Genomic DNA, 56,861 nt, shown 5'->3' with positions numbered 1-56,861 from the left:
GGACTGTTCAAGCTTTCGCGTGCGCTGGCGCTGCTCTCGGGACGCGACTACGTGGTTCCCGACGACGTCAAGCGCTCGGTCATCCCGGTGCTGGCGCACAGGATTATCCTGAAGCCGGAGGCGCGCATCCGCGGCGTCAAGCCGGAACAGGTGCTGGCGGAGCTCCTGACCGCGGTCGATGTCCCGGCCGTTAAGGTCGAAGACGAGTAGATGTGGACCCGTAAGGCGGTAACCTACACCGGCCTCGGCACTATCCTGGTGCTCTTCGCGCCTTTCATCAACAACCTGCAGCTGTTGCTGCTCGGCATCACGCTGCTCGGCTTTGTCGCGGTCCACAGCCTCGTCAACACGAGCCCGGTCAGCGTCAACATCACCCGCCGCTTCTCCGACTCGCAGATTTTCGAAGGGCAGGAGGTGGAGGTGGAGCTGGTAATCCAGAATCGCGGCCGCTCCATTGGATTTCTCGAAATCTACGACCAGCTGCCGCACGAGGTAGAGCTGGCGGGGGGGCTTAACCACACCATCGTGCGACTGCACCGTAACGAGGCGCTGCTGGCGCATTACCGCCTCGAGTGCCACCTGCGCGGGCAGTACCAGCTGGGCAAGCCGCGGCTGCGGCTCTACAATCCGTCGTTCCTGTTCTACTACGAGTCGGACGTCGACTCGGAGTCGACGCTGGTCGTTTTCCCGAAAATCGAAGCGCTGGAGGGGCTTGACCTTTCGAGCGACTTTCCCAAGATGTACCAGGGCGCGATGCCGATTCGGCGCATCGGGACCAGCGGCGAGTTCTACTCGATTCGCGAATACCATCCCGGCGACGATTTCAAGAACATCAACTGGCGCGTCTTTGGCCGCACGCGCAAGCTGATGGTCAACCAGTTCGAGCGCGAGGACATCAGCGACGTGATGCTGGTGCTCGACGCGCGCGAGATTGCCGGCACCGGCACGCCGGTCCACAACCCGCTCAACTACGGCTGCCGCGCGGCGGCGGCGCTGGTCGACTACTTCCTGCACACCCGTAATCGCGTCGGCCTCACGATTTACGGCGAGGCGGTCGAGTCCATCGGCGTCGACAGTGGCGAGCGGCACCTCTACCGGCTGCTGACGAAGCTCTCCGAGGTGCGGCCGGCCGGTGCCCTGGGGCTGCACACGGTCGTTGGCGAGCTGCGCAACTTCACCCCGCGCTCGCCGGTCATCGTCATCTCGACCCTCGAGCAGGACCCGACGGTGCACGCCGCGTTGCGCGAAATCACCGCGCACGGCTTCAAGCTGACGCTCATCGCGCCCGACACGCTCGAGTTCGACCGGGAGTCGCGCATCATCTCGCCGGCGGTCTACTTCACCGCCTCGGCCGAACTCGACAACAACATCTCCGAGGCGCGCTCGCTCGGCGCGCGCGCCCTGCGCTGGGACCCGGATTCGGTGCTGGGGCCGGCGCTACAGGAGGTAGTCAAGTGATTGCGCATCCGCGTCTGTTCGCTATGCAGGTGCTCGCGACCGCGGCGCTGGCGGCGTGCGCCTGGCTCGGATTCGTCGTCTCGGCTGGCGCCGATTCGCTGCTGACGCAGGCGCTCAACGTGGTGCTCGGCTCATTTGGCCTCGACCCGATTTTCGTCGCCACGGCCGAGACGGTCGCGGGTGGTATCATGCTGGGGCTGCTGCTGGGCGGCATGCTGGTGCTGGCCGACGAGCGCGGCTACGGCTACTGGGTGGGCGGGACGCTGGCGCTGCTGCCGTTCCTGCTGGCGTGGCTCTCGCTGACCGGCCGCTCGCCGCTCGCGCCCGAGCCGCTGCACGCGCTCGCTAACTTCGGCTGGCTGGCGCTGCCGTTGCTCGCCGGCACCTTCGGCATCTGGCGCAACTCGCTGCCGACCATCGCCATCGGCGCGCTGCTGGTGCTGGTGCAGCCGCTCAACCTCGCGGGGAACGACGTCAGCGCCATCTTCGCCATCCTCGGCTTCATCTTCTGCTTCATGCTCTACATAGAGCTCGCCTACGGCCACCTGCGCTACGCGCGGCTGGCGCGCATCATGAACTACTCGGGCGAGTTCGGCTCGGTGCTGAACTGGTTCGGCATGATGCTGCTGCTGACGCTCGGCTTCACGACCCTCCTCACCGTGGCGGCGTTCGGCTTCCACGACCTGCTCGGTAACGCCCTCCCCCCGCGGTTCCATAACTCCATCGAGTTTAACACGATTTACGGCCGCGCGCTCTCGGTGATGGTCTTCTTCGCGCTGTGGGCGATTGCGCAGACCATCTTCTCGCGGCAGTTCCTGGCGCGGCAGGTGGAGTAGGGGCGGGAATCTATCCCTCTCCGTCGCTGTTGCTGTTCTTTGGGTCAGTGCCCCATTCGATTCTCTCCGCCCAGTGGCTCAGCCCGTCATCGTCCCTCGGCCCGGAACCATCTACGTCGGCGACCCTGACGTCAAACCAGATGGCGGCGTCGTTTTTGTCGCTGCCATCCCCTCTGGAAAAGCCCATGCCGTTGCTGTCGCTGGCGCCGCAGCTGCACGACGTATCGGGATAGTCGCCATCATCACCATACCACAGCCCGGTGGCAAGGTTGAAAGTGACGTCAAGGCTACTTGTCGATGAAATCTACGACTCCATCGTTGTCCGAATCTCTGTCAGCCGGGTCGGTGTGGTAGGCGACCTCATCGCCGTCATCGAGACCGTCGCCGTCGGAGTCCATTATCATGGGGCTGGTGCCGTAGGTATTAACCTCTACCCCGTCATCCAGGCCGTCATCATCGCTGTCCGTGTCCAGCGGGTTGCTGTGGTATGCCGTAATCTCCACAAAAATACGCCACCCCCGCCCGCCCCCGCGGCCGGTTTAAGCCGGCCGCCGCTTGCCGTGCATGGAGTGGGTCGTCTTCGACGCGGTCGGGACGCTGATGTATCCCTGCCCCGGCGTGCCGCTCGCCTACCACGAAATCGGCCGGCGCTACGGCTCACGGCTCTCCGAGAAGGTGGTGCGCGAGCGGCTGTCTGTCGCCTTCGGGAGCGTGGTGCGGCCGCGCGGCGACCGCACCTCGGCGGACGACGAGCAGGCGTGGTGGCGACGCGTCGTCGCCGCGACGCTAACTGATGTCAGCGACCCCGCGGCGACGTTCGACTCGCTCTGGGCCAACTTTGCCGCGGCGCAAAGCTGGTGCCTCTACGGCGACGTTGCAGCGGGGGTCTCCGCCGTCGCCGACCGCGGGCTGCGCGCGGCGATCGCGTCCAACTTTGACGCGCGGCTCGGGGGCATCATTGGCGGCCACACGGAGCTCGACGCGGTGCGGCCGGTGCTGCACGCGGCCGGGCTGGGGTGGCGCAAGCCGGCGCGGCAGTTCTTCGACGCCGTCTGCCGCGAGCTTGGCTGCACGCCCGACGCGGTACTCTACGTCGGAGACGACCCGCACGGCGACGTTGTGCCAGCGCGCGCAGCCGGGATGCGCGCGCTGCTTGTCGCACGCGACGGGGGCGGCGACCTGCGCAGCCTGGCGGAGCTCGCGTCGCACCTGTAATTACACCTGCACCGCGCCCGCAGCCGCTTAAACCCGCGATGGTTCCGCGCGCCATGACGCCGCGCGACGACGCTGAAGCCATCTTCCACGCGGCGGTCGCGGCGGTGCAGCCAGAGGTGCTACTTTCAGGGCATTTGCAGCGCGACGGCGACCGGCTCTGGTTCCCCGCCATCGAGCTGGAATGGCAGCTGGACCGCAACGTCAGGCTCGCCGCGTTCGGCAAGGCGGCGCCGGGAATGGTGCGCGCGGCCGAGACCATCCTCGGCGAGCACATCGTCGTCGGCATTGCGAGCGTCCCTGTCGGGACGGCGCCGTGCGACGGCGTCACCGCGTTCCACCCGGGCGCCGCCGACAACCTGCCCGACGAGGCGGCAATGGAGGCGGCCGAACGCATCAATGACCTCGCTGTGGAGGCGTCCGCGGACGAGCTGTTGCTGGTGCTCATCTCGGGCGGCGGCTCGGCGCTGCTGCCGCTGCCGGCAGCAGGAATCACGCTCGAGCAGAAGCTGGCGACGACGCGCGCGCTCACCAGCGCGGGGGCGACCATCAGCGAGCTGAATGCGGTGCGGCGCCACCTCTCGGAGCTGAAGGGGGGCCGGCTGGCGCAGCTCGCTGCGCCGGCGACGGTCGTCGCGCTCGCCATCTCGGACGTCATCGGCGACCCGTTGCCCGACATCGCTTCGGGGCCGACAGTGGGTGATTCCTCGACTTACGGTGACTGCCTTGCCATCGTCGCGCGGCTTGGCGTCGAGCTGCCGTCGGCGGTCGCGGCGCACCTCGAGCGCGGCGCCGCGGGCGAACTCGAAGAGACGCCCGCCGTCGAGCCGCCGAAAACCCGCACGGCGGTCATCGGGTCGAACCGCATCGCGCTCGAGGCGGCGGCCGCCACGGCCGCCGCGCGCGGCTACGCGGCGGGCATCGTCACCGATGCGCTGGAGGGCGAGGCGCGCGGCGCTGGAAAGCACATTGCGCGCCACATTACGGGCGAGCGCGGATGCCGCTGCCTGCTCTGGGGCGGCGAGACGACCGTGGCCGTTACCGGGGACGGTCGCGGTGGTCGCTCGCAGGAACTAGCGCTCGCGGCTGCAATTGAGCTGGCTGGTAGTGCCGGCACCGGATTGCTCGCTGCCGGGACCGACGGGCAAGACGGGCCGACCGACGCCGCCGGCGCGTGGGTGGACGGCGGGACGCCGGTCGCTGGCGCACGGGCGGCGCTCGACGCCAACGACTCGCATGGTTTCCTGGCGCCGACCGGCGCGCTGTTCCGGCCGGGGCTGACCGGCACCAACGTCATGGACATCGTCATCGGGCTGGTCGACAGGTAATTAAGCGGCCGCCGCTGGCTTCGCATGAAGGTGTTCGTCACGCGGCGGCTGCCGGAGACGGTGATGGGCCGGCTCGAGAAGGCGAATGAAATCACCGAGCTGCGGGTCAACCCGGAGGACCGCGCGCTGACGCGCGACGAACTTGAGGAAGGCACGGCGTGGTGCGACATCCTGCTGAGCCAGCTGGTCGACCCGGTCGATTCGGCGCTGATGGAGTGCAATTCCGAGCTGAAGCTGATTGCCAACTACGCCGTTGGCTACAACAACATCGACGTCCCGGCGGCGACCAAACGCGGAATCCCGGTCACCAACACCCCCGGCGTGCTCGACGACTCGACCGCCGACCTGACCTGGGCGCTGCTGATGGCGGTCGCGCGGCGCATCGTCGAGGCCGACCGTTACATGCGCGACGGCAAATACGAGGGATGGGCGCCGACGCTGCTGATGGGCACCGACGTCCACCATAAGACGCTGGGCATCGTCGGGCTGGGTCGCATCGGCTTCGCGCTGGCGCAACGCGCGCGCGGCTTCGGCATGCGTATCCTTTACAGCGACCTGGAGCCGAAGCCGTACGCGGAGGAGGTCGGCGCAGAATATGTGGACATGTACACGCTGCTGCGCCAGAGCGACTTCGTTTCGCTGCACCCCTTCTACGACAAGAAGTCGCACCATCTCATCGACACGCGCGAGCTGCGCGAGATGAAGCGCAGCGCATTCCTGATTAACGTCAGCCGCGGCCCGGTGGTGAACGAAAAGGTGCTCGTCAAGGCGCTGAAAGCGGGCGAAATCGCCGGTGTGGCGCTCGATGTCTACGAGCGCGAGCCGGCGATGGAACCCGAACTGGCGCAGATGGACAACGTCGTCATCGTCCCGCACATCGCTTCCGCCAGTCTGGAGACCCGCACGGCGATGGGCAATATCGCGGTCGATAACGTGCTGGCGCGCTGCCGCGGGGATGCGCTGATGACCTGCCTCAACCCGGAAGCGGCAGGCTAGCGCGGCGCGGCAGCACGGAAGTCGCGCATGCTTGGCGCCGCCGCAGCGTTTATCATTACCCCTGCCCCCATCGACTCGCCTCGGGCTTCGGAGGAGAGCTCACAGTTATTTACCTCAATTCCCGCCCGGGGCAACCTGCTCCCGCCGGTGGACCGGACGTTGGTCCGGCAGCACTTTAATATGAGCGGGCGGTAGCCGGGAAGCATGGCGGAGCTGACGGCGGTGCTGCACCGTGAGGAAGGCGTCTTCGTAGCCGAGTGTCCCGAAGTCGGGACGGTGAGCCAGGGGGATACGGTAGATGAGGCGCTCGCCAACCTGAAGGAGGCGACCGAACTCTACCTCGAGGAATTCCCGATGCAGGAGTTCGAGCCTCCGGTGATTGCCACTTTCTCCGTTTCGGAGGGAGCGGGTGCCGCGGCTTAAGCCGGTCTCCGGCGAAAAGGTCGTGAAGATTCTCTGCCGCCATTTCGGCTTCAGCGTTACCGGCCAGCGCGGCAGCCATGTGCGGCTCTCGCGCGAGACTCCGCAAGGCAAGGTAGGCACCGTCGTGCCGCTGCACCGCGAGCTGAAACGGGGGACCCCTGCGGGGCGTGCTGCGGCTGGCGAAAGTAGACGCCGCTGAATTTGTACACCACATTTGAGCCGCCTCCCGCCAGCCTTTTAGCGGCCGCCACCTGCCGCCGGCCGTGAGCTTCTCCGGGATGGCAGTCGCGGTCATCGACAACGGCGGCCAGTGGACGCACCGCGAATGGCGCGTGCTGAACTACCTCGGCTGCGCGGCCGAAATCGTGCCGAACACGACGCCCCCCTCGGAACTGGAGCGCTTTCGCGCGCTGGTGCTCTCGGGCGGTGCGCCGCGCATCGAGTCGGAAGCGGACGCGCTCGGCCTTACGGCGGAGTACCTCGACGCCGCGCACTGGCCGATTCTCGGCATCTGCGTCGGCCACCAGTACATGGCGGCCCACTTCGGCGGTGCCGCCGGCCCTGCGCGCGTGCCGGAGTTCGGCGCGGCGCTGGTCTCGGTCGCCGAGCGGGGCTGGCTGATGGCGGGGCTGCCCGACGAGTTCACCGCCTGGGAGAGCCATAACGACGAAGTGACGCGGCTGCCCGACGGGTTCGACATCCTGGCATCGAGCGACGACTGCGTGGTGCAGGCGATGCAGCACCGGAAGCTGCCGTACGCGGGGGTGCAGTACCATCCCGAAGTCGAGCATTCGGAATACGGTGCCGAGCTCTTCACCAATTTCCTTGAACACGCGCAAGCGTGGCGGCCGTAGCAGCCGCGTCGCCGCGCTGTGAAACAAGCGGTGACGCCAGACTGCGCCACGGCGTCAGGGACTGACGCCAGGCTGCGCCCGCGAAGTCAGCGACCGGAGAGAGCTGACGCAGCAGCGCCGCCACACGACATCACTTCCGGCGCGCCGTCCGCGGGTCGTCTTACGGATACCCGCAAGGTGCTGCGGCGCGCCAGAGCGATGCCGCAGTCGCGGCCCCAACAGGCGACTGGCAGCGCAGGGTAGCGGTTTTTAGCGGGACGCTCTCGCCCCGCTGGTGTGGTAGCCATGGGCAGCAACGACAGGATAGGACAGATTTTCGGGCTGGAGAGCAACATTGGCGACCTTCCGGACGGTGAGCGGAAGGCGATTCGCGGCTGGTGCTACTACGACTGGGCCAAGTCTGCCTTCGAGACCAGCATCGTCGTCGCCATCCTGCCGGTCTACTTCGTCACGCTCTTCAAGCACGCGTACGGCAGCGAGCTGACGCTGGCTGGCTTCACGTTTACGGGCGACTCAATGTGGGCCTGGGCGACGTTCCTCTCGGCGATTATCATCGCGCTGGTCGGCCCCGGTATGGGAGTCATCGCCGACCGCGCCGAAATCAAGATGAAGCTTACGAAGTACCTGACCTGGGCTGGCGCTGGCGCGACGGTGTTGCTGGCGGGCGCCTACTTCCTGTCGGCACACTGGGGTTTCATCTGGCTTTTTGTTTTCTACGTTCTGGCGAATATGGGGCTGCTTTCAGCGACCATCTTCTACAATGCGATGCTGCCCTATCTGGGCGAGCGCGCCAGCGCCGATTACGAAGTGGCGCACCGGGGCGGGCCGGTGCAGATGGACGATATCTCCAACCGTGCCTTTGCCTATGGCTATTTCGGCGGCGGCATCCTGCTCGCGATCCACCTGGCGATGGTCAGCATCCTGGTCGACGCCGACGGGAACATGCTCGGCTGGGTTGTCCCGGTGGCACTCGCCAGTTCGGGGCTGTGGTGGTACGGCTTCGCGCTGATTACGATTAACTGGGTGCCCGAGCCACACATCCCCGACCCGGTGCGCAATCTCACCTTCGGCTCTGCCACGCGGCTGGCGCTGACCGAAGTGCGCAAGACCCTTGGTGAAGTCAGCCGCTTCCGGGTGCTCGCCATGTACATCGTGGCCTACTTCTTCTTCATCGACGGCATCAACTCCGTGACCTCCCTCGCCGGTGCTTTTGGCGCAGGGGTTCTGGGAATCCCGCTGGTGCTCAACATGGCGGTCATCCTGCTGGTGCAATTTGTCGCCGCCCCGTCGGCGATGCTCTTCACGCGGCTCGCCGGTTCGACCTCGACCAAGACCGCACTCACCGTGGCACTGGTGGGTTGGGTCGTCATCATCTTCGGCGCGGTCGGCTTCGCGCCGCTCGAGCTGGCGGAGCACGACGAGTATGACTTCCAGTTCGACTGGGACGAATCCGGCTATGAAGTCACCGCGTTGGGCGGCGTCTCGCTCGGGGAATCGGACGCCGACCAGGCGTTCAAGGCCGAATGGGCGGACATCCTGCCGCTCGACGTCGAAGGCGAAATATCAGCCGACGCGACCGGCTCCGCCAACGAAGAACGCGCGACCGCGTTCCTCGCCGCGATTGGCGGCGACGGCCACTTCTCGGCTTCTGTTAGTGGCGGGCTGCTCGATGGGCAGACCGCGCTCGGGGAAGACCATCCCACTTCGCTCGGTGACGGCGCTATCGACGCTTTCCCGAGCTTCCTGCGCGATAATTTCTGGGCGCCGCTCGGCTTCGGTATTTCGTTGCAGTGGCTTTTCCTGGGGCTGCTGGCGGGACTGCTCCTCGGCGGCTCGCAAGGCTTGGCGCGCTCCATCTTCGGCCAGATGGTGCCGCAGACGCGCTCGGCCGAATTCTTCGGCTTTTTCGGCTTTTTCGGCCGAATCGCCGCTTTCCTCGGGCCACTAATCTACGTGCTCGTCACGGGCCTGTTCGACAGCCGTACCGCGGTCCTGAGCCTCGGTGTGCTGGTGGTCATCGGAGCCGTGCTGCTCCAGCGGATTGACGTCGACGCTGGCATCCGCGTCGCGGCTGTCGAAGACGAGCGGAAGCGCGGAAACGCAGGGTGAATCGGCGCGAGCGGCTGCGCCAGCGCGGCCGGGCCCTGCGGGAGCGGGCGCGCAAACTGCGCGAAATGCCGCGCCCGGTCGAGCCGCTGACCGCCAAGGTGGGGTGGCTGCCGCTGATTTCATGGTCGCTCTACGACCTTGCCAACACCGTTTTCTCGCTCAACATAGTCTCGCTCTACTTCGGGTTGTGGATCGTGCTGGAGATGGGCGGTAGCGACTCGCACTACGGCTACGCTAATTCAATCTCGATGCTGCTGATTTTCCTGACCGCGCCGGTGCTGGGCGCGCTTTCCGACCAGGCCAAGCGGCGGATGCCGTTCCTGGTCGTGACGACGCTGGTCTGTGTTGCCTTCACCGCGCTGCTGGGCTACGACGGCGGGCTGGCGCGCGACGACCGGCTGCTGCTCTCGCTCGGGATTTTCGTCGTCGCGAACTACTTCTATCAGGCGGGACTGATATTCTACGATTCGCTGCTGCCGGTCGTCTCGACTGACGCGAACCGCGGCCGCGTGGGCGGGGTCGGCATCGGCCTCGGGTATGTCGGCAGCTTCCTCGGCGTCGGCGCCGGAATCCTGCTGCTGGGGATTATCGGCTACGTCGGTATGTTCCAGGTCTCGGCGCTGCTGTTCCTGATGTTCTCGATCCCCTGCTTCGTCTTCGTGCGCGAGACCGAAACCGACGACTTCTGGCCCTCGCTCTGGCTGCTGGCAGCGCTGCTGCTGCTGCTGAACGCGTGGCTGCTCGGCGGCGACTATTCGCTGGCGCTGCTAGTCGCCGCCATCATCGCGGGCGGCGCGTACCTGCGCGCGCGGACCGCGCCGCTGCTGAAACGCAACTTCCAGTTGAAATTCATCGGCGGCGCGTTCCGGCAGGTGCGCGACACGGTGCGCCGTGTCAAGCAGTTCCCGGGGCTGGGACGTTTCCTCATCGGGCGGATGTTCTATACCGACGCGGTGAACACGCTCATCGTCTTTATGGGAATTTACATCACCGGCGAGTTCGACTTCAGCACGCAGCAGGTGCAGTATTTCCTGCTCATCGGTATCGGCACCTCGATTCTAGGCGGCTTCGGCTGGGGCTGGGTGGTTGACTGGCTCGGCCCGAAAACCAGTCTCAACCTCGTCCTCTGGACCTGGTTCTTCAACTTCACGATGATAATCGGCGTCGCCCTCTTTGACCTGCCGACCGCCATCCTGTGGGTCGGCGCGGCGACCGCCGGCATCGCGCTGAGCGGCACATGGGCGGCTGACCGCCCCTACATGCTGCGGCTGACACCGCCGCGCCTCGTGGGGCAGTTCTACGGGCTCTACTCGATGGTCGGCCGCTTCGCAACCATCATCGGCCCGGTGATGTGGGCGCTGATTGTCGACACGCTCGGCTGGGGGCGGCCGGCAGCAGTCGCCGCGCTGTTCCTCTTCACCATCGTCGGCTACATCATCCTGCAAGGGGTCGACGACGCGCCGCGCGACTGGCCGCCCGAGCTGCTGGCCGACTATGAGCCCGAGCCGCCCCGTGGCGCAATAGGCCGTTCCCGTTGAGCCTTTAAAACCGCGCGGCGGTGCCCGACCGATGGCGCGGCAGATTGACCACTACCTGCAACGGCTGGTCGATGACGACCAGCTCACGTTCCACCGTGCGATGCATGACTTCGTCGACGACGCCATCGCGCCGCGCTGGTTGGAGTGGGAGCGCGGCCACGCGCTGATTCCCGACGACGCCATCGCGCAGATGGCCGAAATGGGGCTGTTTGGCATTACCGTTTCCGAAGAATACGGCGGGCAGGGCGGCTCGCAGCTGGACCTGCTGCTGATGGGCCTCGCGCTCGGCTACCAGTCGCAGTCGCTGGCCATCACGCCGGGCGCCGCGCTCTCACTCGGCGCCAAGCCACTGCAGCTCTGCGGCACGGAAGCACAGAAGGCGGCGCACCTCCCCGACCTAGCGGCGGGCAAGCGCATGTTCGTATTCGGCCTCTCGGAGCCGGCGCGCGGCACCGACGCCGCCAACCCGCAGGTCAGCGCGACGCGCGACAGCGACGGCTGGGTCATCCGCGGCGAGAAGTGCTGGTCTACCAACGCGATGTGGGCGTCGCACGTTATCGTCAATGCACTGACTGCCCCCGACGGGAAGCCGGGCCACCGCTCGAGCTGCTTCATCGTCCCGATGGACGCCGACGGCGTCCATTACCAGGAGATGGCGGGCAAGGACCTCTGGGAGCAGTCCTCGACCGGCTCAATCATGCTTGACAACGTGCGCGTTTCCGAAGGCGACCTGCTCGGCGACCTGAACGCAGGCTTCCGGGTGATGGCGCAGACGCTCAACGGCGGCCGGCTCTTCATCGCCGCGCTTTCGCTGGCGTCGCTGGCTTGCGCACTCGACCGCGTCCGCGAATACGCGCAGGAGCGCGAAATCATGGGCGGCCCGCTCGGCCGCTACCAGCGCGTGCAGGACGTCGTGCTTGACATGGACATCGCGCTCGAGCAGGGGCTGACCTGGCTCGTCGACCTCTGCCGGCGCTACGACGCGGGCACGCTTGACCGCGAGTCGGCCGCGAAGGTCAAGGTCGAGTGCTCGCGCCGCGCCAGCGACCTGCTGACGCTGGCGATGGAAGTGTGCGGCGGCGTCGCCTGCTTCGACGAATTCGGCCTCTCCCGGCACCATCGCGACCTCTTTGTCTGCCGCGTCGGCGAAGGCTCCAACTTCGCACTCAAGGGCTTCGCGACGCGCCCGCTGATGCCGTCGATTACGCTGGATTAGGAGCGGAAAATTCCAGCAAACTGTTATGACGGTCTCCCCAGTGGACTCACCGATGCGATTTCAGGTGCAGTTCATGCGGCTGGCGATAGCCTTCCTTCTGGTCTCGGCAAGTGGCCTCTCGGGCTGCCTCCAGTCCCCCACGCCACCGCCGCCTCCGCCCGAGGAGCCGCCGCTGCCGGACGGGGTCTTCGTCACTGGGTCCGATGGCCTGGCGGTCGATGAACTGCCCCTGCCGCTCAGCTTCGTCTTCAGCGACGTGGGCGAGAACGGGGCTGAGCCGAGCATCGGCATCACCTCGAGCGGCTGCATCTTTTTCATCGCGTTTGAGAAGGTCATGCGTTCTTGCGACCATGGCCAATCATGGGAGGACGTGACGGGTCCTTTATGCGCGTTCCAGACCAATGACCCGTGGGGGTGGGTTGATCCTGTGACTGATCGGATATTCAACGTGCAGATGCAGGGTCTGGAGACGTCTTGGATATGCTGGAGCGATGATGATGGAGAAACTTGGGAGGGCAATATGCACGACTCTGGTACGACTCCGATTAATGATCACATCAAACTGGCAACGGGCCCTTGGACGAGCAGTGGATACGGTATCGGCGGCCAAGTGTCCCAAGCTTACTATGACCAAGCCGTATACTATTGTTACAACAAACTCGCTGGAATCTTCTGCTACACCAGTTTTGATGGAGGTGCTACATTTGACGCAGGCGGACAAATCTACGGTTTGGCCACCACCAATGGTGGACTCCATGGAGCCATCACTTCTGCACCGGATGGAACGGTATATGTGACCCCCAGAGTCGAAACACCCACAGTCATCGTTTCCGATGACAATGGTTTGTCTTGGGTTGATCGAACCATGGGTGAGGATGTAGGTACGCCCTATCCACGCAAAAATTCGGAGGTTGCCACCGACACCGAATCCAATGCATACCACATCTGGACCGGGGCCGACGAAGGCGTCTACATGTCGAGGAGTACTGATTCAGGGGAGTCATGGGAACAGACTAGCATTCGGATCAGCCCGAGCGCAGTCATCTCGTCAGTATTCCCTCAGGTTGATGCAGGGGATCCCGGAAGAATTGCGATTACTTACCTAGGGAGTGAGGACGCGAGTGAATTGAACCAACCCGACATAGACGATAATCCATGGGATGGCAATGCCCACTACGCCAATTCCAACGTCAGTTACTACCTCTACGTCACCTACAGCCTGAATGCGCTGGATCCGAACCCCGTGTTCCACACGGTGCGCGTATCCGCAGACCCTGTCCAGGTCGGCAGCATCTGCCTGAACAGCGGAGATTGCCGCGACATCGGCGGCTCCAACCGGAATCTGCTCGATTTCAACGACCTCCATATCGATAGGGAAGGGCGCGTCTACATCGCTTTCGCCGACGGCTGCACGGGTGAATGCGCCACCAAGGATGATCCGCAGCCTGAGGATTCCCGCAGTCGTCTGGGTTCAGTCTACTACCTGGGCAGCGGGCCGAGCCTCTACGAAGCGGTGGGCGAACTGCCTCCGCTGGTTTGAAGCAGGGATGGGCAGCACCATGAACGAGCCGAATCGCTGCCCATGGGCGGGCAACGACCCGCTCTACCTTGCCTACCACGATACGGAATGGGGCACGCCCAACCGCGATGGGCGGCGCCTGTTCGAGAAGATTATCCTCGAGGGCGCGCAAGCCGGGCTCTCATGGATTACGATTCTCAGGAAGCGCGAGAACTACCGGCGGGCCTTCGACGGTTTCGACCCCGCCCGGGTCGCCGCGTACGGCGCGGAAGATATCGAGCGCCTCGTGACGGATGCAGGCATCATCCGCAATCGTGCCAAGATCAAGTCCGCCATCAACAACGCCAGGGTTTTCGTCGAGCATTTCGGCGCCGACGAGGACGCCTTCAGCGAATTCCTCTGGTCATTCGTCGACGGCGGGCCGGTGGTTAACCATCGTGAGAGAATGGAGGACCTCCCTGCCACTACCGAGGCGAGCACCGGGATGAGCAAAGCCCTCAAGAAGCTCGGATTCACCTTCATCGGCCCGACCACCTGCTACGCTATGATGCAGGCCGCGGGCATGGTCGACGACCATCTCGTCAGCTGTTTCCGCCACACTTCCAACCGGGCAGCCCCCTGACCCGGACGCGCAGCATAGTCACGTTTTACCCATCACGCTGATTCTGGCACAAGCGAGGAGTGGTGTGACCTGATTTTCCAGTCGTTGCCCTCCTTCACAAATACAAACGAGTACCTTGCCTCGACGACTTTGCCTCCCAGAATGAAATTGTAGAGGCCGCAACTGGAGGCGAATTCGCTCCCGCAGAACGGTTGCTCGGAAACGATTTCCACCCCGACAGCCGCTTCCAGCAGCTCCTCGAAGTACGCGAGTATCGCTCCCGGGCCAACGCGTTCAGCGGCGGAGAAAGTCCCCAGCAGCAACGCATCCTCGGCATAGAGGCTGGCCACCCGGCGCGGGTCGCCGCTCTCGACCGCGCTGACCCACTCTCGCAGCAGGCGGGAAGCGATTTCGCCACTCAGCCACCTTCCTTCGTCCAGTCCCATTATTATCTCGTTTCCAGCTGCCGGTGGTACGTCCCCTGCCGTCGCGGGGAGGGCACGGTGAGATTAAAGTCCCCCTCCCTGTTCAAAGGGCGTGGAGTTCGAGGCGCTCGTCTGCTACAGCCAGCTGCTGATTCTGCTTCTGCTTGCGGTCGCGTACCTCTACAATTACCGCCCCGGCCCGCACGCGAAGTGGACCTTCTCAGTCATCGCCTGCGGGCTGCTACTGTTCGTCGACGCGCTGCTGCTCCCGGCGGGCGGCTGGCTGCCGCTTGCGCTCAAGGCAGTGATGGTCGTCGGCGCCATCGGCTGCCTGCTCGCGGCACAGTGGGTCGTGGAAGCAGCCCCCGAGGGGTCGCCCGGCTGGTGCCCCGAGTGCGACACGCCCTTGCTGGAGGACGGCCTCTGCCCCGGCTGCGGCCATCTCGATGCGCACGCGGGCGGCCTCGATTCGGGATGAGTTTGCTTTAAGTTATCCTGTTCGCTGGCCCACCATGCGCCGCCGTGAAGTCCCCGAATCTGCTGCCGCTCCCGCCGCCGCGAGCGGCGGCGGCTGCGCGGTCGAAGGCTGCGACGGCTCGCCGCAGCGGTCGCAGCCGCGCTCGCGCGTGGCGGAGGCGCTGCCCGAGCTGGCGCTGGAGGGCGGACGGCGCGTGAAGTTGTGCCGCGAGCATTACCGCGCTTTCCGGCGCGCGTCGCGCGAGACGCGGCGGCTGGACCGGATGGGCGGGTGAGCGCCGCCGCGGTCTGCCGGGCGGAGCTGCGCAGCGGCTGGCGCCGCTTCGCGCGCTCGGTCGGGCGGCGTCCGCTGGCGACCGTCGTGATGGCTGCGCTGGCGCTGCTGATGGTACTGGTGGGCGTACGCGTCACCGCCTTTGTTGCGACGCGGCCCGAGCAGTTCCCCGACGAGGGATACGGTACGATTCTGCTGCTGCTGTTCGTGCTGCTGCTGCTGCGGTCGGCCGGGATGACGCAGCGACATGCGCTGCGCGCCCGCGAGGTGGACCTGCACCTGACGCAGCCGGTGGCTACGCGCAGCGTGATGCTGGGGCAGTTTGGCGCCATCGCGCTCAGCGCGACGGCGCTGGTCGCGCTGGGGGTCGCGCTCTCCCTGCTGGTGCGCTGGGGCGCCTCTATTCCGCTCGCGATTCCGGCGCCGTTCTGGACGCTGCTGGCGCTGTTCGCGCTGCTGGCACCGCTCTGCGGCTTCCTCTTCTCGGTGCTCGGCAACCTGCAGCCGCTCTCGCGCAAGCTGCGCTATCTCGCGACGCTGGCGCCGCTACTGATGTTGCTGATGTATCTCGCCAGCTACGCGCATGACGAGCCGGCGCTGGTGCAGCAGGTCTCCGCCGGCGCGCTGCTGCTGCTGCTGGGCTACCTCTGGCTGGCTGAGGGACTATACCTCGACGCGGTCGCGGCGCAGCGGCTGGCGACCGGCCGCACGCTCAAGTGGCGCGTGATGGAGCTGCGCTGGCTGCGGCGACTCGTCGGCCGGCGCGTCGCCGCGGTGGCACGCAAGGAAATCACTTCGGCCATCCGCGAGCGCGATTTCCTCACCGCAACGCTCTCGACGCTCTCGATTTCGGCCATCCTGCTCTTCTGGTATTTCCAGACCGGCACCCCCGGCGAGGAGGTGGGCGACCTCGCGCCGCACCATTACTATCCGGGACTCCTCGCGCTGGCGCTCTACATGGCGGCGCTGCTGCAATGCACCCTTGTCGGCGCGGCGCTGCTCGGCATCGAGGGTCGTCGGCTGTGGGTGCTGAAGGGGCTACCGGTCGATTCGCGCACGGTGATGCAGGGCAAGGGGCTGGGGCTGCTGTTGCTGGCGCTGCCCGGCATCGTGCTAGTCTGGCTGCCGCTGCCGCTGGCGGCCCACTTCCCGTGGCAGGTGACGCTCTTCTTCGGCGAAATCGCCATTGCGTTGACGCTCGCCAACGCCGGCCTCGGCTTGTGGGCCGGCGCAGCTTTCGCCAGTTTTGACGAGCACGACCGTGGCAATCCCGACGTGCTGACGCAGTTCATGCTCATCGGCGCCTCGGCGTTCATGTCGGCGCTGCTGGCGCTGCTCCCGGCGGCGGTGATGCTGATGTATGACCTGCCCGACGGGACGCGCTACGGCCTCGGGCTGGTCGCCGGAGCGCTCTTCGCCGCCTGCGGCTACGGCATCTACCGCCTCGGCATGCGCAGCGCCGCGGACGCCTACCGCACCATCTGGATTGACTCCTATGGCGCATAGCGCTTAAGCCGCGGCGGGATGGGACTGTGTGGCAGCCGTCGCGTCGCCGGAAATGGAGGCTTACTTCGAAGCGCTGGAGGCGCGCGCCGAGGCGTGCTACGAGCTGGTGGGGCGCGCCCGCAAGGCGGGCTACGACCTCGAGGATGAAGCCGAAATCCCGCGCGCGCGCGACCTCGCCGAGCGGGTCGAGGCTCAGGTCGGCCCGGAGGGCATCGCGCCGCGCATCCGCGAGGTGATTGCGAAGCACGACCGGCAGACCGCGGCGCTGCTGGTGGCGCGCGAGCTCGCCGGCGAACTGCGCGACGAGCTGGGGGTCGAGAAGGCGCTCGAGCAGGCGGTGCGCACCTCGCTCTCAATCCTCACCGAAGGCGTGCTGGTCGCGCCGACCGAGGGAGTGGTGCGCGTCGCGACGATGGAGAACCACAACTCGACCCGCTGTGCCGCCATTTATTACGCCGGCCCGATTCGCGCCGCCGGTGGCACTGCGCAGGCGCTTTCGGTGCTGATAGCGGACGTGGTGCGACGCGAGCTGGGGCTCGACGCCTACATCCCCACGTCGGCTGAGGTCGAGCGCTACAAGGAGGAAATCCCGCTCTACAAGCGCGCGGTCAACCTGCAATACCTCCCGTCGGGCGACGAGATTGACGCAATTGTGCGCGCCTGTCCGGTCTGCATCACCGGCGAGCCGACCGAGCGCCTCGAGGTGGCGGGCAACCGCGACCTGCCGCGCGTCGAGACCAACCGGCTGCGCGGCGGCGCGGCGCTGGTGATTGCCGAGGGGCTCTGCCTCAAGGCGGCCAAAGTGCTCAAGCATGTCGAGCGGCTCGAGATTGACGGCTGGGATTTCCTGCGCTCGTACGCCGAGCAGAAGCAGGAAAAGGCGGGCGCGGGCGAATACAAGTACCTCAGGGACGTGCTCGTTGGCCGCCCAATTTTCGCGTTCCCGGACCGCCCGGGTGGCTTCCGCCTGCGCTACGGCCGCACGCGGCTTACGGGCCTCGCGGCGGTCGCGCTGAATCCGGCGACGATGGTCGCGCTTGACAGCTTCACGGCCATCGGTACCCAGCTCAAAATCCAGCTCCCCGGTAAGGCGGCGGCGGTCACGCCGTGCGATTCCATCGAGGGGCCGCTGGTGCTGCTTGACGACGGCAGTTGCGTCCGCCTCTCCAGCCGCGACGAGGCCGAGGCGGTCGCGCCCCGCATCCGTGAAATCATTGACGTGGGCGAAGTGCTGATTCCGCCGGGCGAGTTCCTCGAGAACAACCACGCGCTCGTTCCCGGCGGCTGGTGCGCCGAGTGGTGGGAAGCGGAGCTGCGCGCTGCCGGCGGTGAACCGCCTGGCGGTGTTCCGGACTTCGCCGCGGCGCTCGCGCTTTCGCAGCAGTACAGCGTCCCGCTCCACCCCGCGCACACCTTCCTGTGGCACGACCTCAGCCTCGACGAGCTGGCGCAGTTGCGCCAGCTCGCGGCGGATGGCAGCCGCGACGGTGATAGCTTCCTGTTTCCGGCGGAGGCGCAGCCGCTGCTGTTGACGCTGGGCGTCCCGTTCGCGCCCGCTGGCGAAGCGTTGCGCGTCTGCCACGAGGCCGCCGCGCTACTCCACAGCCTCGGCGATGCGGACGCCGAAGGTGATGACGTGCTGGCGCAGGTCTCCGCCGCTGCCGGCGTCGAAATCCGCGCCCGCGCCCCGACGCGGCTCGGCGCCAGCATGGGTCGCCCCGAGAAGGCGGACGTGCGCCGCATGAAGCCGCCGCCGCACGTACTCTTCCCCGTCGGACCGGCGGGCGGCCCGCAGCGCATGCTCAACAAGGCGCTGGAATCGCAGCCGTCACAGAGCCAGCTGGGCCGCCCCGGCAAGGGGGTCGAGCTGGAGGCGGAGCTGCGCTACTGCCGCACGTGCAGCAACGAGACGGTCGCGGTCCACCATTGCGGCCAGCGGACGGTGGTGAAAGAGCAGGCGAAGCGGCGCGAGGTTGACCTGCGCACCGAGGTCGAATCTGCACAGCGCAACGCCGGAATCGGTGTGCTGCCACCGGTGAAGGGCGTCCGCTCGATGATGTCTGCCAGCCGCACCCCCGAGGCGCTGGAGAAGGGGCTGCTGCGCGCACGTTACGACCTGCGGGTGTTCAAGGACGGGACGCTGCGCTACGACATGATGAACCTGCCGCTGACTCACTTCCGCCCGGCCGAAATCGGCCTCAGCGTCGAGAAGGCGCACGAGCTGGGCTACACACACGATGTTGAGGGCGCAGAACTGCGCGACGGAGCCCAGCTACTCGAGCTGCGGGTGCAGGACCTCATCATCTCGCGCCGCGCCAGTGACTGGCTGCTGGGGGTCGCCCGCTTCGTCGATGACGAACTGAAGCAGCTCTACGGCTGCGACCGCTTCTACAACCTGCCGGACGCGGCGCAGCCGGAAGACCTCATCGGCCAGCTGCTCATCTGCCTCAGCCCGCACACCTCGGCCGGGGTGCTGGCGCGACTCATCGGTTTCACCCATGCCAAGGTGCAGTACGGGCATCCGTTCATGCATGCCGCCAAGCGACGTAACTGCGACGGCGATGAAGACTCGGTGATGCTGTTGCTCGATGGGTTGCTCAATTTCTCGGAACACTTCCTTCCCACTACTCGTGGAGGTACGATGGACATTCCGCGGGTGCTGGGCACCCGCATCGACCCGACCGAGATTGATAATGAGGCGCACAACATCGACCTCGAATCGCAGCTGCCGCTCGAATTTTACCAGGCTGCTGCCCGCGGTGACCATCCCGCCACGCTGCGCGAGCGCCTCGATATGGTCGCCGACCGGCTGGAAACTCCGGCCCAGTACGAGGGATTCGGCTTCACCCATTCCACCAGCGACCTGAACGACGGGCCGCACGAATCACGCTACGTCGTGCTGGGGACGATGCTAGAGAAGTCGCAGGCGACCCTCGAGCTGGCGCAGCGCCTGCGCGCTTCCGACGCTACGTATGTCGCCGAGCGAACTATCGAGAAGCACCTGATGCGCGACCTCGTGGGAAACTTGCGCGCCTTCGCGTCGCAAGGAGTGCGCTGCAAGAAGTGCACCGCCAAGTACCGGCGGCCGCCGCTGCGCGAGACCTGCCTCAAGTGCGGTGGCGGGCTGCTGCTCAACATCTCGCGCGCCTCGGTCTCGAAGTACCGCATCATGGCGCATGAAATGGCGCAGCGCTACGAGGCGCGGCCGTTCCTCAAGCAGCGGCTGGAACTGATATTTCAGTCCATCGAGGACACGCTGGAGAACGAGGAAATCCAGCAGACCAGCCTCGGGGCGTTCATGTGATTTACTGGCTGGAGAGCGTCGATTCAACCAATCGCCGGGCGCTCGCGCAGCGACTCGCGTGCTGGGATGCGGTGGTCGCACGTGAGCAGGTCGTCGGCCGCGGACGCCACGGCCGCAGCTGGGAATCGCCTGTCGGGGGACTTTATATGTCGGTCGTCGTGGAAAACGACCCGCTCCTGCCGCTCCGTGCCGGTCTCGCGGCGCGCGATGTGTTACAGCCGCACTGCCCGGAACGCATCGGGCTGAAGTGGCCCAACGACCTGCTCTGCGCGGACGGCAAGCTGGGGGGCGTGCTTTGCGAAGCCGAAGGCGATTTGGCAGTGGCCGGCATCGGCCTCAACCTGGAGGGCGAGCCGCCACTGGCTGGTGCGACGACGCTGGAGGCGGTGGGCGGCAGCCTGCCGCCCGCCGCCGATTGGCAGGCGTGGCTGGAGCCGCTCGCGACCGCCATTATCGCGCGGCTGCGCGAGCTGGCGCGGCTGCCGGCGCCGGAGTTCCTGGCGCGCTACCGTGTGCATGAGCAGCTGCTGGGGCAGCCGGTCGCGTGGGAGGGCGGCCGCGGCACCGCGCTCGCCATCGGCGCCGACGGCGCGCTGGAGGTGCGCACCGCCGACGGGACCGAGCGGCTGCACGCGGAGGAGGTGAGCCTTGCCTGAACTGGAGCGGCTGCTCGAGCAACTGGTCGCGATTCCATCGGTGATGGGCGACGAGACTGCGAAAGCAAAGTTCCTCGCCGATTACCTTTCCGACTGGGAGTCGGAGCTACAGCCTGTGGAGGGCGGCACCGTGAATCTCTGGTGCCACGCCCCCGGCGACGGCGCCCCGCTCCTGCTCTGCGCGCACCTCGACACGGTGCCGCCCGCCCCCGGCTGGGAAGCGCCGCACGCACCGCGCCGCGAAGGCGGCAACCTCGTCGGCCTCGGCGCCGCCGACATGCAGGCGGGGCTTGCGATTGCGGTCGAAACGTTCCGCGCCTGCGCTGGCGAGAGCGGCCAGCGGCCGCTCTCGCTGCTGCTGACCTGTGACGAGGAAGGTTGGTGCCGCGGGGTGAACGCTGCGCTGCCGCGGCTGCGCGAACTGGCGCCCGAGCTGGTGCTGGTGCCCGAGCCGAGCGGCGAGCGAGTCGTGCTGTCGGCGCCCGGCCGCGCAGTTTTCCGCCTTGCGCTCGAGACTGAAGGCGGCCACGCTACGCGCGAGGGCGAGAGTGCGCTGGCGCGCATGGCCGGAATCGCACTCGAAATCGAAGCGATGGCGGTCACGGGCAGCCAGGTTGTGCTGGAGTTCACGTCACGCGCCCGCGGGCTGAGCCACCCGCAGGACGCGCTGCTGGTCGTCGACCGCCATCTCGCGCCGGGCGAGTCGCGCGACGCCGCCCGCGAGGCGCTGAGACAGCTCGACCCACGGTTGGCGGTCGCGGAGGCGGAGCGGCCGACGCCGCCGCCCGAAGCGTACGCGGCCGAGCGCACACCGTCGGTCGAGCGGCTGCTGGCGCTGAGCGGCCACCCGCCCGGCGATTCGTCATCGGTCGGCGACTTCAACTTCCTCGCCACCGTCGCGCCGACCGCCATCCTCGGTCCCGAAGGCGGCAACCTGCACGCGCCCGGGGAGTGGGTCTCGCTGGCGTCGGTGCGGAGGGTTTACGAACTCTACCTGCGGTTCCTGCGCGACGCCTGATGGGACTGCCGCAGCCGCTGCTCCGCGGCGCGGCTTGGCGTCACCCCGGCCTGCGGCCGGTGCGCCGCAGCCGCTAAAATCCCCCGCCGCTCGCACCGCGTGAAGCTGAAGCTGGCGCTGGCGATGGCGCTGCTGCTGCCGCTGGCGGGCTGCCTGCACGATTCGCAGCTGGGGCCGTTCGACTGCGCCCCCTCGACTGGCGCGTGCCGCTACGAAATCCTGCGCGATGACCCGTACGGCGAGCTGCTGCTCGAAATCAGCTATGTCGAGGGCAACGCCCCCGACAGCGGCGCGCTGGACCTGCTGAAGCAGCGCATCTCGGAGACGACCGGGAAATCGGCGGTGAGCGTGCAGCAGCATGCGTTCAGCAGCGACGACGATTCCTACACGCTCGATGAGGTCGTCGCACTCGAGGACCGCGAGCGGACGCGCCACAAGGGGGACGGTACGTTCGTCATCCACCTGCTCTACCTGAACGGCGAATACGCCGATAACCCGGATGCGCTGGGGGTCGCCTATCGCGGCTCATCCATCGTCATCTTCAAGGAGCAGGTCGAGGACGCCGCGTTCCTGCTAGTCTCGGCGCAGGACGTCGAGAAGGCGGTGCTGGTCCACGAATATGGCCACCTCGTCGCGCTGGTCAATATCGGCTACAAGTCGCCGCACGACCACGAGGACGCCGACCATCCCGGCCACTCGAACAACGAGGATTCGGTGATGTACTGGGCCGTGGAATCTGTCGACCTCGGAACGCAGCTGGCGGGCGAACCGCCCAACCAGTTCGACAGCGACGACCTCGATGACCTGCGCGATATGCGCGAGGGCAAACTTTGAGTCCGCGACTGGCGTGGGCGCTCGCGCTGGGCTGGATGGCGCTGATTGCCCTGCTGAGCCACCAGTCGGCGGTCGGCGGCCTGGCGACCGCGAGCGGGCTGCCGCTGGCGGACAAGCTGGACCACCTGGTGGAGTTCGCGTTGCTCGGCGCGCTGCTGCGGAACGCGGTCGCGCGCCACCACCCGCTGCCAGTCGTCGCGCCGGCGTTCTTCGTGCTCGCGCTTGGCGCCAGCTACGGCGCGCTCGACGAGCTGCACCAGTCGCTGGTGCCGGGGCGCGACGCGGAATTGGGCGACTGGCTGGCCGATGCGGCGGGCGTTGCGCTCGGCAGCTTCGCTTTCAGTCGTTACGAATAGCTGCGCAGCCGCGCGACGACCCACTCGCGGTCGAGCGTCGCGAGGAAGAAGCCGAGCCGCGGCCCGCGCGACTGGCCGAGCAGCACGCGGTACACAAGCTCGAAGAGAGCCTTCGCCGGCAGGCCGCTCGTTGCCTGCGCCGCGTAGAACAGGTCGTGTAGCGGCTGCGGCTGCCACTCCGCTTCCGCGAGCAGCCCCGCCAGCGTGGCGAGCGCATTGCGCTCGCCCTTCCCGAGCTTGAGCTGCGGCGGCCGCTCCTGCAACGTGAAGCGCACCGCGTCGGGCGCCGGGCCGGCAAGCCAGTTCTCGAGGCACTCCAGCCGCTTGGCGAGCCATTCGCGGTCGCTGGCGGAGACGTCCTCCAGCTCGCCCGTTTGCTGCAACGTCTCGACAATGCCGTCAAGCCCGGGGCGCGACTGGGCCAGCGTCACCAAGTGGCGATACGGGACCGCCGGCAGCGCCTTCGGTATTTCCGCGACTTGCGACAGCTCCCACGCGCGGGTGTAGTCGTTTCTGTCGTCGCTGGTGTCGCCGGCGAAGCGCGCCTGCCCGGCGCGGTCGTAGTCGTCGACAAGATTCAGGACTCCCAGCCCGGGGTCGAAGTCGATGTGCCGCTGCGGCTGTGGCTTCAGTACCAGCCAGCGCAGCGCTTCGGGCGGGGCGATGCGCAGCATCTCGGCCGCCGAAACGGCTACGCCGGTCGAGGAGTGCATCGCGCCACTGTCCTTGAGGTGAATCCATTCGTAAACGAGGTGGTCGGGGGCGCTGCCGCCGTAGATGGCTTCGATTATCTCGCGACCGGTATCAAAGCTGCCGCCGCGAGTGGCGTGGTCCTTTCCGAACGCTTCGAAGCTGACGCCGAGCCAGCTCCATTTGGCGGGCCAGTCGAGCCGCCACGGCAGCTTCCCTTCGCCCTTCGCGAGGTTGTTCTGCACAATCTCGCCCGCGGCGTTCTCGAATTCCAGTATGGGCCACTTGCATTCGGTGACGCGGCCGTTGACCAGCCGCCCGTCGCTGTCGCGGCAGGTCCACGGGAACCAGTCGCGCGGCAGCTGCCGCCCGCTGACGCGCTCGAGGATTTCGCGCGCGCCCGCCGCGTTCTCGACCGCGGCGCGGGTGCAGTCGGCGAAGCGCCCCTCGCGGTAGGCGGCGTGGTTGTCGACCACTCGCGGTGCCACTCCGACTTCGCGCAGCGCGTCGAAAAACGGCTCGAGGAAATGGTCGGCGTAGCTACCGTCCCCTTCAGGGGCGGGGATTTCCGCCAGCGGGTGGCCGACCCATTCGGCGTAGCTCTCGTCGAGGAACGGGTAGACTTTGCGCAACGGGTCGGCTGTGTCCGCCACGTAGACCAGCTCCGCCTCGCCGCCAGCGTCGCGCACCGCGCGTGCTACCGCGTCGGCGGTCAGGATTTCGCGCATGCTCCCGACGTGGATGGGTCCCGACGGGGTGATTCCTGAAGAGATTACGTGGCGGTCGCCGCGCTCCAGAAGTCGTGCGGCGGCAACATCCGCCCAGTGCATTCAGGTGCCGACGGGCCGCGCGCGAACCAGCGCACGCAGCGGGACGCCGTCCAGCTCATTTTCGGCTCGCTTGTTGATAACTACAATCACCAGCACCGGCTCGCCGCCTTCCTGTTTTATGAACTCGATGACCTCGCGCGAGGTGGTGCCGGAGCTGACGACATCATCGATGATTACCACTTGCTTATCTTTGAGGCCGGCGAAGTTGGATGCGAAGTCGATGGAGGTATCTTCCCGCGACGGCCGTACCATCGCAAAGTCAACCTCGAGCAGTTCCGAGATGAGCGTGCCGAGTGGGACTCCGTTCGCCATCACGCCGGCGACGACTTCTACATCGAAGTCGTGCTTTTCCTGCTCCTCGAGGATAATGTCGGCCATGATTTCAGCGGTAGCGCGCATCCGGAAGCCTGAAACGCCGATGGTGCGCCAGCCCGCCTTGACGTCGGCCGGCGGCCGCTCTCCCGGTTCCGAGGCCTGCTTTGCGAGCAGCCATTCGACCGTCGCCCGCGACAGATGCAGCTCCTGACAAATTTCGCGCGTCGAGAGCCCTTTCTCGCGTAACTCGTCGGCGCGTTCAGATAATGATTCTATTGACACGCGCTTCGACCCGCTTCGCTGCTATTAAAGTCTATCCTGCTATATTTCCGCCATGCCGGCCAGCCCGCACTCGCCGCACTTCACCTTCTGCGCGCGCCCCAGCTTCGGCACCTTCATTCGCGCCCCGCAGCCGGGGCAGGCGATGGTCGCAGTCCCGGCTGCCGCAACCGGCTTGACCTTTAGCGGAGCGCCGCCTGATGGGGGCGCGACGGGCGGCAGGCTACCGCCACCGAAGGGCAGGTCGATATCGAGGTAGAAGACTGTACCGACTGCCCCCGCCACAAGCAGCAGCGCCGCGACCGCGAAGCCGAGCGTGCGCGCGTCGACCGGTAGCTCGAAGCCGCCGCTGTCGCCTCCGGCTGCCGGCAGGGCGTAGCTCGCGAGCGAGTTGCCGCTGCTGGTGATAACGCGCCCGCCGCCGAATAGCACGCTGCTCGCGCCCGTGTCGGTGGTGCTGGCGAGCAGCTTGCCGCTAGCCGAGAGCAGCAGCAGGTCGGGCTCGCCCAGCCCCAGGCCGGCGACCGCGACGCGGCTGTCGGAAACGGCCAACACCGGTTCAATCAGTGTCGCCTCCAGCTCGAACTCCCACGCTGGCTGGCTTGAGTCGGGGGTGAACCCGGTCACCACCTGCGGCGCGCTGCCGTGCAGGACCGCCGCCAGGCCACCGTCAGGCGCTAGCCCGATGGCGTGGACCGAGTCCTGCTCGGGGGATTCGAAGCGCCAGCTGCGTTCGCTGCCGCCGCTGAAAAGGTAGGTCGAGAGCGACCCCTGCGTGGCGAGGCAGAGGGTGCTGCCATCGTCGGAGATTTCGAGCTGCTGCGCGGCGCCGTCGAGCGGGTAGGCCTGCTTCAGGCTGCCGTCGTTGCGCAGCACCACGTAGAGCTTGCCCTTGCCGGCCACGGCGATGTAGTCGCTGCTCATCTCCAGCAGCGAGGTCGCGTTGAGGCCGCGCCGCACCTCCTCACGCTGTTCCTCCGAGTAGTCGAATTCACTGTCCGGGAACTCCCATTTCTGTCGAACATCGTCCTTGTTCAGGAACCACCAGAGCCGGATATTGCCGCTGTCGTAAACGGCGGCGTAGTAATCGCCGGAGGGCGAGATGGCGGCCGCCAGTGGAATTTCACCCGCGAAATCGTGGTGCGAGAGCGGTCCTCCCGTCCGGCCGTAAAGCGTCAGGAACTTGCCCGAAATCGCGACGAAGCGCTCGCCGTCGGCCGAGATAGCCACGTCGTCGATGGGATTTTCGTCAAGCTGCTCGCTTTCCGGCTCCGCTTCGCCCGGGGCGAAGAGCAACAGGTTGCCGCCCACGTCACCGCTCACGGTCACGCCGGTTTCGGTGGCGACATCCCATGCCGTGATGGTGCGGCCTACATCCTGCTCGACCGGCGCACCGAAGGCGCTTGCCAATGGCGCCAGCAACAGCAGTGCCAGCAGGAGGACTCCCCGTTTCACGCCGCGCCATCGAAGACGGGACTATAAGCTTCCGGGGGTTGAACCTTTAATAGGGGGTGCTCGTGCGCGAATTCCTACTATGGCACTCTGGCAGGGACGTTCAAAACGCAAGCCAACCGGCGGCCGCCGCCACGCCCACCGCGGTAAGCGCCGCGCCGAAATCGGGCGCGAGCTGCAGCTGACCCGCGTCGGTGAGCGGCGACAGAAATTTGCCCGTGCTCGCGGCGGCACCCGCAAGGTGCGGTTGCTGCGCGACGAAATCGCGACAGTCACCGACTCCGCCAAGGGCAAGACCACGCAGTCGAAAATACTGGACGTCGTCGAAAATTCGGCAAACCCGCACTACGTGCGACAGAATATCGTTACTCGCGGCGCGGTCATCGAGACCGAGGCGGGCCGCGCCCGCGTCACCTCGCGACCGGGACAGCACGGCGTCATCAGCGCAGTCCTGATAGCCGACTGAAATGGGCGACCGGCGGCCGCTCGTCATTTACCCCGAATATTTTGATAGCCGGCTGGCGCGTTCCGCCGGCCGGCGCCTGCCGGTCGCCGAGTGCGTCAAGTCGCCCACGACCGAAGAGCTGGCGACGCTCGCGAAGTCCATGGGGCTGGCGCCCACGGCGGAAGAGGCGAGCCATCCCGCGCACTGGGCCGCCGGGCGGGGACGCCTACGGCTCGCCTACGGCGGCGCGAAGGCGGAGCTGCTGCACCAGCTCGGCGCCAAATTAAAGGCAGCGCGGCGCACCGACTGAATCGGTGCGCCGCTACCACGGCACCTGTTTCACCCCGAGCTTGTAACCGAGAATATTGACGCTACGGTGCAGAATAGGGGTGGCGATGACGATAGTTGCGATAGTGATGAGGGGCACCCAACCATAGGAAAACCGGCCACCGAAAAGCCAGTAATCAAGCCAGTCCCCTCCGAACAACCCAGTCATGACCAGCGCACCGATTATGAAATCATACATATCGAGCAGTGGCGATTTGGCGCCGCGCTCCTGCCCCTGCCGTCGTTTAATGAACGACGCCGCCATGTCTCCCACCAGCGCTCCAAAGGCGAGCAGGAAGAAAATCAGGTAGGGTGAAGAACCCCATGAGACATAGCCGCTGAAGAAACTTGAGCCAGTGGTTATTTGAAAATGACCCACCAGCAGGCCTCCAAGTGTACCGCCAACGAGCCCACGCCAGGTTTTCCCGTCACCCAGGATACGTCGCCCATCTCTCCAGTTGCGCCCATAATCTATAGGTGCCCCACCGCCAACTATGGACGCGATTGTGTTAGCAAGGTAAGCTGGCAGCATGTGCCAAACAGTGACTAGAACGATCCCCAATGGAGTGATTGCCACTACCGTCATCAGTCATCCAGCCTCCGCTTCAGCTCCTCAATCACCCTCACCGGGGTCGGCTCCACCCCGTTGAGGTGCGCCAGCTCCACCGAGACCGTGTCTCCCAGATGCACCAGCGAGAGCCAGCGCGCCAGCGGGCTTTCGCCACGTGCCCGGCACTCGATGACCGGGACGTCGCGCCACGCCGCCGCGCGCGTCGCTTTCCAGCGCGCCGCGACGCGGGCCGGCTCGTCCGGCTCGCGCAGCGCGACGACGACCGCGTTCGGAGGCGGGGAGGCCCAGCCGACAATCTCGTTGTGGTCCAGCTCGGGCAGCGCGTGGTGCACCGCCAGTTGCTTGGCGTTCTCCGCAATCTGGCAGCGCCAGCGGTACGCCACCGTCGCGAGGCCGCCGGCACCATAGATGAACGGCAGCTTGCCGGCGAGCTGCGCCGCAATCGCGGCGGGGCTGGCGGTGGCGCCGCTCTCGCCCCCGTCAGGCGCTGCGGCCGGCGCCGGAGGCGATGCCGCAGTCGCGGCCCCAACAGGCGATACCGCGGCGCCAAGCACTTCCCCCGCTTCGGTCAGTTGCGCCGCAATCCCGGCAATCGGCAGCCGCTGCAGCAGCGGCACCAGCAGCAGCGGCAGCGCGGCGCGCGGCTGGTGCCCCGGCTCGATGGCGGTCACGGGCGCGCCATACTCCCGCCCCAGTGCGGCGAGGCGGCCGCCGGTAGTAATCGCCTCCCAGCCGCATCCCAGCTCGATGGCGCGCTCGACGCCTGAGAGCGTCTCGGCGGTGTTGCCCGAATACGAAACCGCGATGAGCCGCTCGCTGCCGTCGGCCCATGCCGGCAGCCCGTAGTCGCTCCAGGCGCTGACGCGCAGCCCACCGCACCGCTCCGCGAGCGCCTGCGCCAGCCGGCCGGCGATGCCCGAGCCGCCCATGCCAGCGACGATAACGCTGCCGGCCGCAAGCGGCTGCGCGTCCTCGCTGGCGTCGGTCGCGGCGGCGAACAGCGCGCCAAAGCGTTGCATGTCAGTTTCGATAGAATTCGTAGCTGCCACGCGCCTCCAGCCAGCCCAAGGTTTTAATCACACCGGTTACCGACGATAATATTACCAAAGGTTTATAAAACGGGGATTCCGTCGAGGAGTACCTCCCCCGAGGAGGACGAAGTGAGATGATGGCTATGAAACCAGTAGAACCGAATGCGAACGGCGGCCGCCGTATGCTTGTTGCGCTCATTGCAGGCGCACTGCTCTTCACTACGCTGGCGCTAACCAGCACGGTGAGTGCGGCCTCGCCGATAACTCTGGCTTCCAGCGCTTCTACGGGTAACGTCCTCGCGGGCGAATCAGTGACCTTCACCCTGACCCTCACTAGTAGCGACAACACCTACAACTACCAGACCGTCAAACTCTACGGCAGCTGGCTGTCCGGTACGGACTGGCCCTACGTCTTCTCGGATTCCTCTGGAAACGAGCTTCCCGGCCAGTCAATTGACGTGGCCAAGGGCGGCACCGCTACGGCCTACCTGAGCGTTGTCTGTATCGGAGCATGTACTGGTGGTACCTCGAACACCATAACGGTTTACGGCAAGAGTGACCCCCGCTACATGACTGTGGACGGAGATGACAATGCGGGCGACCCGGCAGGTTCCAATAATGCAACCAACTCTATTGATATCACCATAACAGCAGTCAATGCCTACACGGTTGATGTGACCGCAGAATCAACCTCGACGGCCAGCACCAACAAGGTGTATCAGGGTGAAACGACGGTCTGGCGTTACACGGTAACCAACACCGGCTGGAATGATGACACCTACGACTTCTCGGTTTCAACCACGGCCCACGCCTGGACCTTGACCACTGGATTGAGCAACGGCCTCGAAATCAAGGGCCAGAGCAACACTGTCGCAACCCACAGTCACACAGGCGAGATAACCATCACGCCGTCCTCGGGAGCCGCTCCCGCTACCTACACCGTGACGATTTCAGCGACTTCGAGCAACGGGGCTTCCGACAGCGCCACATTTTCAGTAGTTCTCCCGGAACCCGACCTTGAAATCAAGGCGACTGACATTTCCTTCTCTCACACCTCGGCCTGGATTACCGCTCGTGGCAATTCACAGCTCGTGACGATAACTGCCAAGGTACGGAACAATGGTGGAAGCATGGATACGGCTGGAAACAGCGCCACGAACGTGGACGTATGGTTCACTGTCGACGGGTCAACTGTCGGCACGGTCCAGTACGTAAGTTCACTCGACCATGGCGAAGAGGAGACAGTATCAGTCAGCTACAAGCCCAACCGCCCCCACAGTGATAGCGAAACCGGCCTGCCGGTGAAGGTGATGGTTGACCAGTATAACAACCTCGATGGCAGCAAGCCTGGGGACAAGGCTATCACGGAGAGCGACGAGACTAACAACGAGGCCTCGACCACTTTCAAGGTAGTGCGCATCAAGACGGCAAACCCGTCGTTCTATCTAGGCTTCACCGCGTTGACCGCCTCGGTCGGTGCGGCGGTGCTGCTCTCGCGCTATTACCGCAGCGAAGACGAAGAGTAGGCTGCGGGAGGCGATGAAGAAGGCGCTCAGCAGCCCCGACCTGCGGGCACTTGTTGAGAGCTGGCAGTCACTAGTTGGCGCGCGTGTCGAGCAAGTCCAGCGCCCCGAAGCCAACCTGCTGCACCTCAAGCTACGCCACCGCCAGCAGGGGACGCTGCACCTGCTGGTTGATTTGCAGGGCTGGGCCTGGCTGGGTGACGCGCCGGTCGGCGCCCCGACGACCGGCGGTTTCATTACAGAACTGCGACGGCATATCCGTAAGGCGCGGCTCGAGTCGATAGCGCAACTCGGGGCGGACCGCATCCTGGAGCTGCGCTTCGCGGCGGGCGAGGCTCGGCCGGTGCTGCTGCTCGAGCTGTTCCACCGCGGCAACGCGCTGCTCTGCGAGGATGGCAATATCGTGCAGGCGTTGCGACGGCAGGAGTTCCGCCATCGTACGCTGGGGCCCGGCGAAGTCTATCTCCCGCCGCCGTCGCCTTGCGACCCATTTGCGGCGAGCGAGACGCAGTTCGCTGAACAGCTGGCCGCGTCGAAGCGCGAGCTGGTGCCGGCGCTGGCGGTTGAGTGTAACCTGGGCGGCGACCTGGCCGAAACCGCTGCGCGTGGCCTTACGGGGACGCGCGCCGCAAAGCTGCCCGCCGCAAGCATGGCGACGCTATGGCAGCGCGTCCGCAGCCTGCTTGATGGCGAGCGGCAGCCCACTATCTTTTTCCGCGACGGCGAGCCGGCGACCGTCTCGCCGTTCCTACTCGAGGGGTTCGACGACCGCCGCGACTTCGATACCTTCGACGCAGCGATTGCCGCCTTCCGTGAACTGCGCCCGGAGCCAGTCACGCCGCCGAACGCTGATGAGCGCCGTGAAGCAAAGCAGCGCGAAGCGGCGGAACAGTTCCTGGCCGAGGCGGAGCAGTTGCGCAGCGACGGCGAACTGCTCTTCGCGCACGCTGCCGAGGTAGCGGAGGCGCTGGTAGCGGGCGAGCCAGACTACCGCGGCCGGCTGAAGATTGAGCTGGAGGGGCGCGAGCTGGAGCTGGAGGCGGCGCTCCCGGCTGAGTCGAACGCTTCGTGGCTCTTCGACGCCGCAAAGCGGCTCGAGCGCAAGGCACTGCGCGCGCGCGAGCTGGCGGCGGTGCCGCGACCGCGCAAGCGCAAGGTTGCGAAGCCGACCGCACCGCAGGAGTGGTTCGAGCGCTACCGCTGGTTCATCGCCTCCAGCGGCGAGATTGCGGTAGCCGGCCGCGACGCTACATCCAACGACCGCATCGTCAAACGCTACCTCAAGGCGGGCGACCGCTACGCGCACGCCGATATCCACGGTGCGCCCAGCGTCGTCGTCAAGCACGGCACGGAGCCACCCTCGGCAGCGGCGATGGAAGAGGCGTGCCGCTTCAGCCTCGCCTGCTCGCGTGCCTGGGCTGCCGGCGTCGCCTCCGGGCACGCTTACTGGGTCGAGAGCGACCAGGTTTCGAAGACGGCGCCGGCGGGAGAATTCCTGCCCAAGGGGGCGTTCATGGTCCGCGGCCGGCGCAAGTGGCATCGCAATCTGGCGGTTGAGCTGGCGCTCGGCGAAATCGAGCGTGACGGCGCGCCGAAGCTGATGGCTGGCCCGCCCGCGGCGGTGCAGGCGCACGCCAGCCGCTGGGTCACGCTGAAGCCCGGCTTCACCGAGCGCAAGGCGCTGGTGGCGCAGTTAGCCAGTGCCTTCGGGCAGTCCCGCGAGGCGGTCGAGAAGTTATTGCCGGGTGGTAAGTACGAGATAGTTTCTCTGCACGATATAGATATAAAGTAAATTATTGTGATGATGGTGCGGGGGGCCGGATTCAAACCAAGCTTTTTTCAGCGGCTGCGCTCCGCCCAGCCGCTGTAAAACCTTGACCAAAAACAACATTGTGATGGTGGTGCGGGGGGAGGGATTTGAACCCTCGTACCTCTAAAGGACCAGGCCCTCAACCTGGCGCAATTGGCCATGCTATGCGACCCCCGCTCAGGCTGCCGCTTCGAGGCCGGCAACGAACTCGGCGCAGTGCGAATCGAGTGCTTTAAGGGCTTGCTCCAGCGCCAGTTTGGCGCTCACGGCACCGTTGGTCTCGAACTCGAAGAGGTAGTGGTCGGTCAGCGTTTCGACCTCAATGGCCTCCTCGGCCTTGGGGTCGTCGTGGTACCGCCGCAGGTTGCGGATGGCCTGGTACGCTTTGGCCGGGTCTTTGAGGACCTGAGCCTTACCGCTTTTCTTGAAGCCGCCGGTGCCGGCAGTCTCAACCAGCTCCTTGGCGCGGCTGCCACTGATTTTCACGGTTTGCGCTTCGTAGAAGCGAGGCGCAACGGCAGCCTGCCATTTGGCGTGCCGGGAGCCGGTACCGATGATGGCGCGGGCGTAGACCAGAATGGCCTGTCCCTCGCCCAGTTTGACGATGGGAATGTGCGGGTCGGGAATCGCGAGTGACTTGTCGCCGTTGACCGGCTCCAGGTCGCCCGAGTAGACTGTGCAGGGTCCCTGCTTGTGGAGCGAATACATGATTTCCGGCTGCTGCTCCGGGTCGTCCAGCGCCGCGCCAAAGGCAGCGATGGTCGCTGAGTCGGTCGGGACCGGCAGCATACCCAGCCGGTGCGCCACGATTTCGTTGAACATGGCGCTGATGGATTCATACTCGCGCTCTTCGCCTTCCTCGTCAGTCCAGGAGCCGAGTGCCCCCATGTGGAAGTCGACCTCGTGGATTCCGAGGCAGGGCACCATCGCGATCAGCGAACGGCGCAGCGAGTTGAGGAACGAGTAGTTCACCTCCTCGAACTCGAGCAGGGTGTAATCGGCGCGGAGTTCCCTGACGTTAAGCTTCATCAGACCCTCCGCCCACGGCGCCCGCCTTTAGGCTTACCGCCGTCGTGCGGAATCGGCGTAACGTCGTCGATGCGCGTAATCAGGATGCCGGCGCGCGTCAGCGCCCGGATGGCTGCCTGTGCGCCCGGTCCGGGGTTGCCGCCCCGCTTGCCGCCAGCGCCGCGTAGCCGCACCTGTACCTGCCCGATACCGCGCTCCTTGAGGGTGTCGGCGACTTGGTTGGCGGCAAGCATCGCCGCGTGGGGGCGCGATTCCTCGCGCTGTGCCCGGACGACCATGCCGCCCGAGCACTTGGCGATGGTCTCCGCGCCCGTGGCGTCGGTGACGGTGATAATGACGTTGTTATGCGACGCAAAGATGTGCGCTACGGCCCAGCGTTCACTGCTCATTTCTTCTCCTCGCTGGCGGCCTTCGGGGCAGGTTTAGCTGATTTTTTAGCCGCTGATTTTTCAGCCTTTGCAGCGGGTTTTTCCTTCTTTTTAGCAGCAGTCTTCTTCGCCTTTGGCTTCGCCTCGTCGGTTGAGGTCGCGACTGCGGCATCGCTTCCGGCGCCTGCCGGTGCTTCCGCCTGTTTCTCGTCGGAGGCTTTAGCCTTCTCTTCCGCTGCCGGGGCCGCTGGTGCCTCGTCCTCTGCCGGCTCTGTGTCGAAATCGGCGTCGGTGCGCGGCTTGGGCCGGACCGGGTGGAGGTCGCTCATGAGCGGCGAGCCGCTGAAGTAGGCAATCTGCTTCTCCTGCATGCGGGTGACCAGCATGCCGGGAACCCGTGCTACGGCGCCATCGATGGTGATGTGGCCGTGCGTAATCAGTTGCCGTGACTGTTTCGGTGTAGAAGCGAGTCCCTGCAGGTAAACTTGCGTTTGTAGTCGCCGGTCAAGCAGCTTTTCGACATCCATGCGCAGCACGTCCTCCAGGTCGGAACCGCGGTCGAGCAGTCCGAGCCGGTCTAGTCGGCCGAGCAACAGCCTGCGTTCCTTCTGCGCCTGCTCCGAGGCGGTGGCGGTGAGTTTTCGTGCCTGCTGTCGCATCTGCCGCACCCTTGTACCGGCCTTCCAGATTTCGCGCTTGTTCTTGAGTCCGTACTGGTGGACCAGCGCACTCTCCTTCTCGATGCGCTCCTTCTGCCAGGGGTGCGATGGAGTATCGTAATGCTTGCGGGGAAATCTCGGGTCGCCCATAATTCTACTTACTAATCTTCTTGCGGCTGACGCCCAGAGCCAGACCATGTCGTCCGTTGGAGTATGTGCGCTGGCCGCGGACCTTATGCCCCGAGGCGTGCCGTACGCCGCGATAGCACTTGATTTTCTTTAGTCGATTAATGTCTTCTTCCTGTGTCATCTTCAGCTCTATGCTTACCTGATGCATGTCCTCGCCCGAGTCATAGTCCCGTTGCCGGTTCGTGAGCCAGGCCGGGACGCTTCCGGCAGCGCTGCGAATGGCCTCTTCCAGTCGGGCGACGTCCTCGTCATCCAGCTCTCCAGCCGGTCGCGCAGGGTTAAGTTTCAGCTGGCTAATCAGCGCGTTGCTGATGCGCTGCCCAATGCCTTTGATGGAGGGCAACGCATACGCCAGCTTCTGCTCTCCGGGGATGTCCGTTTCTGCAATGCGGACTATGTATTTGAATTCGCTATCTTCGGCCAAATATTCCTCCCTGAGGACTCAGGAGTTGGCGGCAGTCTAGACCCCTATTTATATGCTTTCCTTCAGGAACGCAGTCCTCCCGTCGGGGGTGACAATTCTATATAGCCGGGGTATAGTCGCACAATCACGTGAAGAAGCTGAGCCTGATAATCCTGCTGCTGCTCCTCGTCGCCGGCGCTGGCGCTGGCGCAGGATACTGGTTCCTTGTCCTCGAGGCTGACGATGGCGACGAGGAGGAACAGGTCAACCACACCCCCACCGCCAGGATTGTGATGGAGCCGGCCAACGGTAAGGTCGGGGTTGGCGAGGAACTTTCACTATCGGGTCACCTCTCAAGCGATTCCGACGGTGACCCGCTAGTCTACAACTGGGATTTCGGCGACGGCAATACTTCTTCGGGACTGATGACCACCTACACTTGGGAAGCGGAGGGTAGCTACTCGGTAACCCTCACCGTCAGCGACCCTGCCAACGCGACTGATTCAGATATCGTGCAGGTGACGGTTTCCAGCGACTCGAGCGCCTACACTGATGAACGCTCGGGCGGTGTCCAGTGCCAGCTTACTGGGGGCGGCTGCAACTCCGAAGAGCAGCAGTTCCCGGTCGAGGCCGATAGCACGCGGGTAGAGCTGGGCTGGAACCTGACTGACGAGCGCACCCTCACCACTTCGGAGGTGAGCATTTCCGTCTTCAACGGTACCGGCGATGAGATTTTCAACAACACCTACAACGAGGGCAGTTTCTCAGTGGAGTTCTCTGGTGGGCAGGTCGATAGTGTTGGTGACTGGATCTGGCGTATCGAGGCTACCGCGGGCGCGATGTCCTACGAGCTCTCGATTCGCGTCGAGTACTAGTCGCGCTCGAGCAGCAGCAGGTGCCGCGTCAGCGACCCGTGGACATACCACTCGCAGCGGAACAGCTCGCTGAAGCCCGCCTGCGGCAGCAGCGCCGGATCGGGCAGCGCCAGCACCAGCCGCCCGCCGGCCGGCAGCGCCTCCGCGCAGGCGGCGCCGAAGCGCGCGAGCAGCTCACTGAGCGGCTCGCGCGCGGTCGACGCGGAGCGGCCGTAGGGCGGGTCGGTCGCGATTGCCGCCGGCCGCACGCGCTGCACCACGGCGGCCGCGTCGCCCTGCTCCAGTTCCGCAGCGAAGCCAAAGTGCTGCAGGTTTTCGCGCGTCGCGGCGACCATCTCGCCGTCGAAGTCGCCGCCGCTCGCCGCCAGCCCGCAGTCGGCCGCCTCAATCAGCAACCCCCCGGTGCCGCAGAACGGGTCGAGCAGTTGCCCGTCGCCTGTTGGGGCCGCGACTGCAGTATCGCCTTCGGCGCCTGCCGCAGCGCCTGCCGCAGCGCCTGACGGGAGCGCCAGATTTACCATCGCACGCGCCAGCCGTGGCGGCAGCGAGACCGGCGCAAAGCGCGGCCGCCGGTTCAGGTGATGTTCGAGGCAGCGGCGGTAGCCGGTCGGCTCGCGCTCGAGCATTAACTCGAGCGCGTCGCCTTGGAAAACGCGCACCGTGATTTCAGGCTGCTCGAGGTCGACGCGGCCGTGCTTCGCCAGCGCGGCACCGAGCCGCCGGTTGACCGCCTGCGGGTTGAGCGCACCGGGCGCGCAGCGCACCGCAAAACGCGCGCCGCCCAAGTCGATGGCGACCGCCGCCGTTTCCAGCTCCGTCAGCGAGCCAGCGGCGGCGAATTCGCCGCCGCTGCGCACCATCCCCAGCCGCGCCAGCAGCCCGGTCGGTGGCGGCTGTGCGAGGGTGCAGCGCAGCCGCAGGCCGTCTGCCTCGGTGAAAGCGGGCGCACAGCCGGCCGCCGTCAGCAGTTCATCGAGCTCGGCGTGCGCCAGTTGCGGCTGCTCGCCGCCCAGCTCGAAGACCCACTCGCCTGCCATGTGGCGGGAGCGGCCGGCTTCATATATGGGTCGCGAAGGTGCCGCGCCGTGTTCTTCAGGCTGGGGCGACTGCTGGGGCCGGTCTATTCGCTCTACCAGAAACGACTGGTGCGCAACCTGCGTAAGGAGCCGCTGCCGCACCATCTGGCGGTCATCATGGACGGCAACCGCCGCTTCGCCGAGCAGCTTGGCCTCGCGCCGTTCGAAGGCCATCTGCGCGGGCGTGGCAAGCTGGAGGAGATGATGGAGTGGTGCCAGGAACTGGGCATTCGCGTCCTGACGGTCTACGCCTTTTCGACCGAGAACCTCGACCGCCCGAAGGAAGAGCTCGAGACGCTAATGAATCTCTTCGCCGACGCGTTCCGGCAGGTGGGCGACGACCCCCGTATCCACGGCAGCCGCGTGCGGGTCTGCGCGCTGGGGCACCGCGAGCTGCTGCCGGAGCGGGTGCGCGATGCAATCGCGTACGCCGAGGAAAAGACGGCGCACTACAAAGATTACCGCTACAACATCGCCGTCGCCTACGGTGGCCGCCAGGAAATCATCCAGGCGATGCGCCAGCTGGCACGCAAGGTGCAGGCAGGAGAACTGGCGCCCGACGAGATTGATACCGAAATGGTCTCGCGCCACCTCTACACCGGCGACCTGCCCGACCCCGACCTGATCCTGCGCACCTCGGGCGAGGAGCGGGTCAGCAATTTCCTGCTGTGGCAGCTCGCCTACTCGGAGTTCTACTTTGCCGACGTCTACTGGCCGGCGCTGCGCAAGGTGGACTTCCTGCGCGCCATCCGTGCCTACCAGCAGCGGCAGCGACGGCGCGGCCGCTAATTCGCTCCCTCCGGTCGCTCATCGGCGCAGCCTGGCGTCACCGCTTGTTACACAGCACGGCGTCGCGGCCGCTAATTCGCTCCCTCCGGTCACTCATCGGCGCAGCCTGGCGTCACCGCTTGTTACACAGCACGGCGTCGCGGCCGCTGAACACGCTTATTAGCCACGCCGGCCTGCCGGCGGCGATGCTCGACCGTGCCGCTCGGCTGCCGCTCGAACGCCCGCGCGAGATTGTCGCGGCAACCATCGTGATTACCCTGCTGCTGGCACCGTTCCTGCAGGACGTTTCCTTCAGCACTGACGTCGAGGCGTTCCTGCCTGATTCGCCGGCGGTCGCTAATCACGAACGGACCGAGGAGCTGTTCGGACAGGAATCCAAGGTGGCGCAGCTCTACCTGATACCGGCCGGCGGTCGGAACAACGTCCTGACGATACCGGCGCTGCTCGAGATGCTCGACCTGCACCAGCGTGTGGAGCGAATTTCAGGCGTCACCAATGTCGTATCGGTAGCCGCTTTCTTCGACCAGGCGCTCGCCGATAGTGGGAGGTCGCTCGACGCGGTGAGCCAGGACGCCTGTCCCTGGGAACAGGTGCATGATTCGCTGGGGTCGCTCGAGGGCGGCAACTACTCTGTCGCCGACGTTGATTTCGTGACTGACGTACTGGTCCATCGTGACCTTGACTGGACCGGTTTCTGGTTCCCTGAGGAGGGCGTGTGCCGCCCCGGCCCGAACGCAACCGCAGCGCTCATTCTGGCCTACATGGAACCGGGGCTCGATAACGACCAGAAGAAGCAGGTGGGAATCGAGCTGCGCGAGCTGGCGATGGAGTGGAATGACTACGCAACCGAGCTGGAAGCAGAGCCGTTTTCGGTGGACCTGCTGGCGCACGATGTCGACGAGTCAACCCGCCTGACCAACCTGATGATGGGCGCCGGGATGCTGGTGATGACAGTGCTGCTGCTCTGGTTCAGCTTCCGCCACTGGTCCTACGTCCTGCTGCCGTTGCTGACGCTGGCGCTGGCAGTTACCTGGACGTTCGCTTTTACCGGGCTGGTCGGAATCCAGCTGACCGCCATCGATGTGGCGGTGATGCCGCTGGTCGTCGGCCTCGGTATCGACTTTGCGGTCCACCTCAGTCGACGCTATCAGGAGGAGCTGCATCTGGGCCGCTCGGTCCCGGGCGCGATGGAAGTATCGTTACAGCACACGGGACGCGCGCTGACGCTGGCGATGCTGACTACCGTAATTGCCTTCCTCTCCGGCATTACCGCCGGAGTAGGGCCGGTGCGGGACTTCAGCCTCATTTGCGCCTTCGGCATTGCCGCTGCGTTCCTGCTAACGGTCTTTTTCCACTCATCGCTGCGATTATGGCTTGACTCACGCGGTGCGACTCCCGCCGCGCTGCATGATACTCCCGAGCTGGTCGAGGCGACTATCGCCCGGGCGGCGATGGCAGTCGAGCAGCGGCCGCTCACAATCCTGGCGTCGGTCGCGGTGATTACGCTGGTGGCGCTGGCGGGGTCTACCAAGTTAGATACTTCATTCTCAATCGAGGATTTCCTTTCGGACGACCTGCCAATAATGTCCACGGCCAGCTCCATCCAGACCGACTTCCGTGGCGCCAGCTACGCCCAGTCGCAAATCCTGATTGAGGGCAACCTGACCTACCGCGAATTCCTTGACGACCTGAGTCAGCTGCAATTTGGTGACGGAGCAGGCGAATATGGTTTTGTCGACGACACCTATATAATTCAGGTGGGTGCCGAACCGCGTGCAGATTCAATCCAGACACTGGTGCAGACAGCAATTGACGCCGAGTCATATTCGGTTTCCAGCGGGAACAACCTGACTCATGAATGGCAGGTGACGGCCCCCTTCTCATGCCCTGCCCGCGAAACAATGCAGGTGGCATGGACCACCGACCACCCCGGCACGCCGGCGCTCCTGACACTCGAGGTGAGCGTCACCTGGCTTAACGCGACTGGCATGCAGAGCGGCACGGTCAGCTATCAGGCAGATACATGGAGCGGCTCACCTACTGCCGACAGCTTCGCCTTCACAGTCACTATCCCCGAAAGCGCCGCACGAGCTCACCTGCGGTTCACGCACGTCAATGACACGCGTGATGACGCGCTGGTCGAGAACATCGCGGTCCGCAGTGGCGACTTCCTCTTTGTCCAGTCGCTGCGCCACAGCTTCAACCTGACGCATGAGGCTGTCAGCTTCAGCCAGACCAGCGACGGCGACATCGAGGAACTTTTTGACTACTTGTGGCAGCGCGACCTCGACGTGGCGGACGTCTTCCTGGGCGCCACCTACGCCGAACAGGCGCAGCAGCTCCTGCACCGTAACACTGCCGATGAGTATGATGCGGCGGTGGTCCGCATTTTCGTCGGGCCGACGCGCAATAACGAACTGGATAACGAGGGGCTGGAGCAGTTGCTGGTGCAGCTGCACGAAGATGTCCCGGAGGACGGCTTCCCTGGGGCAGAGGTGTCCTTCACCGGAGGCCATATCCTGACGATTACGACGGTCAATGCCATCCAGAACACCCAGCTTGCCTCGACGCTAGTGGCGCTATTCCTGGCGGCGGTACTGCTGGTCGGCATCTACCGCCATGCGGGGCTGGGACTGCTCAATATCCTGCCGGTAATCCTGGCTGCCATCTGGATTATGGGCACGATGGCGGCGCTGGGAATCACACTCAACGTGATGACGGTGATGGTCACTGCGCTCACGGTTGGTCTCGGCATTGATTATGCTATCCACATCGTCGAACGGTATCGCGAGGAATCGCAACACCGGGGTGAGCAGGCGGCGCTGGAGAATACGATACACCAGACTGGTGCGGCGCTGCTGATTTCGGGGCTGACGACCGTAGCTGGTTTCGCGGTGCTGTTGTTGAGCCCGATGCCGCTGGTACGCAACTTCGGCATCATCACTGCTGCGACGATTGTCTATTCGGTTGCCATTGCAATTCTGGTGCTGCCTAGTCTGGTGTGGGCCGGGAACCGGCTCAGCGAGTGGGTCGGCCAGCAGCGGACTGGCTGACCTCGCGCCGCCGCTGCCGCTTCTCCCACAACTCGCGCGCCAGCTGGCGCATGTCCTCGACCGAGTCGGATTCGTCGACGATTTCCACTCCCAATAGCGTTTCCACAGCGTCTTCGAGCGTAATCAGCCCCTGCGTGGTGCCGTATTCATCCACGACGAGGAAGGCGTGCTCGCGCCGGGCGATGAACTCGTCGAGCAGGTCGGAGACGCTGTCCTCTGGCCCCACGCTGTGCAGCGGCTGGAGCAGGTCGCCTAACGGGGATTCGCTATCGTTGCCGCCGTAAGCCTCCATCAACCGGCTGCGCAGCACGAAGCCGACTACATCGTCCAGCCCGGAGTCGGTGACCGGGATGCGCGAGAAGGGGAGCGGCGAGTGCGCCTCGACTACCTGCGCAACGGTTTGCGACTGCTGGAAGGTGAGCATGACTGTGCTGGGAGTCATGACGTCCTCGGCGTGGATATTATCGAGCGTCAGCAGGTTCCGGATAACGCGTGTCTCGCCCTTGTCTAGCGTCCCCTGGTCCTCGCCCAGTTCAGCGACGGCAATCATTTCCTCGCGCGTCATCTCGGGCTGTGCGCCGTTGGTCGAGATTGAGCGCGAAAATTTCTGCAGGATTACGACTGCTGGCCAGGTGAGCAACACCATCCAGCGGATGGCGTGCGCGGAAGGCGTCGCCAGCTGCCGCCAGTAGGTGGCGCCGATGGTTTTCGGGATGATTTCCGAGAATATCAGGATGAGCAGCGTCATGATAATCGAGGCTGCCGCCAGCCAGTTGCCGCCGCTTTCGTAGAACTGCGCGCCGACCCCGGCCGCGCCGACGGTGTGCGCGACGGTGTTCAGTGTCAGGATTGCCGCCAGCGGGGCGTCGATTTCCTCCTTGAAGCGGCGCAGCAGCGGCCCGCTGCTGCGCCCTTCCCGGGCCAGTTTCTCGATGTAGGTCCAGTTGGCGGATAGCAGCACTGCCTCGAGCAGCGAGCAGAGGAACGAGATTCCCAGCGCCAGCAGCAGGAAGAATGCTACCTGGGACCATGAGACGGACGCCAGTTCCGTCCCGAGCTCAAGCATCCTGTCGCCCCCTCGCAGGGCATTTCCTGCGGCCGGTATCGAAACTTATTCGGTTACTCAATTAAGGTTTCCTCGCGACACGCTTCCGAGGGGAATGCCATAGCTGAAAAGGGTGGGTTAGTTAGTCTCGACACAGGAACGCTTTCAGCTCCTCCCGGACACAGTCAAGCAGTGAAGTGCTTCCATTCCACTGCTCATCAACCAGGTAACTGTAACTCTCGCGCATTTCCTTGACAACGCCCTGCAACTCCTGCCCGAATCCTGCCGGCGGCGTGCCGGAAACGATACCGGCCAGCATCAGCGGGCTTGAGCGCTGGAGCATTACGTTGAGGTCGCTGGCGCGCAGGTGCTCGAGCACCCCGTCGCGCGTCGAGAAAGAGTCGCCCACGAAGTCGCTGACAGCAGTCAGCATCGAGCCCACGATTTCGCTGTCGACGGACTGGTCTTCCTGTAGCGATGCGTGCGCCAGAAGCCGCCCGTCATCGAACAGCAGGAACAGTTCCTGCAGTTGCCAGTCGAGGTCTTCGTCCTCTTCCATCAGGGGCTCTGACGGTTTCAGGTATATAAAAGGGTGACTCAGCGCGATGAGGACCAGTAGTGGATGAATTCAGACAGGTCGCCCCGTATGTCACCGAGGCTGCTGGTGTCACCGTTCCAGCTACGGCCGATTACGTAGCCATATTCGCCCCACAGCTCATCGAGGTATTCCTTCATCAGCGTACCGAAATCGTCGGGCGCGGTCCCCGAGATGACTCCCGCGAGGTAGAGCGGTTCCCGTCGCTGGACGTAGAGGTTGATGTTGCCGTATTTGAGGTTTTCAAGGTTGCCTTTGTCATCGGCGCGAAACGAATCCTTGATGAAGTCGCCGATAGCGGTGAGCATCGAGCTGACTATTTCCGAATCGACCATCCGCGACCCGTGCAGCGTCGCGTGCGAAATCAGCCGTCCGTCATCGTAAATCAGGAACAGTTCCTGGACCTTGAACGGGAACAGTCGCGCCAGTGGGTTCCGCGATGTCCGCAGCTCCTCCAGCGCCGCTCCGCCCCCGGCCGCGGCCGCGACGCCGCGCGGCCGCGTCAGCAGCGTGTCGACGAAGCCATCCATGTCGCGCCGCAACTCCTCTGAGGCGAGGGCGCCGACGTACTGCCGCGCCAGCCCGAACAGGATAATCGCGTAGCAGAGCCCGGTCGAGAAGGGGAATGAGACGAAGAGGTAGGCGAATAGTGCCATCACTCCGAAGAGCAGCGGCCGCAGCAGGCTGCTCCCGTAGCGGTAGCTGATGGCAACAATCAGCAGCAGCTGTAGCACCACCGCCACCGCCATGACGCGGCCGTCAGCCCACTGCGGTACCTCGCTGATGACGATTTCGCCCTCGGCCGGGTCGTAGCTGGCCGTATCGCTCGCCAGCAGGCCGATGCCCAGCCTGCCTCCCAGCGGGGTGCGCAGGTGGTCCAGCACGAATTCGTTGGTTTCCAGCCTTACATTGGGTGGATAGCTAATGGCCAGTTCTGCCTCGAGCGCGCTGGCGTTATTCAACTGGCTGACAAACATTAGCGGGTGGAGCATTGCGTTATCTGCGAGGCGGAACTGAATCGTGAGTTGCAGGTTTCCCCGTTCTGCCGAAAGTGCGCTGACGCTAGCCGAGTCCACCGCGTCGCTGCCGAGGATGGCTGCCGCAAGGCTGGTCGTGCCGTTGCCGCCCGGCATTGGCGCGGTCAGGTAGCGCAGGACCGCCTCTGCATTTGGCTCGCCCGAGAGGGAGAATTCCGGGTCCAGATATTGCTCGCGCAGCCCCTCCCAGTCCAGCCCGTCTGGTGGATAGGGGCCTTCCGGCCACGCCAGTTCGAGCTGAATTACGCCTTGTTGCTGGCTGCTGAATTCAAGGCTGGCCTCCAGTGTTGTGTCGCCTGCGGCACCGGCTGCCGGCGCCAGCGCCAGCGCCAGCAGCAGAAGGCTCGTGATTGCCCGCACGGCGCGACCGTGTCGGCGTGGTTTTAAACAGTTGGTGTTCGGCGAAACCGCTTTTATCCCCCTCTGCTACGGCGCGGCATGGCCCGGTTTCCGGAAGCAGAGGCACGCCTTTTCAACAAGAAAATCTGTATGAAGTGCAACGCTCGCAATGCTACCAAGGCGGTTCGCTGTCGCAAGTGCAACTCGAGTGACCTGCGGTCCAAGGCACGAGAGTCGCGCGGGAAGTAGGCCGGTGCCCTGCTCGGTGCGGCGGGCGACCAGTTAATTAGCGCGCATATTCGGGGGCGTGCGCCGTGTGCTGGCCCTGCTGCTCGTCCTGTTGCTGCTGCCGTGGCAGCCGCCCGGTGCGGGGGCGCGGGCTGACCCGACCATCGAGATTAGTGAATACCCGGCGCCGGTCGCCGGCGCTGCCGGGACCATAATCCCGGTAGCCGTCTCGGTCGCGGGCGAGTTCGGCCGCAACTACGAGGTGGCAGCGTGGTTCTACCACTCCGGCTCCGCCAGCTGGCCTTCGGAGGGGTGGGATGGCGAGGGCTGGTTCCGGGTCAACTATTTCGCGATTTTCCTCGACGGCAACGGCGAGTGGAGCGGTATTATCTGGCTGCGCCTCAAGGAGGAGCTGCCGGCCGGCAGCTACCTCAAGGCGAAGGTGCGCGACACCAACACCACCAGCGATTACGGCGAGGACCGCGTCGATGACATCCCCGTCGCCGCCAGCTTCGGCTGGGTGCAGGGCTACGCCGGCGACGGCGACAGTGCGTGGGAGGACGCGCACGTCGAGCTCCGCGCTTCCGGGACGCTCGCGGCCGGCAACCTGACCGAGGCGCAGCCGTGGCAGTCGCAGGGCGATGCCGGCTTTTTCCGGCTCGCAGCCCCGGCAGGCGACTACACGCTGCGCATGGCCGACGGCAGTGCCGAGCGGACGGTCACCGTCGTGAACGGGCAAACCACCGAGACGACGCTCGGCTACGATGCCGGGCTGACGCTGTCGCTGCTCGAGCGTCCCGTGCAAATCGTGCCGGAAACGGGGACGCTCTTCCCGGTCGAGCTTCGCCTTCACGGCGATGCCGGCGCGGAGCTGCGGCTGGAAATCGCCTTGCGGGAATCCAACGCTTCACGCTCACAGCTCTGGAACGGCAGCGACTGGGCTGACGCGCTCGACGCGACGCTCGACGGCAACGGCACCTGGCGCGAAGCCATCTGGCTGCGGCTCACGGAAGCCCTGTCAGGCGACCTGCAGCTGGCGGCCGCCGCATACGATTCCGGGGAGCTGGTGGCGAACGCCAGCACGGCCCTGCCGCTCGCGAGCGAGTGGGGCTGGCTCGCCGGCGCGCTTGGCCCCGCTAACGGTTCCCGACAGGCGAGCCTGTGGGACGACGCGACGCTGGTGGCGCGGACGCTGACGTTGCCGCTGCCGTGGCCCGCGGTGGGCGACGCCGGCAACCTGACGCTGGCGGCACCGCCCGGGAGCTACCGGCTGGTGGTGGCGGGCGTGCTGGAACAGCAGGTCGAAATCGTCGCGGGCGAGACGACGTTGTTCGAGCTGGGCGAGCCGTTGCCCGAAGCGGCGCTCGAGCTGCTCGAACTGCCGCAGGCGATTGCCGGCGGGGCGGGGACGCTGCTGCCGCTCAAGGTGCGCTTTCAGGGCGTTCCCGGCACCGACTACGAAATCATGGCGTGGTTCTACGGCAACGGCTCGATGCGCTCGCAGCCGTGGGACGGCAGCGAATGGCGCAACAGCTACCAGCCGCTGGCGCTGAACGGTAGCCTCGGCTGGGAAGGCACGCTCTGGCTACGGCTCGACTCGGAGCTGCCGGCCGGCAGCTACCTGAAAATCAAGGTGCGCAACGCTGCCGATACTGCGGATTTCATCGAGCTGAAAACTACCGCTTTCGCCATTCCGCCCGCGTGGGGCAGCGTCGTCGGCTACGTTGGCAACAGCAGCGCCCCCCACTCTGTGCTGCGAGTCGAGCTGCGCAACACCAGCGGGCTCGTCGCCGCCAACCTGTCGCAACCGGGTTCATGGGGCGCCGGCTGCGACTGGGGGCGCTACCGGCTGGCGGCCCCGCCCGGCGATTACACTGTGCGGCTGCCGACCGGCGAATGGCTGCCGGTCAGCGTCGCGGCCGGCGCGACGGCGCGGCTCGACCTAGGGCACACGCCGCCCGCGAGCGGCGGCCACGGCGTGCTGCTGGAGTGGGTCTGGTTTGACCCGTGGCTGACCGGTGAAGCTGACGAAGCGATTTCGATTTTCAACACCGGCCCGGCGCAGGACGTCGGCGGCTGGTTGCTGGGCGACGCGGGCGACCAGCTCTGCCTGCCGCGGGGCACGCTGCTCGCTGCGGGCGAGCGGCTGGTGCTGGCGCAAAACGCGACCGCCTTCTTCGCCTCGCACCACGCGTGGCCCGACTTCCAGATGCTCCCTGACGGCAGCGGAGTCCCGGCGCTCGAAGGCAGTCCGTTTTACCTGCGCAACCTCGGCGATATCGTCGAGCTGCGCGACCGGCGCGGCGTGCTCGCTGACGCGGTGGCGTGGGGCGAAATAACAGGGGGCGACACCGCCTTGCCGGCGGGATGGAGCGGCGCCACGGCGGAGCTGCCGGGCGAAGGGCGCTACCTGCACCGCAACAACGCTTCCGGCGCGGGCTACCGCGACACCGACAGCGCCGCCGACTGGGCCAGCTACCGCCAGCTGCGCCCGGGGCAGAGCGACTTCGCGAGCAGTCTGCACGCTGCGCGGGCGATTACCGCCTTCGCGTCGCCCGATTCGACCTTCGACGTGCTGCGCGACCTTTTACAGGACGCCGAGAGCAGCATCGACCTGAGCCTCTATTACCTGAACCACACCGCGCTGGTCGACGAGCTGCTCGCTGCGCGCGACCGCGGTGTGCAGGTGCGAGTGCTGCTGGAAGGCTCGCCGGTCGCCGGCTTTGCCAGTCATTACCGTTACCACGCTGCGCAACTGGTCGCGGGCGGCGTCGACGTGCGGCTGATGTTGCGCGTCGGCGACGAGCCGACGCGCTACCCCTACATCCACGCCAAGTATCTTGTCGTCGACGGTCGCTATACGGCGGTAATGTCGGAGAACTGGGGCTCGACCGGCATCCCCACCGAAGGCAGCGGCAACCGCGGCTGGGGCGTCGTCGTCGAATCCGACAGCCTCGCGTCGTCGCTTACCGCGATTTTCGAAACCGATTTCGACACTGCATGGGGCGACGTCGTTGCCTTCGACACCGCCACCGCGCCAGCCGATTTCACGCCGGTCGAGCCGTACATCCGCGAAGCGGCGGTCGCGCCGCGCCCGCCGCTCGAGCTGGAGCAGCTCTTCGAAGTGCAGCTGGTGGCCGGCCCCGACAACACACTGCACAACTCCACAGTCATGGGGCTGCTGACGCGTGCAGAGAGCCGCATCCTGGTCCAGCAGCACCACCTGACAACATGGTGGTCGACCGGCGAGAGCCCCTACCTCGAAGCGCTGCTCGCCGCCCACGAACGTGGCGTCGCGGTGACGGTAATGCTCGATGGCACTAAGCAGGAAGTCGCCGACAACAACCGGCAGGGATTCCTCGCCTTGCAGGAAGCGGGCGTCGCGGTGCGCTACTACCGCGGCGACGAATTCACTCGCATCCACAACAAGGCGCTGGTCGTCGACGACCGCTGGACGCTGGTGGGGAGCATCAACTGGGGCGTCGGGGGCGGCGCCTGGAATCGCGAAATCGGCCTCATCCTCGACTCGACTGCGGTCGCGAGCTATTACTCCATCCTCTTCTGGGACGACTGGGCGCTCGCCAACGGCTCCGCGCCGCCGCCGCCGCCCGCGCCGGGCGGCGGCGATTCCGGGCAGGGGCTGCCGGCGCTGCCGCTACTAGTGGGAGTTGCGGCACTGGCGGTCGTCGCGCGCCGGAAAAGGTGGCGCTGAACGCGCGCGCCTTACTCGACAGTTACCGACTTGGCAAGGTTGCGCGGCTTGTCGATTTCGCATCCCAGCGCGTCGGCAACGTGGTAAGCGAGCAGCTGCAGCGCAACCCCGGCAGTGAACGGCAGCAATACGGGGTCGGTCGCCGGGACCGTGATAATATTCTCCGCAAGCCGCTGCGTATCCGCGTCGCCCTCCTGCGCGACCAGCAGCAGCGGCGCCTTGCGCGCCGCCACTTCCTCGATATTGGAGACCAGCTTGGCGTGGGTGTGGTCGGAGTTCATGATGGCGACGACCGGCGTCTCTGGCGATAGCAGCGCCAGCGGCCCGTGCTTCAGCTCGCCGGCCGGGTATCCTTCAGCGTGGAGATACGAAATCTCTTTCAGCTTCAACGCCCCCTCCAGCGCGATGGGATAGCTCAGGTTGCGGCCGATGAAGAAGATGGAACTGGCCGACTGGAGCGTCCCCGCCAGCTTGCTGATGGCGGAGCGGCGCTCGAGCACCTGACCCACATAGTGTGGCAGCCGCCGCAGCTCCTGCTCCCAGCGCCGTAGCTGCGGCAGGTCCATGCTCTTGCGAGAATAGGCGAGATGCACCGCCAGCATGTAGAGCGCCTGCATCTGTACCATGAAAGTTTTCGTCGCCGCGACGCCAATCTCCGGGCCGGCGCGCGTCAGCAGGATACCGTCAACTTCGCGCGCCAGACTGCTGCCGCCAACGTTGCAGATGGCGACCGTGTGCGACCCCTGCTGCCGCGCCACGCGGGCGGCGGCGAGCGTGTCGGCCGTCTCCCCACTCTGTGAAATCAGCATCACCAGCGGCCGCGCCGAGAGCATTCCGCCGACGTTCTGCACCGGCGGTGAATAGCGGAATTCGGAAGCGTGGTAGACGTTGACCGGGATAGCAGTCAGCTGCTCGATGACGTATTTGCCGACCAGTCCGGCGTGGAACGAAGTGCCGCACGCCACGATTGAAATCGAGCCGATGCGCCAGTTCAGGTCGAGTCCGTCGACAATCGCCTCGGCGAGCGACGGCAGCAGCGATTCCTGCAATGCGCGGGGCTGCTCGAAGATTTCCTTGAGCATAAAGTGCGCGTAGCCCCCCTGTTCGGCATCCTCGACCGCCCACTCCAGCTCCTCGATTTCGGGCTCGCGCGTGGTGCCCGCCATGTCGCTGATATCAACGCTGTCGGCTGTCAGCCGCACCAGTTCGCCGTTGCGAACATACGCGACGCGCTGCGTGTATTTCACAATCGCCGGCGCGTCGCTGGCCAGGAAATTCTCCCCTTCGCCGAAGCCGACCACCAGCGGCGACTCGTTGCGCGCCGCGACGATTTCGCCGGGGTGCGCCGCGTGCAGCACCGCAATCGCGTACGCGCCGGTTACCTCTCCAAGCGCCGCCCGCACGGCCGTGAGCAGGTCGCCGTTGTAATGGCGCGCAATAAGGTGCGGCAGCACCTCTGTATCGGTCCCGGAGCTGAACTCGATGCCGGTCGCCTCCATGCTGGAGCGCAGGTCGGCGTAGTTCTCGAGCGTCCCGTTGTGGATGACGGCGATGTCGCCACTGGCGTCGAGATGCGGGTGCGCGTTGGCGTCGGACGGCTCGCCGTGGGTTGCCCAGCGGGTGTGGCCGATGCCGACCGTTGCCGCCAGCTTGGGCAGCGTTTCCTCCATTACCGCGATGCGCCCCTGTTTCTTGTGGACGGCAAGCCCCCCGTTTTCCTGCACCGCGATGCCGGCCGAGTCGTAGCCGCGGTATTCGAGCTGCTTCAGCGCCTCAATCAGGATTTGCGGCGCGTCGCCGCTCCCGGCGTAGCCGACGATGCCGCACATCAGGCGGCCTCCGGTGGGAATTCGCCGTCGACCGCGGCGCCGTCGTTCACGACGGCGCCGCGCGAGAGCACGCAGCCGCCCTGCAGCACCACGCGGTCGCCGATACGACAGCCGTCGCCGACCATCGCGCCGCGGTCGACCACGGAGTGCTGCGACTGCAGGTAAGTAGCCTCTTCGGGGCCGGGGAGCGCGACGACGTGTGAGCCGAGTTCGCTCGCTTCGCCGACGACGCACGCCTGCAAGTGGGTATAGCTGCCGACCGAGACCGAATCCATTACGAGCGTGTCGGCGATTTCGCAATGCGCGCCGATTTCGACCCCGCCGCCGATGGCGGTCGACGGACCCAGCACGGTGCCGGGGCCGATGCGGCAGCCGCTGCCAATCGCGAGCGGCCCCTGCAGGTAGCAGCCGGCGGCGACGCGCGTCCCGTCGCCGATGGCGACCGCACCGCGAATCATGACGCCCGCTTCGCAGGTCCCCGCCAGCTCCTGCGGCAGGTAGCGCAGCGCGACCTGGTTGCCGCCCACCATATCCCACGGATAGACGATGTTGTGCCACGCCTCGGCCATCGCGACCGCCGGCTGCGTGGTGCCGTCGGCGAGTAGCGGCTGTAGCGCCTTGCCGATGTGCCGCTCCTTGCTTTTTGCAAGCTTGGCGACGGTCGCCGGCGCGAGCCGCGCGATGCCGGTGAAATGTAGTCGCCCGACGGCGTCCGGCTCTTCGTAGCTGAGCCGCACCGCGTCGCCCTCCAGCTCGAGCCCGCCCCACTTGGACCAGCGCAGCGCCTCGCTCGCGAGCAGTGCCTCGCCCTGCTCCTTGAGCAGCGCTACAAATCCCTGCGGCGCAACGTAGTTGTCGCCCGGCACGACCAGCAGTTCCTCGTCGGGGGCAGCCGCGGCGCCGAGCCGTAGCGCGTCAAGCGTGCCGGTCAGCTCCTGCTGCCGCGCATATTCGACCGCGACGCCATGGCGACCGCCATCGCCGAACAGGCTCATGACGCTCTCGGCGCCATGCCCCACGACTAGCGTCACCTGCCGCACGCCCGCGTCGCGCAGCCCGGCGACAAGATGCTCCAGAATGGTGCGGTTGGCGAGCGGCAGCATCCCCTTGGGGCGACTGGCGGTCCAGCTCCGCAACCGTGCGGCTTCGCCGGCCGTCAGGATTACGGCACGCATGCGCCGCCGCACGTGGGGGAGTATATCATCCTTACGATTTGCAAATTGGCGGCCGCGCCTGCCGGGGGTGCGCTTCATATCCGCCTCGGCGCTGGCGCACGGTGTTCGTGCTCGACAGTGTCGCGTTCTTCACCCGCCGCCACCCGCAAGGCGAGCTGCTGACGGCGCCCGGCGTCGAGCAGGAGCTGGTGAACCGCCGCAGCCGCGAATACCACGCGCAGCTCGCCGCGGCCGGGATGCAGATTGCGTCTGCTGACGCGCCGGCGCAGGAGCGCGTCGCCGCCGCCGCGCAGGAAACGGGCGACGCGGGCGTGCTCTCCCCCGTCGATGCGCAGCTGCTGGCGCTGGCGCTCGAGCGCGATGCGACGCTTATCACCGACGACTTCGCGATGCAGAACGTCGCCGCCGCCATGGGCATCGCGTGGCTGCCGGTTGAGACCGTCGGCATCGCCAAGCAGTTGCGCTGGCGCTGGATCTGCAGCGGCTGCCGGCAGAAATGGGACGACCAGCACGGCGAGTGCCCGACTTGTAGCAGCGAGCTGCGGCGGACGCGGCGCTAGTCTGCCGCCACGAACCCGTCGCCGTCGAGCAGCGGCACCACGTCGAACGCGTCGAACGCCATGCAGCGCTCGAAGTCACGTTCCAGTCCCGCCGCCACGAGCGCAGCGTGGCTGGGCGAAGCGCGGCAGCGCTCGCGGATTTCGTCCTGCGACAGCTCGAAATCGCTGCCGCTGCCGTCGAGCAGGTGCGCCAGCCAGCTGGCGCCGAGCCAGTCCTCGATGACCGGTTCGCCGAGCCGCCCCGAGCAGACCAGCGCGACATCGTCGCCTCGCACCCGTAAAAAGCGTGCAACGGCGCGGGCGTTGCAGAAACCGCCCATCAGCACGACCGGCGCGCCGGCGGCCGCGACGACCATGCGCGAGCCGTTGGTCGTCGTCGAGAGCAGCGTCCGCTCGCGCAGGTCGGCGGCAGCCATCTCGGTCGGCGACGACCCGAGTTCGTAGCCGGCGATGCGGCGGCATTCGCGCTCGCCCGACCGCAACGCGTCGGGGTAGCGGCTCCGCAGCTCCTCGAGATGCGCGCGGCTGGCGCAGGGGACGATGCGCGCCGCGCCGCCGGCGAGCGCCGTGGCGTAAGTGGTCGAAGCGCGGATGACGTCGATAATGACCACCGCGTCGCCGCGTGCCGCCGCCGCTTCGGCGCCGGGCAGCCCCTGCTCGATGGCGATGCGCATCAGCGCCTCATTTCCCGGGCTTTCCCCGGCCGCTCGCGGCAAGGTGCCGCTCGCCGATGACGGTGTAGAAATCCTCGACGGTGTCGCCGCGCAGCCCGCGCCGCAGCGTCTCGACCGAAATCACGTCGGTCGGCGCGATATTCCCAAGGCTCGTCTCGGGGCCGAACTCGCGCAGGAAGAAGACTTGCTGCGACTTGCGCGGCGCCTCGAAGATGACGTTTTCGGCATCGACGCCGGCGAGCGCCGCCTGCATACGCGCCAGCTGCACCTCGCCCGCGTCGTCCATCAGCCCGACGCTGGCGCCCGACTCGCGCGCCTCGACGATGACTTTCTCGGCGCCCGCCGCCAGGAACTGCTTCAGCTGCGCATTGTATTCGCTGGCCGCCAGGTCGCGTCCGGGGAGCTTGCGCCCCACTTCGCAGAACGGCTTCAGCCCCGCCTCGCGCGCCTCCGCTATCAGCTCGCAAACGCGATTTGGCTCGATATCGAGACTGCCGCTCGAGATTTCGGTCGCGTCGGCGCCCATTTCGCGCAGCTCGGCGAAGAGCTCGGACGCCTTCTGCTGATGCTCGGAAAGCTCCAGCAGAGTGCCGCCGTTGCAGACCGAGATGTTGTGCGACCGCAGCAGCTCGACCTTACGCCGCACGATGTCAAGCGGCTGGAGTTGCGTTGTCGCCCAGCCCAGTTTCCACAGGTCGATGTAGTCGGCGCAGATTTCGAGCAAATCCTCGGTGTAGCGGTAGCCGAGCCCGGTGTCGATGACCATCGTCAGCCCGGTCCGGCGCGGCTTCGCGCTGCGCTCCGGCATCGGCAGGAACTCGAACGCTTTCTCGCTCACGGCTCGTGCGACCGCCTCGAACTACTTAAAATCTTCAGAAATCGCCCAGTGTCGCCTGCTGGCCCATGGGCGGGGGCGGCTGCGCGAATTTTTCGAGCGCGGTACTGACTCGCGCTCGCGAGAAGCCGTGGCGGTCGCAGAGCAGCTCCATGACGCGTCCGCGGCGCGGCTCGCCCCACGTCGGCGCGAACTCGACCGACGGGTGGTTCAGGAAGAGCTGCCGCAGCTCGTCAAGGTTCTCGACCTCGTGCCCCAGCTTCGCCAGCGCCGGCTCGGCGCGGCCGTGCTCGCGCAGCAGTTTCAGCCCCTTTTTAGGGCCGATGCCGTGGATGCCGGGGTTGAAGTCGGTCCCCATCAGGATGGCCATGTCGACCAGCTGTTCACGCGTGAGCAGCGTCTCCTCCAGCGCGCCAGCCAGCGTCAGCTCCTCCGGCGTCACCGCGACCCACGCCTGCCGGCCGGGGAGCTTGCGCCGCCCCGAGACGGTCAGGTTGCGCAGCAGCCGCGGCGCCCCGAAGAGCAGTGTATCAAAATCCTGCGAGACCGCCGCGTCGACCACGCCCGCCGCCATCATCGCCGCCGCTTGCGCTTCGCCCTCCGAAGGCGCGGTGACCCACGGCAGCCCGAGCGCGTCGAGCAGCTCCTGCGCCTCGGCGACCATCTCGGGCGTCAGCCGTGAAGTCTGCTGCGCCTTGGTGCGCGCCTTGACCAGGTCGCCCGCGGCGAGTGCCGCTTCCCACTCCGCCTGCGCCTTGACCTTGCGGTCGCGCCGCTCGTCGAGCACGCGCTTCTTGAGCGCGTGCGGCTTGCCGTCGAAAATCAGGCAGAAGCGCAGCCCTTCCGCAGCGAGCGCCGAGAGCCGGAACAGCAGCCCCGACAGGTGCGATGTCGTGTTGCCCTGCGCGTCGGCGAGCGGCATCCCGTCGCGCTGCCGGATTGACGCCAGAAACTGGTAGAGCAGGTTGTAGCCATCGACCGCCAGCCGTTGCCCGCGCAGCTGCGCCAGCTCGATGGGCTGCGCCGGGATAATCGAGCCGAGCTTGATGCCCATTTCAGCCCTTCACGACGCCGAGCGGCCGCATGCGTGCCACCTTGCGCGCCAGCCCTGCCTGGTGGCAGACTTCGACCACCTGCGAGACGTCCTTGTAGGCGCCCGGCGCCTCCTCAGCCGCGACGCGCGGTGAACGGGCGCGGACGTAGACGCGCTGTTTCTGCCATAAATCCCGGATTAGCCGCTTCGAGTCGAACTTGCGCGCCGCCGCCTTGCGCCCCATCGCGCGGCCGGCGCCATGGCAGGCCGAGCCGAAGGTGTCGCGCATCGCGCCCTCGGCGCCCGCCAGCACCCACGACGCGCTGCCCATGTCGCCCGGCACCAGCACCGGCTGGCCGACGTCGCGGTATTGCGCCGGGATTTCGTCCGAGCCGGGGGCGAACGCGCGCGTGGCGCCCTTGCGGTGGATGCACACTTCGCGGCCGCCGTGCTGCTCGAGCTTGGCGATGTTGTGCGCGACGTCGTAGACCGTCTCCAGCCCGAGCGCTTCCGCCTCGGTGCCGAAGACCTGCGTGAACGCCTGACGGGTGAAGTGCGTAATCATCGAGCGGTTGGCCCAGGCGTAGTTGGCGGCCGCCGACATCGCGCCGACGTAGTTGCGCGCCGCCCGGGATTCGAGCGGTGCGCATGCCAGCTGCCGGTCGGCCAGCTCGATGCCGGCCTCCTTTGATGCGTCCATGACGCACTCGAGATGGTCCTGGCATACCTGGTGGCCGCAACCACGCGAGCCGGTGTGCATCATTACCGCCACCTGTCCCTCGCGCAGCCCGAACGCCTTTGCGGCCGCGTCGTCGAATATTTCCTCGACGACCTGTAATTCAAGGAAGTGGTTGCCGCTGCCGAGCGAGCCGACCTGCTTGCGGCCGCGCTTGCGCGCGAAATCCGAAACCTGCTCCGGCTGCGCCACGTCGAGCGCCCCGCGCTCCTCGAGCACCTCGACGTCGCGGTCCCAGAGATACCCCTCTTCAGCGGCCCACTGCGCGCCGCGCTCGAGCACGGAATCCAGCTCGCGGTTCGAGAGCGCCAGCGTGCTTTTCGACCCCAGCCCGGCGGGAACGCGCTTGAAAAGCTCGTCAACCAGTTCCCTCTGACGCGGCTGGACGTCGCCCAGTTCAAGGTCGGTGCGCAGCAGCCGCACGCCGCAGTTGATGTCGAAGCCGACCCCGCCCGGCGAAACGACGCCGCCTTCGTTTGCATCGAAGGCGGCGACGCCCCCGATGGGGAAGCCGTAGCCCCAGTGGATGTCCGGCATCGCCAGGCTGGCGTCGACGATTCCCGGCAGTGTCGCGACGTTGGCGACCTGCTCCAGCGCCGAGTCCATTCCGGGATGTGCCAGCAGTTCGGGCGTCGAATAGATGCGGCCGGGGACGCGCATGCTGCCCTGCTGCGGCAGCTCGAAGACGCCATCGCCGGCGGGACGCAGCTGCAGCGGCAGTTTGCCTTTATTCTGCTTTAGCAGCCACGGGAAAGGCTGGTCCCTCATGCCTCGGCCGGCTCGTATTTTGAAGGGCACCCCATCTGGATGAGTTCGGCGCGCAGCACAAGTTCACCGTCAACCTCGGCCAGCGTGCCGGTAATCGTGGCGCCCTTGTCCTCGGCGAAGGTGTCGGGAATGAGCACCCCGTTCAGCTCGACGCGCAGCGTGTAGTCGCCCTCGACCAGTTCAATATCTTCACGCGTCCAGTTTAGCACATTGCCGTGGACCTGCACGCGCTCGCCCGCGTCGTAGCTGCCGCTGATTGCAGTCTCGACTGAAACGTAGTCAACCTGCTCGTCGACCGAGTAGAACGCGACCGCACCAGTCGCGACGAGAATCGCAAGCGCCAGCAGCCCTTTGGCCCATGTCGGCAGCGGCTGCCGCGTGCGTCGTTCACTCTCCATCTTTCCCTCCAGCAGGGGCGGCAGCAATATGGCTTTCCAGCTGCCGCCGCAGCTCCGCCTGCCGTCGGTGAAGCCAGCCCGCGTAAGCGGCGATGCCGAGCCAGAAAACGGTCATCCCGCCCCAGAGCCAGAGCAGGTCCTCCGCAGGCGGGACGCTGACGTCAATCTCGACGGTCGTGCTGGCGACGGTGCTGCCGTCGCGGAGCAGCCGCAGCTCGAGCGGGACGTTGAACGCCTCGCCGTGGAAGGTCGCGCCGGGGAACGAGAAGCTGGCTTCGCCAGCGGCCGGCAGCGCTTTCGAGCGCGGCTCGGCGCCGGCGAACTCTGCCTCGACCGTGTAGCCGTCGCCGTTCTCGACCACAAGGTCGATGAACCACGCCTCGCCGGTGCGGAAGACCGGGTCGTAGCTAACTGCCACGCTGGCGTCCCCGTCGGTGAGCGTCACCGTCTCGGCAGCCGCGGACGGCATTATCAGCAATGCCACTAGCAGCGCCACCGCGATGCGGGCACCGCTCATGCGGCGCCCTCCAGCCGTGCTGCGAGCAGCTCCTCCTCGAGCCGTTCCAGCTCTAGCCGCGTGCGCAGCAGCGCGACGAAGAGCAGCAGGAATCCCAGCAGCCCCGCGTAGAGCACCAGCCGCATTTCGGGCGCGAGCGCGTCCTGGTCGTCGGTGCCGACAATCACGGGATGGTCGGAGCGCAGGAAGCGCGACGAAAGATACGACAACGGCACCGAGATGACGCCGAGCATCCCGACGATGGCCGCACCGCGGCGCACCGCTTCCGAATCGGGCTGCCGCCGCCACGCGACGTATGCCACGAGCAGCAGCCACATTGCGAGCGTGGTCGCCAGCCGCATGTCGCTGAAGAAGCGCATCACGATGTCGGCCCCCCATTCGGCGCGCATCCAGAACGTCCCCGACGCGAGCGACATCGCGCCGAAGACGATGCCCAGCTCGGCAGCGCAGCGTGCCAGCCGGTCGCTTTGCGGGGTGCGTTTCCAGAGCCACCAGCCGCTGCCGGCGACGACGAGCATGAACGCCAGGTAGGCCATCAGCCCTGACGGGACGTGCAGGTAGAAGAGCCGCTGCGCGTTGGGCGCGGTGAAGAAGCGCGCCGGTGGCATGACCAGCAACCCCTGCCAGAGTGTCAGCAGCACCAGCACGAACCCCGTCGCGCCGAGCGCGCCGGTAATCGAGTGCGACTTCATCACGCCGCGCGACCCTGCACCGCTAATTAAGCTA

General features: G+C 66.1%; 56 protein-coding genes, 1 tRNA gene and 1 pseudogene (1 of these 58 only partly in view). 32 read left to right on the top strand and 26 right to left on the bottom strand.

Translation table 11 applies throughout. From position 1 onward, the window contains the following. The 3 genes in view from QGG57_04720 to QGG57_04710 are tightly spaced (each overlapping or abutting the next) and all read left to right on the top strand, a layout consistent with a single transcriptional unit that may run on beyond the window. A protein-coding gene (locus tag QGG57_04720) for a MoxR family ATPase (protein MDP7007471.1) crosses the window boundary here: on the top strand, positions 1-210 show its 3' end. Its footprint begins 768 nt before the window's first position; only the last 210 of its 978 coding nucleotides appear in the window; the start codon falls outside the window, past its left edge; it ends in the stop codon at positions 208-210. Further along, positions 211-1,458 (top strand): DUF58 domain-containing protein, encoded by a 1,248-nt coding sequence (locus tag QGG57_04715; GenBank protein MDP7007470.1) that lies wholly within the window; start codon positions 211-213, stop codon positions 1,456-1,458. Then, positions 1,455-2,294 (top strand): hypothetical protein, encoded by an 840-nt coding sequence (locus tag QGG57_04710; protein ID MDP7007469.1) that lies wholly within the window; start codon positions 1,455-1,457, stop codon positions 2,292-2,294. The genes QGG57_04715 and QGG57_04710 overlap by 4 nt, the downstream gene beginning before the upstream one ends. Positions 2,295-2,304: 10 nt before the next feature. Here the strand turns inward: QGG57_04710 and QGG57_04705 are convergent, their stop codons facing one another. Then, on the bottom strand, positions 2,305-2,481 hold the full coding sequence (locus QGG57_04705) for a hypothetical protein (protein MDP7007468.1): 177 nt from the start codon (positions 2,479-2,481) through the stop codon (positions 2,305-2,307). A 100-nt stretch (positions 2,482-2,581) separates the two neighbouring features. Then, on the bottom strand, positions 2,582-2,797 hold the full coding sequence (locus QGG57_04700; GenBank protein MDP7007467.1) for a hypothetical protein: 216 nt from the start codon (positions 2,795-2,797) through the stop codon (positions 2,582-2,584). A 61-nt stretch (positions 2,798-2,858) separates the two neighbouring features. Between QGG57_04700 and QGG57_04695 the strand changes: the two genes are divergently transcribed. From QGG57_04695 to QGG57_04645, 11 genes and pseudogenes are all read left to right on the top strand, one after another. Continuing rightward, positions 2,859-3,509, top strand: a complete 651-nt coding sequence (locus tag QGG57_04695; GenBank protein MDP7007466.1) for an HAD hydrolase-like protein — start codon at positions 2,859-2,861, stop codon at positions 3,507-3,509. A gap of 53 nt (positions 3,510-3,562) precedes the next feature. Beyond that, entirely contained in the window at positions 3,563-4,834 is a 1,272-nt protein-coding gene (locus QGG57_04690) for a DUF4147 domain-containing protein (protein ID MDP7007465.1), read from the top strand. Positions 4,835-4,858: 24 nt separating this feature from the next. Beyond that, positions 4,859-5,830, top strand: a complete 972-nt coding sequence (locus QGG57_04685) for a D-glycerate dehydrogenase (protein ID MDP7007464.1) — start codon at positions 4,859-4,861, stop codon at positions 5,828-5,830. A gap of 204 nt (positions 5,831-6,034) precedes the next feature. After that, a complete protein-coding gene (locus QGG57_04680; GenBank protein MDP7007463.1) occupies positions 6,035-6,253 on the top strand; it encodes a type II toxin-antitoxin system HicB family antitoxin in 219 nt (72 codons plus the stop codon). Next, a pseudogene (locus QGG57_04675) lies at positions 6,240-6,471 on the top strand (type II toxin-antitoxin system HicA family toxin). Before QGG57_04680 ends, QGG57_04675 begins: the two are co-directional and overlap by 14 nt. A 60-nt stretch (positions 6,472-6,531) precedes the next feature. Further along, positions 6,532-7,107: a GMP synthase subunit A gene (locus QGG57_04670; GenBank protein MDP7007462.1), complete on the top strand. Its 576-nt coding sequence runs from the start codon at positions 6,532-6,534 to the stop codon at positions 7,105-7,107. 285 nt (positions 7,108-7,392) lie between these two features. Beyond that, entirely contained in the window at positions 7,393-9,216 is a 1,824-nt protein-coding gene (locus QGG57_04665) for an MFS transporter (GenBank protein MDP7007461.1), read from the top strand. Then, positions 9,213-10,754, top strand: coding sequence for an MFS transporter (locus QGG57_04660; GenBank protein MDP7007460.1), 1,542 nt, complete (start codon positions 9,213-9,215; stop codon positions 10,752-10,754). The genes QGG57_04665 and QGG57_04660 overlap by 4 nt, the downstream gene beginning before the upstream one ends. 31 nt (positions 10,755-10,785) lie before the next feature. Then, entirely contained in the window at positions 10,786-11,970 is a 1,185-nt protein-coding gene (locus QGG57_04655) for an acyl-CoA dehydrogenase family protein (GenBank protein ID MDP7007459.1), read from the top strand. A gap of 52 nt (positions 11,971-12,022) precedes the next feature. Continuing rightward, positions 12,023-13,510, top strand: coding sequence for a sialidase family protein (locus tag QGG57_04650; GenBank protein MDP7007458.1), 1,488 nt, complete (start codon positions 12,023-12,025; stop codon positions 13,508-13,510). Positions 13,511-13,529: 19 nt separating this feature from the next. After that, on the top strand, positions 13,530-14,111 hold the full coding sequence (locus tag QGG57_04645; GenBank protein ID MDP7007457.1) for a DNA-3-methyladenine glycosylase I: 582 nt from the start codon (positions 13,530-13,532) through the stop codon (positions 14,109-14,111). Positions 14,112-14,143: 32 nt separating this feature from the next. Here the strand turns inward: QGG57_04645 and QGG57_04640 are convergent, their stop codons facing one another. Then, positions 14,144-14,536: an SgcJ/EcaC family oxidoreductase gene (locus QGG57_04640; GenBank protein MDP7007456.1), complete on the bottom strand. Its 393-nt coding sequence runs from the start codon at positions 14,534-14,536 to the stop codon at positions 14,144-14,146. Positions 14,537-14,627: 91 nt separating this feature from the next. Between QGG57_04640 and QGG57_04635 the strand changes: the two genes are divergently transcribed. The 8 genes from QGG57_04635 (at position 14,628) to QGG57_04600 (ending at position 22,940) form a co-directional block, all read left to right on the top strand. Further along, on the top strand, positions 14,628-14,993 hold the full coding sequence (locus QGG57_04635) for a hypothetical protein (GenBank protein ID MDP7007455.1): 366 nt from the start codon (positions 14,628-14,630) through the stop codon (positions 14,991-14,993). 34 nt (positions 14,994-15,027) lie between these two features. Beyond that, complete coding sequence (locus tag QGG57_04630; GenBank protein MDP7007454.1) at positions 15,028-15,267, top strand: hypothetical protein; 240 nt, start codon at positions 15,028-15,030, stop codon at positions 15,265-15,267. Then, positions 15,264-16,772, top strand: coding sequence for a hypothetical protein (locus QGG57_04625; GenBank protein MDP7007453.1), 1,509 nt, complete (start codon positions 15,264-15,266; stop codon positions 16,770-16,772). The genes QGG57_04630 and QGG57_04625 overlap by 4 nt, the downstream gene beginning before the upstream one ends. A gap of 28 nt (positions 16,773-16,800) precedes the next feature. Further along, positions 16,801-20,076, top strand: a complete 3,276-nt coding sequence (locus tag QGG57_04620; GenBank protein MDP7007452.1) for a DNA polymerase II large subunit — start codon at positions 16,801-16,803, stop codon at positions 20,074-20,076. Then, complete coding sequence (locus tag QGG57_04615) at positions 20,073-20,732, top strand: biotin--[acetyl-CoA-carboxylase] ligase (protein MDP7007451.1); 660 nt, start codon at positions 20,073-20,075, stop codon at positions 20,730-20,732. The genes QGG57_04620 and QGG57_04615 overlap by 4 nt, the downstream gene beginning before the upstream one ends. Further along, entirely contained in the window at positions 20,725-21,750 is a 1,026-nt protein-coding gene (locus tag QGG57_04610) for a M20/M25/M40 family metallo-hydrolase (GenBank protein ID MDP7007450.1), read from the top strand. The genes QGG57_04615 and QGG57_04610 overlap by 8 nt, the downstream gene beginning before the upstream one ends. Positions 21,751-21,849: 99 nt before the next feature. Then, positions 21,850-22,584, top strand: a complete 735-nt coding sequence (locus QGG57_04605; protein ID MDP7007449.1) for a hypothetical protein — start codon at positions 21,850-21,852, stop codon at positions 22,582-22,584. Then, positions 22,581-22,940, top strand: coding sequence for a VanZ family protein (locus QGG57_04600; protein MDP7007448.1), 360 nt, complete (start codon positions 22,581-22,583; stop codon positions 22,938-22,940). The genes QGG57_04605 and QGG57_04600 overlap by 4 nt, the downstream gene beginning before the upstream one ends. Here the strand turns inward: QGG57_04600 and lysS are convergent. Genes lysS through QGG57_04585 form a run of 3 tightly spaced genes read right to left on the bottom strand, consistent with a single transcriptional unit; the run spans position 22,931 to position 26,509 of the window. Further along, positions 22,931-24,460 carry a lysine--tRNA ligase gene (gene lysS / locus QGG57_04595; protein MDP7007447.1) on the bottom strand — a complete coding sequence of 510 codons (1,530 nt, stop codon included), beginning with the start codon at positions 24,458-24,460 and terminating at the stop codon, positions 22,931-22,933. The two genes, QGG57_04600 and lysS, sit on opposite strands and share 10 nt — an antisense overlap. Next, on the bottom strand, positions 24,461-25,057 hold the full coding sequence (locus tag QGG57_04590) for an orotate phosphoribosyltransferase-like protein (GenBank protein ID MDP7007446.1): 597 nt from the start codon (positions 25,055-25,057) through the stop codon (positions 24,461-24,463). 39 nt (positions 25,058-25,096) lie between these two features. Beyond that, positions 25,097-26,509: a hypothetical protein gene (locus QGG57_04585; GenBank protein MDP7007445.1), complete on the bottom strand. Its 1,413-nt coding sequence runs from the start codon at positions 26,507-26,509 to the stop codon at positions 25,097-25,099. A gap of 79 nt (positions 26,510-26,588) precedes the next feature. Between QGG57_04585 and QGG57_04580 the strand changes: the two genes are divergently transcribed. Beyond that, on the top strand, positions 26,589-26,972 hold the full coding sequence (locus QGG57_04580; GenBank protein ID MDP7007444.1) for a 30S ribosomal protein S8e: 384 nt from the start codon (positions 26,589-26,591) through the stop codon (positions 26,970-26,972). A 1-nt stretch (position 26,973) separates the two neighbouring features. Continuing rightward, entirely contained in the window at positions 26,974-27,261 is a 288-nt protein-coding gene (locus tag QGG57_04575; GenBank protein MDP7007443.1) for a signal recognition particle subunit SRP19/SEC65 family protein, read from the top strand. A gap of 12 nt (positions 27,262-27,273) precedes the next feature. Here the strand turns inward: QGG57_04575 and QGG57_04570 are convergent, their stop codons facing one another. Together QGG57_04570 and QGG57_04565 are read right to left on the bottom strand one after the other, a co-directional pair. Continuing rightward, positions 27,274-27,864, bottom strand: coding sequence for a CDP-2,3-bis-(O-geranylgeranyl)-sn-glycerol synthase (locus tag QGG57_04570; protein ID MDP7007442.1), 591 nt, complete (start codon positions 27,862-27,864; stop codon positions 27,274-27,276). Then, positions 27,864-28,898 carry a bifunctional phosphoglucose/phosphomannose isomerase gene (locus QGG57_04565; protein ID MDP7007441.1) on the bottom strand — a complete coding sequence of 345 codons (1,035 nt, stop codon included), beginning with the start codon at positions 28,896-28,898 and terminating at the stop codon, positions 27,864-27,866. The genes QGG57_04570 and QGG57_04565 overlap by 1 nt, the downstream gene beginning before the upstream one ends. Before the next feature lie 125 nt (positions 28,899-29,023). On the opposite strand from QGG57_04565, the gene QGG57_04560 reads away from it, so the two are divergent. Both QGG57_04560 and rqcH read left to right on the top strand, forming a co-directional pair. Then, the gene (locus tag QGG57_04560; GenBank protein MDP7007440.1) at positions 29,024-30,406 is read left to right on the top strand and encodes a CARDB domain-containing protein; all 1,383 of its coding nucleotides are present in this window, start codon (positions 29,024-29,026) and stop codon (positions 30,404-30,406) included. Between the two features lie 13 nt (positions 30,407-30,419). Beyond that, a complete protein-coding gene (gene rqcH, locus QGG57_04555; GenBank protein MDP7007439.1) occupies positions 30,420-32,195 on the top strand; it encodes a ribosome rescue protein RqcH in 1,776 nt (591 codons plus the stop codon). Positions 32,196-32,302: 107 nt separating this feature from the next. Here the strand turns inward: rqcH and QGG57_04550 are convergent. The 5 genes from QGG57_04550 to QGG57_04530 form a co-directional block, all read right to left on the bottom strand. Next, positions 32,303-32,390: transfer RNA gene (locus QGG57_04550), tRNA-Leu, on the bottom strand. Then, complete coding sequence (locus QGG57_04545; protein MDP7007438.1) at positions 32,391-33,242, bottom strand: DNA-directed RNA polymerase subunit D; 852 nt, start codon at positions 33,240-33,242, stop codon at positions 32,391-32,393. Beyond that, positions 33,242-33,631: a 30S ribosomal protein S11 gene (locus QGG57_04540; protein ID MDP7007437.1), complete on the bottom strand. Its 390-nt coding sequence runs from the start codon at positions 33,629-33,631 to the stop codon at positions 33,242-33,244. The genes QGG57_04545 and QGG57_04540 overlap by 1 nt, the downstream gene beginning before the upstream one ends. Beyond that, positions 33,628-34,419, bottom strand: coding sequence for a 30S ribosomal protein S4 (locus tag QGG57_04535; GenBank protein MDP7007436.1), 792 nt, complete (start codon positions 34,417-34,419; stop codon positions 33,628-33,630). The genes QGG57_04540 and QGG57_04535 overlap by 4 nt, the downstream gene beginning before the upstream one ends. Before the next feature lie 4 nt (positions 34,420-34,423). Continuing rightward, positions 34,424-34,882, bottom strand: coding sequence for a 30S ribosomal protein S13 (locus QGG57_04530; protein ID MDP7007435.1), 459 nt, complete (start codon positions 34,880-34,882; stop codon positions 34,424-34,426). Between the two features lie 128 nt (positions 34,883-35,010). Here QGG57_04530 and QGG57_04525 point away from each other — a divergent pair, with 128 nt between their 5' ends. Then, positions 35,011-35,736: a PKD domain-containing protein gene (locus tag QGG57_04525; GenBank protein MDP7007434.1), complete on the top strand. Its 726-nt coding sequence runs from the start codon at positions 35,011-35,013 to the stop codon at positions 35,734-35,736. Here the strand turns inward: QGG57_04525 and QGG57_04520 are convergent. After that, entirely contained in the window at positions 35,733-36,773 is a 1,041-nt protein-coding gene (locus QGG57_04520; GenBank protein MDP7007433.1) for an RsmD family RNA methyltransferase, read from the bottom strand. The genes QGG57_04525 and QGG57_04520 overlap by 4 nt on opposite strands. A 48-nt stretch (positions 36,774-36,821) precedes the next feature. Here QGG57_04520 and uppS point away from each other — a divergent pair, with 48 nt between their 5' ends. Both uppS and QGG57_04510 read left to right on the top strand, forming a co-directional pair. Further along, the gene (uppS, locus tag QGG57_04515; GenBank protein ID MDP7007432.1) at positions 36,822-37,601 is read left to right on the top strand and encodes a polyprenyl diphosphate synthase; all 780 of its coding nucleotides are present in this window, start codon (positions 36,822-36,824) and stop codon (positions 37,599-37,601) included. Positions 37,602-37,720: 119 nt separating this feature from the next. After that, positions 37,721-40,654 (top strand): MMPL family transporter, encoded by a 2,934-nt coding sequence (locus QGG57_04510; protein ID MDP7007431.1) that lies wholly within the window; start codon positions 37,721-37,723, stop codon positions 40,652-40,654. Here the strand turns inward: QGG57_04510 and QGG57_04505 are convergent. The 3 genes from QGG57_04505 to QGG57_04495 all read right to left on the bottom strand — a co-directional run bounded on the left by QGG57_04505 (position 40,620) and on the right by QGG57_04495 (position 43,691). Then, complete coding sequence (locus tag QGG57_04505; protein ID MDP7007430.1) at positions 40,620-41,720, bottom strand: hemolysin family protein; 1,101 nt, start codon at positions 41,718-41,720, stop codon at positions 40,620-40,622. The two genes, QGG57_04510 and QGG57_04505, sit on opposite strands and share 35 nt — an antisense overlap. 121 nt (positions 41,721-41,841) lie before the next feature. After that, entirely contained in the window at positions 41,842-42,258 is a 417-nt protein-coding gene (locus QGG57_04500) for a hypothetical protein (protein MDP7007429.1), read from the bottom strand. 38 nt (positions 42,259-42,296) lie between these two features. Beyond that, positions 42,297-43,691 (bottom strand): hypothetical protein, encoded by a 1,395-nt coding sequence (locus QGG57_04495; protein ID MDP7007428.1) that lies wholly within the window; start codon positions 43,689-43,691, stop codon positions 42,297-42,299. Between the two features lie 78 nt (positions 43,692-43,769). Between QGG57_04495 and QGG57_04490 the strand changes: the two genes are divergently transcribed. Beyond that, positions 43,770-43,919: a 50S ribosomal protein L40e gene (locus QGG57_04490; GenBank protein MDP7007427.1), complete on the top strand. Its 150-nt coding sequence runs from the start codon at positions 43,770-43,772 to the stop codon at positions 43,917-43,919. Between the two features lie 58 nt (positions 43,920-43,977). Further along, on the top strand, positions 43,978-47,610 hold the full coding sequence (locus QGG57_04485) for a phospholipase D-like domain-containing protein (protein MDP7007426.1): 3,633 nt from the start codon (positions 43,978-43,980) through the stop codon (positions 47,608-47,610). Between the two features lie 11 nt (positions 47,611-47,621). Here the strand turns inward: QGG57_04485 and glmS are convergent, their stop codons facing one another. Both glmS and QGG57_04475 read right to left on the bottom strand, forming a co-directional pair. Beyond that, positions 47,622-49,439, bottom strand: a complete 1,818-nt coding sequence (gene glmS, locus QGG57_04480) for a glutamine--fructose-6-phosphate transaminase (isomerizing) (protein ID MDP7007425.1) — start codon at positions 49,437-49,439, stop codon at positions 47,622-47,624. Next, positions 49,439-50,614, bottom strand: coding sequence for a sugar phosphate nucleotidyltransferase (locus QGG57_04475; GenBank protein ID MDP7007424.1), 1,176 nt, complete (start codon positions 50,612-50,614; stop codon positions 49,439-49,441). The genes glmS and QGG57_04475 overlap by 1 nt, the downstream gene beginning before the upstream one ends. Before the next feature lie 101 nt (positions 50,615-50,715). Between QGG57_04475 and QGG57_04470 the strand changes: the two genes are divergently transcribed. Further along, on the top strand, positions 50,716-51,174 hold the full coding sequence (locus QGG57_04470; protein MDP7007423.1) for a PIN domain-containing protein: 459 nt from the start codon (positions 50,716-50,718) through the stop codon (positions 51,172-51,174). Here QGG57_04470 and QGG57_04465 read toward each other — a convergent pair. The 7 genes from QGG57_04465 to ccsA all read right to left on the bottom strand — a co-directional run. Continuing rightward, positions 51,171-51,848, bottom strand: coding sequence for a 2-phosphosulfolactate phosphatase (locus QGG57_04465; protein ID MDP7007422.1), 678 nt, complete (start codon positions 51,846-51,848; stop codon positions 51,171-51,173). The two genes, QGG57_04470 and QGG57_04465, sit on opposite strands and share 4 nt — an antisense overlap. A 7-nt stretch (positions 51,849-51,855) precedes the next feature. Further along, a complete protein-coding gene (locus QGG57_04460) occupies positions 51,856-52,686 on the bottom strand; it encodes a phosphosulfolactate synthase (GenBank protein MDP7007421.1) in 831 nt (276 codons plus the stop codon). A 34-nt stretch (positions 52,687-52,720) separates the two neighbouring features. Further along, the gene (fen, locus tag QGG57_04455) at positions 52,721-53,737 is read right to left on the bottom strand and encodes a flap endonuclease-1 (GenBank protein MDP7007420.1); all 1,017 of its coding nucleotides are present in this window, start codon (positions 53,735-53,737) and stop codon (positions 52,721-52,723) included. A gap of 1 nt (position 53,738) precedes the next feature. Then, positions 53,739-55,112 carry an RtcB family protein gene (locus QGG57_04450; protein MDP7007419.1) on the bottom strand — a complete coding sequence of 458 codons (1,374 nt, stop codon included), beginning with the start codon at positions 55,110-55,112 and terminating at the stop codon, positions 53,739-53,741. Positions 55,113-55,216: 104 nt separating this feature from the next. Then, complete coding sequence (locus QGG57_04445; protein MDP7007418.1) at positions 55,217-55,618, bottom strand: cytochrome c maturation protein CcmE; 402 nt, start codon at positions 55,616-55,618, stop codon at positions 55,217-55,219. Next, entirely contained in the window at positions 55,608-56,135 is a 528-nt protein-coding gene (locus QGG57_04440; protein MDP7007417.1) for a hypothetical protein, read from the bottom strand. The genes QGG57_04445 and QGG57_04440 overlap by 11 nt, the downstream gene beginning before the upstream one ends. Next, a partial coding sequence (gene ccsA / locus QGG57_04435) for a cytochrome c biogenesis protein CcsA (GenBank protein ID MDP7007416.1) occupies positions 56,132-56,861 on the bottom strand: 730 nt, incomplete at its 5' end. The genes QGG57_04440 and ccsA, both read right to left, overlap by 4 nt.

This window comes from Candidatus Poseidoniia archaeon (genome assembly GCA_030748895.1).
Taxonomy (GTDB): Archaea; Thermoplasmatota; Poseidoniia; order MGIII; family CG-Epi1; genus UBA8886.
Note: the sequence above shows the minus strand (reverse complement) of the source record. Positions and strands in the feature narration are given on the sequence as shown.

Bases quoted from the DNA above. Each gene is read 5' to 3' on its own strand.
- fen (MDP7007420.1), bottom strand. From the start codon at position 53,737: ATGGGCATCAAGCTCGGCTCGATTATCCCGGCGCAGCCCATCGAGCTG.
- QGG57_04570 (MDP7007442.1), bottom strand. From the start codon at position 27,864: ATGACGGTAGTGGCAATCACTCCATTGGGGATCGTTCTAGTCACTGTT.
- glmS (MDP7007425.1), bottom strand. From the start codon at position 49,439: ATGTGCGGCATCGTCGGCTACGCCGGGAGCGGCGACGCGCCGCAAATC.
- lysS (MDP7007447.1), bottom strand. From the start codon at position 24,460: ATGCACTGGGCGGATGTTGCCGCCGCACGACTTCTGGAGCGCGGCGAC.
- QGG57_04695 (MDP7007466.1), top strand. From the start codon at position 2,859: ATGGAGTGGGTCGTCTTCGACGCGGTCGGGACGCTGATGTATCCCTGC.
- QGG57_04475 (MDP7007424.1), bottom strand. From the start codon at position 50,614: ATGCGTGCCGTAATCCTGACGGCCGGCGAAGCCGCACGGTTGCGGAGC.
- QGG57_04575 (MDP7007443.1), top strand. From the start codon at position 26,974: ATGGGCGACCGGCGGCCGCTCGTCATTTACCCCGAATATTTTGATAGC.
- rqcH (MDP7007439.1), top strand. From the start codon at position 30,420: ATGAAGAAGGCGCTCAGCAGCCCCGACCTGCGGGCACTTGTTGAGAGC.
- QGG57_04490 (MDP7007427.1), top strand. From the start codon at position 43,770: ATGGCCCGGTTTCCGGAAGCAGAGGCACGCCTTTTCAACAAGAAAATC.
- QGG57_04505 (MDP7007430.1), bottom strand. From the start codon at position 41,720: ATGCTTGAGCTCGGGACGGAACTGGCGTCCGTCTCATGGTCCCAGGTA.
- QGG57_04715 (MDP7007470.1), top strand. From the start codon at position 211: ATGTGGACCCGTAAGGCGGTAACCTACACCGGCCTCGGCACTATCCTG.
- QGG57_04465 (MDP7007422.1), bottom strand. From the start codon at position 51,848: ATGCGCATCGCCATCGAGCAGGGGCTGCCCGGCGCCGAAGCGGCGGCG.
- QGG57_04580 (MDP7007444.1), top strand. From the start codon at position 26,589: ATGGCACTCTGGCAGGGACGTTCAAAACGCAAGCCAACCGGCGGCCGC.
- QGG57_04690 (MDP7007465.1), top strand. From the start codon at position 3,563: ATGACGCCGCGCGACGACGCTGAAGCCATCTTCCACGCGGCGGTCGCG.
- QGG57_04650 (MDP7007458.1), top strand. From the start codon at position 12,023: ATGCGATTTCAGGTGCAGTTCATGCGGCTGGCGATAGCCTTCCTTCTG.
- QGG57_04665 (MDP7007461.1), top strand. From the start codon at position 7,393: ATGGGCAGCAACGACAGGATAGGACAGATTTTCGGGCTGGAGAGCAAC.
- QGG57_04655 (MDP7007459.1), top strand. From the start codon at position 10,786: ATGGCGCGGCAGATTGACCACTACCTGCAACGGCTGGTCGATGACGAC.
- QGG57_04640 (MDP7007456.1), bottom strand. From the start codon at position 14,536: ATGGGACTGGACGAAGGAAGGTGGCTGAGTGGCGAAATCGCTTCCCGC.
- QGG57_04545 (MDP7007438.1), bottom strand. From the start codon at position 33,242: ATGAAGCTTAACGTCAGGGAACTCCGCGCCGATTACACCCTGCTCGAG.
- QGG57_04540 (MDP7007437.1), bottom strand. From the start codon at position 33,631: ATGAGCAGTGAACGCTGGGCCGTAGCGCACATCTTTGCGTCGCATAAC.
- QGG57_04500 (MDP7007429.1), bottom strand. From the start codon at position 42,258: ATGGAAGAGGACGAAGACCTCGACTGGCAACTGCAGGAACTGTTCCTG.
- QGG57_04680 (MDP7007463.1), top strand. From the start codon at position 6,035: ATGGCGGAGCTGACGGCGGTGCTGCACCGTGAGGAAGGCGTCTTCGTA.
- QGG57_04670 (MDP7007462.1), top strand. From the start codon at position 6,532: ATGGCAGTCGCGGTCATCGACAACGGCGGCCAGTGGACGCACCGCGAA.
- QGG57_04445 (MDP7007418.1), bottom strand. From the start codon at position 55,618: ATGGAGAGTGAACGACGCACGCGGCAGCCGCTGCCGACATGGGCCAAA.
- QGG57_04535 (MDP7007436.1), bottom strand. From the start codon at position 34,419: ATGGGCGACCCGAGATTTCCCCGCAAGCATTACGATACTCCATCGCAC.
- QGG57_04705 (MDP7007468.1), bottom strand. From the start codon at position 2,481: ATGGGCTTTTCCAGAGGGGATGGCAGCGACAAAAACGACGCCGCCATC.
- QGG57_04440 (MDP7007417.1), bottom strand. From the start codon at position 56,135: ATGAGCGGTGCCCGCATCGCGGTGGCGCTGCTAGTGGCATTGCTGATA.
- QGG57_04685 (MDP7007464.1), top strand. From the start codon at position 4,859: ATGAAGGTGTTCGTCACGCGGCGGCTGCCGGAGACGGTGATGGGCCGG.
- QGG57_04645 (MDP7007457.1), top strand. From the start codon at position 13,530: ATGAACGAGCCGAATCGCTGCCCATGGGCGGGCAACGACCCGCTCTAC.
- QGG57_04520 (MDP7007433.1), bottom strand. From the start codon at position 36,773: ATGGCAGGCGAGTGGGTCTTCGAGCTGGGCGGCGAGCAGCCGCAACTG.
- QGG57_04450 (MDP7007419.1), bottom strand. From the start codon at position 55,112: ATGCGCGTCCCCGGCCGCATCTATTCGACGCCCGAACTGCTGGCACAT.
- QGG57_04560 (MDP7007440.1), top strand. From the start codon at position 29,024: ATGAAACCAGTAGAACCGAATGCGAACGGCGGCCGCCGTATGCTTGTT.
- QGG57_04630 (MDP7007454.1), top strand. From the start codon at position 15,028: ATGCGCCGCCGTGAAGTCCCCGAATCTGCTGCCGCTCCCGCCGCCGCG.